Here is a 56,197-nt window from a genome sequence, read left to right on the forward strand (position 1 = left end):
CACGGTCCTCGACCCGAAGGATCTCGGTGACACGAAGACGCTCGGGCGTCGCGGCCGACTGTTTGCGCCGTATCGTGGAGTACGGCCCACACTCCCCCTCCGCATGCAGAAAGGCGCCCAGCGATGGTGCAGATCAAGACCCCCGAGCAGATCGCGAAGATGCGCGAGGCGGGCCTGGTGGTCGCTGCCGTTCACGCCGCCACGCGCGAGGTCGCCGTCCCCGGCGCCACCACGAAGGACCTGGACGAGGCCGCGCGCAAGGTGATCGCCGATCACGGCGCGAAGTCGAACTTCCTGGGCTACGGCGGGTTCCCCGCAACGATCTGCACCTCGGTCAACGAGGTCGTGGTGCACGGCATCCCCGACGAGAAGACCGTCCTCAAGGACGGCGACATCATCTCGATCGACGCCGGCGCGATCGTCGACGGCTGGCACGGCGACGCCGCGTACACCGCTTTCGTGGGCACCGGTCATGCACCGGAGCTCGTCGAGCTGTCCCGGGTGACCGAGGAGTCCATGTGGGCCGGGATCGCCGCGATGAAGGTGAACAACCGGCTCGTCGACATCTCGAAGGCCATCGAGTCCTACATCCGCCGCCAGCCCCGCCCCGCGACCGGCAAGTACGGGATCATCGAGGACTACGGCGGCCACGGCATCGGCACCGAGATGCACATGGACCCGCACCTGCTGAACTACGTCTCCCGTAAGCGCGGCAAGGGCGTCAAGCTGGTCCCCGGCGTCTGCCTGGCGATCGAGCCGATGGTCTCGCTGGGCACGGCGCAGACGAAGGTCCTCTCCGACGAGTGGACCGTCCTCACGACCGACGGCAGCTGGTCCTCGCACTGGGAGCACTCGATCGCCCTCACGGAGCAGGGACCGCTGGTTCTGACCGCCCCGGACTGCGGGCGGGCCAAGCTCGCCCAGTACGGTGTCGAGGCGGCGCCGGACCCGCTGGGCTGAGGCTCGCCAGGACTGCCCGGCTGATCTGTGTCTAAGGATCAGGGGAAGTGGGCAAACTTGACGGATTCGTCTTTTGGAGTCCGCTGACGTAGACTGACTCGTCGGCTCTCGTGCATCCGTGTGTCTTCATGCGGAGGTGTGACAGTCGATCAAGGTAGCCGATTCGAAGGGCGAAGCGTGGCCAAGAAGCAAGGTGCCATCGAAATTGAGGGCACCGTGATCGAGTCCCTCCCGAACGCCATGTTCAAGGTGGAACTCCAGAACGGTCACAAGGTCCTCGCGCACATCAGCGGCAAGATGCGGATGCACTACATCCGTATCCTCCCGGATGACCGGGTCGTGGTGGAGCTGTCTCCGTACGACCTGACGCGTGGCCGGATCGTCTACCGGTACAAGTAGATCTTGCCGCCATCCCGCTTCGGCGTGATGAGGGCACTGACCCGGAGAACCTGACATCCCATGAAGGTCAAGCCGAGCGTCAAGAAGATCTGCGACAAGTGCAAGGTGATCCGCCGTCACGGCCGGGTCATGGTCATCTGCGACAACCTGCGCCACAAGCAGCGCCAGGGCTGACGCACGACCACCTGCATCTCGCAGTTCTTCGCGCGACGCACGTAAACGTACATACGCAGAACCCGTCCAAGCTTCGGCTGACGACACCTCCGGCGGGGGCCGGGGACCTGGGCGTACCACTCCTTCCCATGCGGGAGGGGTCTGCGTTCGGGAGCGGCACTGCGGAAGACCCCCGAAATAACAACTGGAGCCATTGAATGGCACGCGTTTCAGGTGTTGACATCCCGCGCGAAAAGCGCGTGGAGGTTGCCCTCACCTACGTCTTCGGCATCGGGCGTACCCGGTCCAAGGAGATCCTCGCCACCACCGGCGTGAACCCCAACACCCGCGTTCGTGACCTGGCCGAAGAGGACCTGGTCAAGATCCGCGAGTACGTGGATGCCAACCTCCGCACCGAGGGTGACCTTCGCCGCGAGATCCAGGGCGACATCCGCCGCAAGATCGAGATCGGCTGCTACCAGGGTATCCGGCACCGTCGCGGTCTGCCGGTCCACGGTCAGCGCACCAGCACCAACGCGCGTACCCGCAAGGGCCCGCGTCGCGCCATCGCCGGTAAGAAGAAGCCGGGCAAGAAGTAGTCCTCAGCGGACGTACTGCGGGTGTCCGGGCCACCGGACGTTCGCGGAAACCAGCGGTCTTCGCTGTAGGACCGATCACCTCCCCTCTCCATCTGGAGTCAAGACATGCCCCCCAAGGGTCGTCAGGGCGCAGCCAAGAAGGTGCGTCGCAAGGAAAAGAAGAACGTCGCTCATGGGCACGCCCACATCAAGAGCACGTTCAACAACACCATCGTCTCGATCACGGACCCCTCGGGCAACGTGATCTCCTGGGCCTCCGCCGGCCACGTCGGCTTCAAGGGCTCGCGCAAGTCCACCCCCTTCGCCGCGCAGATGGCCGCCGAGTCGGCCGCCCGCCGCGCGCAGGAGCACGGCATGCGCAAGGTTGACGTCTTCGTGAAGGGTCCGGGCTCCGGCCGCGAGACCGCGATCCGTTCCCTCCAGGCCACGGGCCTCGAGGTCGGTTCGATCCAGGACGTCACCCCGACGCCGCACAACGGCTGCCGTCCGCCGAAGCGTCGCCGCGTCTGATCCGCTACGGCCGGTGACGGTCGTGCGTCAGTAGCGTGGATCCGGGCGGTATATCCCTTCGGGGGTGTACCGCCCGTATCCTTGTCTCATCTGTCGGGCATCAAATAGCGGGTGCCCACGACTGAAGGATCACAACATGCTTATCGCTCAGCGTCCGTCGCTGACCGAAGAGGTCGTCGACGAGTTCCGCTCCCGGTTCGTGATCGAGCCGCTGGAGCCGGGCTTCGGTTACACCCTCGGTAACTCCCTGCGTCGTACCCTCCTCTCCTCGATCCCCGGTGCCGCTGTCACCAGCATCCGGATCGACGGTGTCCTGCACGAGTTCACCACCGTGCCGGGTGTCAAGGAGGACGTGACCGACCTCATCCTCAACATCAAGCAGCTGGTCGTCTCCTCGGAGCACGACGAGCCGGTCGTGATGTACCTGCGCAAGCAGGGCCCCGGCCTGGTCACCGCTGCTGACATCGCCCCGCCGGCCGGTGTCGAGGTCCACAACCCGGACCTCGTCCTGGCCACGCTGAACGGCAAGGGCAAGCTGGAGATGGAGCTGACCGTCGAGCGCGGTCGCGGCTACGTCTCCGCCGTCCAGAACAAGCAGGTGGGCCAGGAGATCGGCCGGATCCCGGTCGACTCGATCTACTCGCCGGTGCTCAAGGTCACGTACAAGGTCGAGGCGACCCGTGTCGAGCAGCGCACCGACTTCGACAAGCTGATCGTCGACGTCGAGACCAAGCAGGCCATGCGTCCCCGTGACGCCATGGCGTCGGCCGGAAAGACCCTGGTCGAGCTGTTCGGTCTGGCGCGCGAGCTCAACATCGACGCCGAGGGCATCGACATGGGCCCGTCCCCGACGGACGCCGCGCTCGCCGCCGATCTGGCGCTGCCGATCGAGGAGCTCGAGCTCACGGTCCGTTCGTACAACTGCCTCAAGCGCGAGGGCATCCACTCGGTGGGCGAGCTCGTGGCCCGCTCCGAGGCGGACCTGCTCGACATCCGCAACTTCGGTGCGAAGTCGATCGACGAGGTCAAGGCGAAGCTGAACGGCATGGGCCTGGCGCTCAAGGACAGCCCGCCCGGATTCGACCCGACGGCCGCGGCGGACGCGTTCGGCGCGGACGACGACGCGGACGCCGGTTTCGTGGAGACCGAGCAGTACTGAGTCGCCTCCGGCTGGGGATGCCCGGTGTTCCGGGTGTCTCCAGCCGGCTGAGGGCCATGTCCTCAAACGCCGGACAGGCTTGATCTTGGGCTGATGCCCTGGTTCGGGCCGGGATCGGCGAAGGCGCCAGCAAGGACTTCCGCGGGGCGTCCGCCTCGCGGGAACTGACACCGGTACCTGATACGGCCGGTGCAGCACACAAGGAGAGAAACCATGCCTCAGCCCGCCAAGGGTGCCCGTCTGGGCGGCAGCGCTGCGCACGAGAAGCTTCTTCTCATCAACCTCGCGAAGTCGCTGTTCGAGCACGGCCGCATCACCACGACCGAGGCCAAGGCCCGTCGCCTTCGTCCGGTCGCCGAGCGTTTCATCACCAAGGCGAAGAAGGGCGACATCCACAACCGTCGCCTGGTGCTGCAGTCGATCACGGACAAGAGCATCGTGCACACGCTCTTCACCGAGATCGCCCCGCGGTACGAGAACCGCCCTGGTGGTTACACCCGCATCACCAAGATCGGCAACCGTCGTGGCGACAACGCCCCGATGGCCGTCATCGAGCTGGTCGAGGCGCTGACCGTGGCGCAGGCCGCCACCGGTGAGGCCGAGGCCGCGACGAAGCGCGCGGTCAAGGAAGACGCCCTCAAGAAGGACGAGGCTCCGGCCGAGACCGTCGAGGACGCCAAGCCGGCTGACGCCGCCGCTGAGGAGTCCAAGGACGCCTGAGCGTTCTGAGACCCAGGTACGGGCCCGCATCACCCTTCGGGGCGGTGCGGGCCCGTCCGGTTTTGAGAGGATCTGCGGGTGAGTGACGAGGCAGAGCCCGGATTCGTACGGGTACGGCTGGACCTTTCCTATGACGGCAGGGATTTCTCCGGCTGGGCGAAGCAGACCAGCAGGCGCACCGTGCAGGGCGAGATCGAGGACGCGTTGCGTACCGTGACGCGGTCGGCGGTGACCTACGACCTGACGGTCGCCGGGCGCACCGACGCGGGGGTGCACGCGCGCGGGCAGGTGGCACATGTCGACCTGCCGGCCGAGGTGTGGGCCGAGCACGAGGAGAAACTGCTGCGGCGGATGGCGGGGCGGCTCCCGCTGGACGTACGGATCTGGCGGGCGGCCGAGGCCCCGGCGGGGTTCAACGCGCGGTTCTCCGCGCTGTGGCGGCGTTACACGTACCGGGTGGGGGACCGGCCGGGCGGAGTGGACCCGCTGACCCGGGGCCATGTGCTGTGGCACGACCGGCCGTTGGACCTCGCCGCGATGAACGAGGCGGCCGCCTTGATGGTGGGGGAGCACGACTTCGCCGCGTACTGCAAGAAGCGTGAGGGCGCCACGACCATCCGGACGCTGCAGAAGCTCCACTGGGCGCGGGACTCGGAGTCCGGTGTGCTGGCGGCGACCGTGCAGGCGGACGCGTTCTGCCACAACATGGTGCGGGCGCTGATCGGCGCGGCGCTGTTCGTGGGGGACGGGCGCCGGCCGGCCGGGTGGCCCGCCGAGGTGCTGGCGGCGAAGGTGCGGGACCCGGGGGTGCACGTGGTGCGGCCGCACGGGCTGACCCTGGAGGAAGTGGCCTATCCGGCCGACGCGTTGCTGGCGGCCAGGGCCGTGGAGGCCCGGAACGTCAGGACGTTGCCGGGGGCGGGCTGCTGCTGACCGGCCTGCGGCGCATCGCGCGGGCCAGCCGCGCCGCGCAGTAGAGGGCGACGGCGCTGGACACGGCGGAACGGAACCAGCCGATGTCCGGGGCCCACCAGGCGTAGACGGCCGCGGCGGTGAAGACCAGCAAGCCCAGGGTGCTCAGGACCCACCAGCCGACGGGGTGGGGCTCGGCCGGGGGAGGGGCCTCGGGATGGACCCCGTCCTTCGACGTCATGGTGTCCCTCATGCCCGCGAGGAACCCCCGCCGGGCCAGAACCCGCGCACCCGGGAGCCCCGCGAGGATCTCCTGCTCGCCGCCGTACCCCGCGGGCAGCGGCGGGAGGCCCAGGGCGGCGACGAGGTCGCCCTGGTGGCGGGCGGGGTCGCCGGTGGCCCGCAGGATGTGGGCCAGGGGGCGCGGGTCGGTCAGCCCGTAGACACGGGCGAGCGCGACGGCCGCCGCGCCCGCCTCGACGTGGTCGGCGGCGGGGGCGGCGGTCTCCCAGGCGTGGTCCGTCACCTTCTTGCCCCGGTGGAGGAGGGTGAAGCTGCTGCGTTCCGGGGTGCGGTGCAGGACCAGGGCGGGCCAGTCCTCGGCTGTGGTGAAGTTGTCGGCCGCCGAGGTGAGCGGGTCCTCGGGGAGCAGGGCCGCGCGTGTGCCGCGTACCAGGTCCGGGACGATCTCGACGTACGTGTGATGGCTGCCGGCCGGGGCCGTCCGCAGGCTGTGGCCGCAGATCAGGGCGGCCTGGGCCACCTCGGTGGGGCCGGTGGAGGCGATGGCGACCGACCGCGGTGCCAGCTCGCGCTCCCAGTCGGGTGCGTCGGAGACCGGGGGCTCGGGCGGCCGGCGGAAGAAGGGGATCTTCATCGCCATCTCGACGCGGGTGTCGGAGCGGGCCTCCAGGAATTCCGCGCGGGCGTCGCCGAAATAGGTCCACGGGAAGGTGGTGGCGTGCACGCCGATGCTGCGGAAGGCGGAGAGGGCCTCCTCGTAGCGGTTCATCGACCACAGGACGAGGGCCAGGTGGTTACGGAAGCCGGCGGCCTCCCGGTCGCCGGGGGCGTAGCTGTCCGACAGGGCCTGCGCGCGGGTCACCGCCGCTTCGACGCGTGGGGCGTACGGGTCGGGGTCGGGAGTCTCCTCGTCGGCGATCAGGTATTCCACGACCGCCTGGAGCGGGAGCGCGTGGAGCCGTGAGCCGGGAGGCGCCTGGTCGGCCGCGCGCTCGGCGAAGGCGAACATCTCCTCGTGCGAGCCGTACCACTTGTCGCAGAGGTACTGGAGCGCCTGGACGTGGCAGCCCTCGTGGTGCGGGTCGCGGGCGTTCGCCTCGGCCAGACGGGTGTCGAAGACATCGCGCGGGGCCTGGATGCCCCGGGCCTGCGTCAGCGCGATGCGCCACGGGACCGGGTCGTAGGGGTTGAGCTCGGCGGCGGCGGACATCACCGGCACCGCGTCCCGCAGCACCGCGTGGAACGCCCGGAACTGGTCTGCCTCGACGTTCTTGGCCCGGGCCCCGGTCCGTATCTGCCAGGCCTCGCAGATGTACTGGTCGGCCTTGACCAGTACGGCGTCGGGGCTTTCCGGGGACTCCTCCAGCCAGCTGTCCAGCCAGCCGGGGTGATGCAGCGAGGCTCGTGCGAGGCGGGAGACGCAGGTGTCCCTGCGCTCCCACTGGGCGTGCTCGCGGGTGGCGGCGAGCAGTTCGGCGGCCGGGGCGTGGTCACCCGACGCCGCGGCGGCCAGGGCCTCCCGCAGCGACGGGTCCGGTGCGTCGAGGACCACGGCGTCGTCCGGCGGCAGGCCGGCACCTGCCGCACCACTGTGGCGCAGGACGCGCGGGATGGTGAAGAGGGTGGTCAGACGCACGGCGGCGGGTCCTCGGTCGCGGGGAGGGACGGGGCTGGTGCGTGGGGGGATGTGCGGACGGTCAGACGACTGGAGCGCCTGCGGCCGCCGAGGCCTGGACCTCGCCGCGGTGGTGGATCTGACGGAAGGTGAAGTCGGTCAGGTCGTCACCGACCGCGTACACGTCCTTGGCCGCCGTGGTGACATTCTTCCCGCTGGTGTAGCCGCCGACCGTGAAGTAGGCGTACCGGCCGTAGAAGTTGGAGGTGCGCCGGCAGACGGATCCGCCGCGGCAGAAGGTGGGGACTCCTGAGCCGCTGAGGGAGGCGACGCCGCCGGACGCCTGCTCGGCCGCCTTCCTGGCCTCGGCCTCGGTGCCGAAGACGGCGAGCCCGATGGTGACCGCGATGCCGTCCTTGCTGTACGTCGCACGGATGACCTGGTCGCAGCCGTTGCTGTCGAGGATCGAGCCGAGGGCGCCCTGGGTCGTCGTGGCGCAGTTCGCCGTACGGGCGGTGGCGCCCTTGGCGTAGACGCGGTCGCCCATGGTCGCCTTCCTGCCGGGGAAGAAGGCGTCGACGGTGACCGGGGCCTTGTCCCTCTTCTCGTCGGCCAGGTAGTCCTTCGGGTCCGGCGGGGGCGGCGGAGCCACCGAGGAGAAGGAGGGGTCGGGTGCGGAGCTCTCCGAGGGCAGGTCGGCGGGGGCCGGCAGCTCGCTCGCGTTCTTGTCCGACCGGGAGGCGCCGCCGTCTCCGCTGGTCGTGATGACGGCTGTGGCCACGATCGCGGCCACGGCGGCGGTGGCCAGCGCGCCGCCGCCGATCATCAGCCACTTCCTGCGCCGGCCGCGTGCGGCGGACGCCTCCGCCAGTGCCGCCCAGTCCGGAGTCCGGCTCTCTCCCGGCCCCCAGGAGGGCCCCCCTTGCCCAAAGCTCATGCGGCGAATCCTAGACCGACCGTAATCCGGTTGGGTCAATGGTTCGTCTGCCGTGACAATGCTGTGCATGGGACATCTTGAAGCGGGCCATCTGGAGTACTACCTACCGGACGGACGGGTGCTTCTCGGCGACGCTTCGTTCCGGGTGGCCGACGGCGCGGTCGTCGCCCTCGTCGGCGCGAACGGGGCGGGCAAGACGACCCTCCTGAGGCTGCTCGCCGGGGAGCTCCAGCCGCACGGCGGCTCGGTCTCGGTGAGCGGCGGTCTCGGTGTGATGGCCCAGTTCGTGGGTTCCGTACGGGACGAGCGGACCGTCCGTGACCTGCTGGTCTCCGTGGCGCAGCCCCGTATCAGGGAGGCGGCGGAGGCCGTCGACGCGGCGGAGGAACGCATCCTCACCGCAGACGACGAGGCCGCGCAGATGGCGTACGCGCAGGCGCTGAGCGACTGGGCGGAGGCGCGGGGGTACGAGGCCGAGACGCTGTGGGACATGTGCACGATGGCCGCATTGGGCGTCCCGTACGAGAAGGCACAGTGGCGCGAGGTGCGCACGCTCAGCGGGGGCGAGCAGAAGCGGCTGGTCCTGGAGGCCCTGCTGAGGGGCCCGGACGAGGTGCTGCTGCTGGACGAGCCGGACAACTATCTGGACGTGCCCGGCAAGCGGTGGCTGGAGGAGAGGCTCAAGGAGACCCGTAAGACGGTGCTCTTCGTCTCCCACGACCGGGAGCTGCTCTCGCGGGCCGCCGAGAAGATCGTGAGTGTGGAGCCCAGCCCGGCCGGTTCGGACGTCTGGGTGCACGGCGGCGGGTTCGACACGTTCCACGAGGCCCGCAAGGAGCGCTTCGCGCGCTTCGAGGAGCTCCTGCGGCGCTGGGAGGAGGAGCGCGCCCGGCTGAAGGCGCTGGTCCTGCGGATGCGGCAGCAGGCGGCGAACAGCCCCGACATGGCGAACCGCTACCACGCGATGCAGACCCGCTTCAAGAAGTTCGAGGACGCCGGCCCGCCGCCCGAGCCGCCCCGTGAGCAGGACATCAGGATGCGGCTGCGCGGCGGGCGGACCGGGGTGCGGGCCGTGACGTGCACCGGCCTGGAGCTGACCGGCCTGATGAAGCCGTTCGACCTGGAGATCTACTACGGCGAGCGGGTCGCCGTGCTCGGTTCCAACGGGTCGGGGAAGTCTCACTTCCTGCGCCTGCTGGCGGGGGAGCCGGTGACGCACTCCGGTGAGTGGAAGCTCGGGGCACGGGTCGTGCCCGGTCACTTCGCGCAGACGCACGCCCATCCGGAGCTGCTCGGCAAGACGCTCGTCGAGATCCTGTGGACGGAGCACGCCAAGGACCGCGGCGGCGCGATGTCGGTGCTGCGGCGCTACGAGCTGGAGCGCCAGGGCGACCAGGCCTTCGAGAGGCTGTCCGGCGGCCAGCAGGCGCGCTTCCAGATCCTGCTCCTGGAACTGGCCGGCACGACCGCGCTCCTGCTGGACGAGCCGACGGACAACCTGGACCTGGAGTCGGCCGAGGCCCTGCAGGACGGACTCGAGGTGTACGACGGGACGGTCATGGCCGTCACCCACGACCGCTGGTTCGCGAAGTCCTTCGACCGGTATCTGGTCTTCGGCTCGGACGGGGTCGTGCGGGAGTCCACGGAGCCGGTCTGGGACGAGCGCAGGGTGGAGCGACAGCGGTAGGGCCGGCGCGTTTTGACCCGTCCGGGGCGGGGCGGGTAGTGTCGGCCGTTGTTATACGTATTGGTTTCGTCGTTCTCACGCGAGGGGCCCTTACGTAGGTTCTCTGGAGCAGTTACCAGTGGCTCGCATACGGGCAGCGTTCCCGGCATTGTGAAGCCCAGCTGCATGATCGCTTCAGAGGTGCCATGTGTCTGGACCTCATCCACTGAAGAAGCGAAGGCTACGAAGTGCGTACGTACAGCCCCAAGCCCGGCGATGTCACTCGCCAGTGGCACATCATCGACGCCGAGGACATCGTTCTCGGCCGTCTGGCCACCACGGCTGCGAACCTCCTCCGAGGCAAGCACAAGGCGATCTACGCCCCCCACATGGACATGGGCGACTTCGTCATCATCATCAACGCCGAGAAGGTTCACCTCTCCGGCAACAAGAAGACCCAGAAGATGGCGTACCGCCACTCCGGGTTCCCGGGCGGTCTGCGCTCCGTGCGCTACGACGAGCTGCTCTCGAAGAACCCCGAGAAGGCTGTCGAGAAGGCCATCAAGGGCATGATCCCCAAGAACACTCTGGGTCGCCAGATGATCTCGAAGCTCAAGGTCTACGCGGGCGACCAGCACCCGCACGCTGCGCAGCAGCCGGTCCCGTTCGAGATCACCCAGGTCGCGCAGTAGTTCCGGCCTCCCCCTAAGACGTACAGAAAGATCTGAGGAGAATCGTGGCCGAGACCACTGCAGAGACGCCCGTCGAGGGCACCGAGGTCACCGAGGGCGAAGAGACCTTCGCCGAGGTGACCACCTTCGAGTCGGAGGTGCCCGTCGAGGGCGAGTACACCTCCGAGTCGCTCGCGGGCCGCTTCGGCGACCCGCAGCCGGCGGCCGGCCTGGGCCGTCGCAAGAACGCCATCGCCCGCGTCCGGATCGTTCCGGGCACCGGCAAGTGGAAGATCAACGGTCGCACTCTTGAGGACTACTTCCCCAACAAGGTGCACCAGCAGGAAGTCAACGAGCCCTTCAAGGTGCTCGAGCTCGACGGCCGCTACGACGTCATCGCCCGCATCTCGGGTGGCGGCGTCTCCGGTCAGGCCGGTGCCCTGCGCCTCGGCGTGGCCCGCGCGCTGAACGAGGCGGACGTGGACAACAACCGCGCCGCGCTGAAGAAGGCCGGCTTCCTCTCCCGCGACGACCGTGCGGTCGAGCGCAAGAAGGCCGGTCTCAAGAAGGCCCGTAAGGCCCCGCAGTACAGCAAGCGCTAAATCGCCTGCTCGTCTGCTTCACACGTTCGCCCCGGCGGCACACCTCGTGCTGCTGGGGCGTTCGTTTATCAGCCCTCGCGGGCGTATAACGGCTTAAGACGTTTGCACTTTTATAGGGCTGGTGGCGCTCGGCGCGCCTTTTCTCGCTGCGCCTCGCCTTGCCCTGTTTTGCTTGCTTTGGTTTTGTGGTTTCGGAGCACCTTCGGAGGACACCAGTGGGACGACTCTTCGGCACGGACGGCGTGCGCGGTGTCGCCAACGCGGACCTGACAGCCGAGCTCGCGCTCGGCCTGTCGGTCGCGGCGGCGCACGTACTGGCCGAGGCGGGCACCTTCGAGGGGCATAGGGCGACCGCTCTGGTGGGCCGCGACCCGCGCGCATCCGGAGAGTTCCTGGAGGCCGCCGTCGTGGCGGGTCTGGCCAGCGCCGGCGTGGACGTCCTGCGCGTCGGCGTGCTGCCCACCCCCGCCGTGGCGTATCTCACCGGCGTGCTCGGCGCGGACATCGGTGTCATGCTGTCGGCCAGCCACAACGCCATGCCGGACAACGGCATCAAATTCTTCGCCCGTGGCGGCCACAAGCTCGCCGACGAGCTGGAGGACCGCATCGAGACGGTCTACGAGCAGCACCGCACCGGCGAGCCGTGGGCACGACCGACCGGCGCCGGAGTGGGCCGGGTCACCGACTACGCCGAGGGCTTCGACCGCTACGTCGCCCACCTCATCGGTGTCCTCCCGAACCGGCTCGACGGGCTGAAGGTCGTCCTCGACGAGGCACACGGCGCCGCCGCCCGTGTCTCCCCCGAGGCGTTCGCCCGTGCCGGGGCCGAGATCATCACCATCGGCGCCGAACCGGACGGCCTCAACATCAACGACGGCTGCGGCTCCACCCACCTGGAGCTGCTGCGTGCCGCCGTCGTCGAGCACGGCGCCGACCTCGGCATCGCGCACGACGGTGACGCTGACCGCTGCCTGGCCGTGGACGGAAACGGCGAGGAGGTCGACGGCGACCAGATCCTGGCCGTGCTCGCCCTGGCCATGCGCGAGGCCGGCCACCTGCGCAAGGACACCGTCGTCGGCACGGTCATGTCGAACCTCGGCTTCAAGATGGCGATGGAGCGGGAGGGCATCCAGCTCGTCCAGACAGCCGTCGGCGACCGGTACGTCCTGGAGTCGATGAAGGCCGAGGGCTTCGCGCTGGGCGGCGAGCAGTCCGGCCATGTCATCGTCCTGGACCACGCCACGACGGGTGACGGCACCCTGACCGGGCTGATGCTCGCGGCCCGGGTCGCCGCCACCGGACGTACGCTCGCCGACCTGGCGGGTGTCATGCAGCGCCTCCCGCAGATCCTCGTCAACGTGCCGGACGTCGACAAGTCCCGCGTGGACACCTCGCCCGAGGTCGCAGCCGCGGTGTCCCAGGCCGAGCGGGAGCTGGGCGACACCGGGCGCGTACTCCTGCGCAAGTCGGGCACCGAGCCGCTCGTACGGGTCATGGTCGAGGCCGCCGACCTGGAGCAGGCCCGCGCTGTGGCAGGGCAGCTCGCCGACGTGGTGAAGTCCGCGCTCGGCTGACACGCCGTCGATCGGACGAACGGCCCCGGCTTCACGGCCGGGGCCGTTCCGCGTCCGGAGTCAAAGTGCGGTGTTCGTGCTCCAGCGCCCGGATGATGCGGGTCAGGTCGGCCGGGGCGGCGGCGAGGCGGACCGGCTCGCCCGCGTCGTCGAGTTCGGCGATGTGCCAGCTGCGGTGGACGGTGTCGCCGTCGCCGCCCCTGGCACGTCGTATCCGCGTGACGGTGAGCCGCTCCACCGGGATCGGCCTCGCCGCGAACCGGCCCGGGCCGGAGTGGGGTGTCACCGCGGGCGGACCGCTTCCCAGGACGATGTGCGTGCCGAAGTCGTGCGGGTTGTAGTCGGTGTGCTCCAGGAAGCGGGCGGCCAGGAACCTCTCCGTCTCCTCCTCGAAGGCTCCGGCGTCTCCGGCGTCCTCAGGTGTGCGGATGCGGGTGGCGTGCCAGGCCCAGGCGAACATGCCCAGGGTGGCCACCGTGCCCGAGGCCGCCCACGCGAGGGGCACGGCGGAGCCGAGCGGGTCCGTGGGGTGGAGGTAGCAGAGGGGCAGCAGCCACAGGGCCGTACCGAAGAGCGCACCCGCGAACGGCAGGGCCGAGGGCAGGACCTCGTCGTCCGGCAGCCCGCGCCCGCGACGGCGCAGCAGCATCCGGGCACCGGGGTAGCCCGCGGCGAGGGCACACCCGGCCGCGATGACGGCCACGTCTCCGGCGCCGGCGAAGTGCTCGCGCCAGGTGTGGTGTTCGCCGGCGACCACCCTCACCTCGCCGCGCCAGAGGGTCAGTTCGACCTCGTCACCGGGGTGGAATTCGCGGGCGCCCTCCCGCGAGACGGTGAGCCGGTTCAGCGGCCTGTCGTCGGCGAAGTACAGCCAACTGCTCTGCTTGCCCAGGCCGATTTCCGTCCGTTCGACCACCGCGACCTGGGTGCTCAGGCAATCACCACGCTCCGCGGCGGTCGTGCCGGCGGTGCAGGGGACCGCCGACATCCAGGCCTGTTTCTGCGACGCGGTGACCGGAACGAACCACGCGGCCAGGCCCGCGCCCGCGAGCAGCAGTACGCAGAGGAGCTTCGCCACGGTCGAGCCGCGCCCGGCGGTGCGCTGGGAGAGGACGGGCACGTGGTCCGACTCCGGAGCCCCGTGGCGGCGGTGCAGCGCACGGAGCGCGACCAGCTGTGCGTCGAACTCCGGCCGGTCGGCGAAGGATCCGCTGAGCGGCAGGGGCAGCCAGCGGGTACGTCCGTCGCGCAGCAGCACGCCGACGCGGTGGATGTCCTGGTTACGCCCGGACTGGAGGTGGACGCGCAGGTCGGCGATGTCGCTCCACGGCATGTTCCGGCGGCGCAGCAGTGTCCGGGAGCGCAGACCGTCGGCGTCCGCGATCACCTGGACGGTGGCCGCGTACAGGAAGACGAGGCCCAGCAGCGCGAGCAGCAGGCCCCCGGCCACCCATACGTCGAGGAGGGTGCCCCGGTACATCGCGCGCACGGCGGCTGCCACGGCCCCGGCCGTCCCGAGCGCGACGAGGCACCACAGGGCGCGTCGTCCGAGGGGGCGGCAGATCACGTGCTGGGCTTCGTTCATGGTCGGCATCGTGTCATCGGCGGGGCCCTAGCCGCCTGTGCGGTGTCCGGCAGTTCCGGGCCCGCGACACTGCCGGTCCATCACCCCTGGGCCGGGGCCGTGCCGCGCTTCCTGCTCCACAGCGCCTTCTGGACCAGCAGCGTCAGCGTGCCGGCGAGGACGATGCCCGCCAGGTTGGCCAGCAGCTGCCCCGAGGACCCCCAGGTCTGCTGGAGGTCCTGGTAGCTGAAGGCGACGGCGGCGTTGGCGGCCGCGGGCACCGTGGTCACCGAGATGGCCACGCCGATCAGCGCCCCGGACTTCGCCGACGTCAGCGAGAGTGTCCCCGCGATGCCAGCGAGCAGCGCGACCACGAAGGACATCCAGTCCGGGTGCCAGATGAACCCGGTGTTGGGCCTCTCCGCCTTGACCATGTCCTCGGTGAACAGCCCGAAGACGTCCATCAGCCAGGCGAAGCCGGCGGTGAGCACCATCGCCACCGCGAAGCCGCCGACCAGCGCCCAGAGCGACCGGGCCACCAGCTGGGGGGCGCGCTGCACCACCGCCGTGGAGATCCCGGCCAGCGGGCCGAACTCCGGGCCCACCGCCATCGCGCCCACGATCAGGACCGCGTTGTCCAGCATCACACCGCACGCGGCCAGCATCGTCGCGAGGGCGAGGAACGCCACATAGGTGACGCTGAACGTCGACTCCTCATGGGTCACCTCGCTCAGCTCTTCCCAGAGCACCGCGTCCGAGCCCTCGCCCGGCGCCGCGTGCTCGGCCTCGTCGGCGCGCCTGGACAGGGTGAGGTCCATGTTCTCGACGGTGATGGAGCCGCAGTCGTCGATCTCCAGCTTCCGCAGTCCGCCGATGAGTTCGTCAGCGGCTTCCCGTGCGACATCGCACAGCACCACATCGCCCGCCGGGTTCCGAGCGGCACCGGAGAGCAACGCGACATGGGCGGTGCCCACGGTCCGGTCGATCAGCCCGAGCACCTCCTCGGTGCGGTCGGCGGGCACGAGGAGGCGCAGATGCAGCACGGTGCACCCTTTCAGGACGAGTCAGAGCTTGCGCAGCGACAGGCGCTGGACCTTGTGGTCCGGCCCTTTGCGGAGCACCAGAGTGGCACGGCCGCGCGTCGGCGCCACGTTCTCGAGGAGATTGGGCTTGTTGATGGTCCGCCACATGGTGCGCGCGTAGTCGAGCGCCTCCGCCTCGGAGACCTGCGTGTACGTGCGGAAGTACGAGAACGGGTTCTGGAACGCCGTCTCGCGCAGCCTGCGGAAGCGGTGGAGGTACCAGTTCTCGATGTCCTCGGCGCGCGCGTCGACGTACACGCTGAAGTCGAAGTAGTCCGCCAGCCCGACCCTGGTCCGGCCGTCCTTGCCGGGCAGCGCGGGCTGCAGCACGTTCAGCCCCTCGACGATCAGGATGTCGGGGCGGCGTACGGTCAGCCGCTCGCCCGGCACGATGTCGTAGATCAGGTGCGAGTAGACGGGAGCCGTCACCTCGTCCTTGCCGGCCTTGATGTCGGCGACGAACCGGGTCAGCGCCCGCCGGTCGTACGACTCGGGGAACCCCTTGCGCGACATCAGGCCCCGCGCCTCGAGCTCCTTCATCGGCAGCAGGAACCCGTCGGTCGTCACCAGCTCCACCCGGGGATGCTCGGGCCAGCGCGCCAGCAGGGCCTGCAGGATGCGGGCGCTGGTGGACTTGCCGACGGCGACGCTTCCGGCGACCCCTATGACGAACGGGGTGCCGCGCTGCTCGCCGTGCCCGTTGCCCGCGTCACCCAGGAAGGTGTTCAGGGCGCCGCGCAGGCCGGAGGTGGCCTGGACGTAGAGGTTGAGCAGCCGGGAGAGCGGCAGGTAGACGTCCCGGACCTCGTCGAGGTCGATGACGTCGCCGAGGCCTCGCAGCTTCTCGACCTCCTCGGCGGTCAGCGGCAGCGGGGTCTTGTCACGCAGGGCGCTCCACTCCGCCCGGGTCAGGTCGACGTAGGGCGTCGGCGCGTGCTCGGTGCGACGGGGGCTCCGTGCGGGCGAAGTGATCACGTGTTCATTGTCGCGGGAGTTCCGAAGGAGTGGGGGGTGGGGTCGGTCACGTGGGGGACGGGCCGAAGGCGCCTCCGATCCTGGGAGAACGGGACGGAACGAGCTGGAAGCCCGGGCCGCAGCTCTGCGGCCCGGGCTTCCGGGCGTGCGACGGCACGGCCGACCAGAAGACCAAGCGCAACGCGGTGGGCAAGCTGGTCTCCACGCACCGCAGTTACGGTGCGCCGGGTGGGCATGTGCTGCGCCAGCAGTACGGCTGCAGCAACGCGAGCACTCCGGTCGCGCAGGTCGGTGACCATCAGGGCAGCACGTACGCCGAGGTCGCCATGACCGACGGTATGCCGGTGCGGATCCCTGAGCGGGACCCGTTCGGCCACGAGCGTGGCGCGTCCACGTCCGGTTCGGGCCGGCAGACCCATGTGGCGTTCCTGGATGACCCCGGACGACGCCTCCGGCTACACCCAGCTGGGTGCCCGCATGTACGACCCGGCTGTCGGGCGTTTCCTGTCCGCGGACCCGGTGCTGGACATCGCGGACCCGATGCAGGCCAACGGCCGGAAGCGCGTTGGGGGCGCTCTCCGTGACGTACTCCAGGCCGAGGGCAGCTGCCGGCGCTTCGGGTCGCTTGCAGAGCCGATGCCCATGCGGTGCGGTTGTTTCTCGCGTCGGGCTCCGGGCGCATGGCTTTCGGCGGAATCGCTCAACTGCTGGGGTAGGGCCGGGCAGGGTCGGCCCGGTCGAAGGACCCGTTGATCACGGCACCTATGAAGGGCTGCAAGACATCAGGGCTCGAGGTGACGACGACCCGTGGGACCTTGCTGTCGCGGAGGCGGACGGTGCCGTCAGGGGCGATGGCGAGGTTGACGCAGTTCGAGGCGTCGCCGCTGCTGCGTACAGGTGCCCAGCGTGTCACCCACACGAGGGTAAATGAAAGAAATATCTACGATCCATTGATAGGTATCTCAACATCGACCGTACGGTATGGCCCAAGCCACTCGACCGGGAGATGTTCGCCGATCTCTACCCGGACATCTCGGTGCCGAAGAACGCGGGCCGCTGGATCGGCGCGGTGCAGCAGCGCATTCCTTTATCGCGACCAGCGAGAAGACGACCGGCAGCGGCCGACGGCGACTGCCGACCACTTCACCGGAATGAACCCGACACCTCACACAACCTTTGGCAGGTCCTCACAGTCCAACAGCGGAAACGATCACTCCGTGCGGACGCGCCCAGGGGCCGTCGCCACGGTGCAGACCGCCGTACAGACTTGGGAGTTGACATGAGAACCGCCACCGGCCGCAGACGTCCGTTCGGTGCGTACGCGCTCGTCGCGGCAGCGGCGCTGAGCACCACCGTGCTCGGTACCACGCCGGCCACCGCCGCGAGCGACACGCTGTGGGTCCAGTCCCCGGAGGGGGTGACACTGGCCGTCGAGCCGGGCTCGTACCAAGAGCTCTCGTTCGGCGTCTACCACGACAACGCCGATTACCACGTCGCCAACGGCGTGCTCACCCTCGACCTGTCGGAGTTGGCGGGCGTGGCCGAGGTCTCGGTGCCGGACAACTGCTTCCTGGCTGCGTCCGACACCAGAGCCGTGTGCGACATCTGGGAGGTCGGCGACATCGGCGGCACCTACGACGGGCCCCAGTTCACCTTCGGGCTCCGGACCCTGGAAGGCGCCCCGGCCGGTGCGGAGCTGAGCATCGGCCACCATGCGCAGGCGGAGACCGATGGCCCGGACGGCGTGCTGTATTCACACTGGGGCAGCACACCGGTCAAGGTCGAGTCCGTGCCTTCGTCACCTTCGCCGGACCTGAGCCTGACCGAGCCGGCGGCGGTGGGTCCGGTCGCCCCCGGCACCTCGCTGACCGTACCCGTCACGGTCACCAACAACGGCGATGCGGCCGCGGAGGGCTTCCGTCTCCAGCTGTGGAACACCTACGGCCTGGAATTCGCCACCACGTACCCGGACTGCGCCTTGACCCCGCCCGTCCTGGACACCGAGGAAGCGCCGGGCGGCTCGCTGGACTGTACGTTCGACACCGTCGTGGAGCCCGGCGCCGCCGTCGCCCTGCCGGAGCCGCTGCGGCTCACCGTGGCGCCACACGCGCTGTTCGAGCGACTTGACATCAGGGTCCAGCCGCTCGAGGGCACGCAGGACCAGAACCCGGAGGGCGACTACGCCATCATGCCGGTCACTGCGGAGAACACGGCCGACTTCGCCGTCCAGGGTGACGAGGTCACCGGCGCGGCCGGGGAGACGGTCACTGCCACGATCGGGTTCCGCAATCACGGTCCCGCCTGGTTCGCCAACACCGGCAGCGGTGAGGCGGTCGGCACGGTCACCCTGGTGGTGCCCAAGGGCGCCACGGTCGTCTCGGCGCCGGAGAACTGCTGGGCGCTGGGATCCACCAGCTACCGGTGCGAACTGCGGCACTGGGCCACCCCCGAGGAACAGGTCCAGTTCCCCTTCGAACTGCGCGTCGACCGGGTGATCCCGGACGCCATCGGTGCCGTCACGCTCGACGCCTCCGCACGACAGACCCCCTACGACCCGAACCCGCAGAACACCCACGCCGAACTGGTGCTCAACGGGGCCGCGCAGGCGTCGTAGCTGTCGCCCGGCCGATGCGGCCGGGCCCCGGACCGCCCGGCGATGATCACCCTGCGCGCCGTGTCCGGCCGCCCTGTTATCAGCCTGCGTGAGTGCGTCGCGCCGTTTTGGGCGGTCGAGGTGTCGCGAAAGGTCGTCAAGCCGAGGAGGGCCGCCGTGGTGACGGTGCCCGGACCGCACGTTGAGGGTGTGGCGGTGGCTCCCGGCCTTTGGCGCCGGGCGTTGCCTCGGTCCAGCGCTGTGCAGCCGTAGGAGGCGGGAGGGGGCGAGCGCGTGGATCGCCGGCCGCCCCCTTTCGCGCGGTGCCGCGCCATCTCCGTGCCGCCTGTCGGCCGTTCGAGGTGACGGCTGATCTCGCAGCCTCCTGCCTACTTCTGGCCTGGGGGGGGGTGTCACGGTCTTCGCCCGGTACTTCGTGTTCGACAGCGGTCCGAGGGAACAGACATGTCGACTGAGGTGGCATATGAGGGCTAGATGATCAAATGATAGGAATTGGCGTTACCCGCGTGTGGATCAGATCGGCTGCCCCTTGCTGCCGTGTGGCCTTATGGTGCCGATATGTGTGGAATCGTGGGTTACGTCGGGGCGCAGTCGGCGCAGGATGTCGTTGTCGCGGGGCTGAAGCGGCTGGAGTACCGGGGGTACGACTCCGCGGGGGTCGCCGTCCTCGCGGACGGGGGGCTGGCCTCGGCGAAGAAGGCCGGAAAGCTCGTCAACCTGGAGAAGGAGCTCAAGGACCGGCCCCTGCCGGCCGGGAACACCGGGATCGGGCACACCCGTTGGGCGACGCACGGCGGGCCCACCGATGCCAACGCACACCCGCATCTCGACAACGCGGGCCGGGTCGCCGTCGTGCACAACGGCATCATCGAGAACTTCGCGGCACTCCGCGAGGAGTTGGCCGGTCGGGGCCATGACCTGGCCTCCGAGACCGACACAGAGGTGGTCGCCCACCTGCTCGCCGAGGCGTACTCCTCGGGCGGTGATCCGGCGGACGCCATGCGGCAGGTGTGCCGGCAGCTGGAGGGCGCGTTCACGCTGGTCGCCGTGCACGCGGACGAGCCCGACGTGGTGGTGGGTGCCCGGCGGAACTCGCCACTGGTGGTGGGGGTGGGGGACGGGGAGATGTTCCTGGCCTCCGATGTGGCCGCCTTCATCGCGCAGACGCGGGACGCGATCGAGCTGGGCCAGGACCAGGTGGTCGAGCTACGCCGGGACGGGGCGACGGTCACCGGCTTCGACGGCCGGCCCGCCGGCGTACGCGAATATCACGTGGGCTGGGACGCGTCGGCCGCCGAGAAGGGCGGCTACGCCTCCTTCATGCTCAAGGAGATCGCCGACCAGCCCAAGGCCGTCGCCGACACGCTCCTCGGCAGGACCGACGGCTCGGGCCTGCTCCACCTCGACGAGGTGCGCATTCCGCAGGGGGTGCTCCGCGAGGTCGACAAGGTCGTCGTCGTCGCCTGCGGAACCGCCTTCCACGCCGGGATGATCGCCAAGTACGCCATCGAGCACTGGACCAGGCTGCCCTGCGAGACGGAGCTCGCCAGCGAGTTCCGCTACCGCGATCCGATCCTGGACCAGCGCACCCTCGTCGTCGCCATCTCGCAGTCGGGCGAGACGATGGACACGCTGATGGCGGTGCGGCACGCCCGCGAGCAGGGGGCGAAGGTTCTCGCGATCTGCAACACGAACGGCTCGACCATCCCGAGGGAGTCGGACGCCGTCCTCTACACGCACGCCGGACCGGAGGTCGCCGTCGCCTCCACGAAGGCGTTTCTGACCCAGCTCGTCGCCTGCTATCTCGTCGCGCTGTACCTCGGGCAGGTACGCGGCACCAAGTGGGGCGACGAGATCCGCACCGTCGTGCGCCAGCTCTCCGAGATGTCCGGCGCGGTCGAACGCGTGCTGGGGACCATGGAGCCGGTACGTGAACTGGCCCGCTCGCTGGCCGCCCACGACACCGTGCTCTTCGTGGGCCGGCACGTGGGCTACCCGGTGGCCATGGAAGGCGCGCTGAAGCTCAAGGAGCTCGCGTACATGCACGCCGAGGGTTTCGCCGCCGGGGAGCTCAAGCACGGGCCGATCGCGCTGATCGAGGAGGGGCTGCCGGTCGTCGTCGTCGTGCCGTCCCCGCGCGGCCGTGCGGTGCTGCACGACAAGATCGTGTCGAACATCCAGGAGATCAGGGCCCGTGGCGCCCGCACGGTCGTCATCGCCGAGGAGGGCGACGAGCAGGTCGTCCCGTACGCCGATCACCTCATCAGGATCCCGGCTACGCCTACGCTGCTTCAGCCACTGGTCGCCACGGTGCCGTTGCAGGTCTTCGCGTGCGAGCTGGCGACCGCCCGGGGCAACGAGGTGGACCAGCCGCGCAATCTGGCGAAGTCCGTGACAGTCGAGTGAGTGAGTGAGTGAGTGAGCGCGTGATCATTGGGGTCGGGATCGATGTGGCGGAGATCGAACGCTTCGGCGCCGCCCTGGGACGTACGCCGCAGCTGGCCGACAGGCTCTTCCTCGAGCGGGAGTTGCTGCTGCCGAGCGGGGAGCGACGGGGGATCGCCTCGCTGGCGGCCAGGTTCGCCGCGAAGGAGGCCCTGGCCAAGGCGCTGGGCGCGCCGGGCGGGCTGCTCTGGACCGATGCCGAGGTGTGCGTCGAGGAGAGCGGCAGGCCCCGGCTGGAGGTGCGCGGCACCGTCGCGGCCCGGGCATCGGAGCTCGGGGTGCGCAGCTGGCACGTGTCCCTCAGCCACGACGCGGGGGTGGCGTCGGCCGTGGTGATCGCGGAGGGTTGAGCGCATGCGACATGCGTACAGCGTGGAGACCGTACGGGCCGCCGAACAGGCGCTGATGGCACGGCTGCCGGAGGGGGCGCTGATGCGGCGCGCCGCCGCCGGGCTCGCGGTGGCCTGCGGTGACCTTCTGAGGCGCAACGGGCGGGTGTACGGGTCCCGGGTGCTCCTCCTCGTCGGCAGCGGCGACAACGGCGGCGACACGCTGTACGCGGGGGCCCGGCTGGCCCGGCGCGGGGCAGGCGTACGGGCGCTGCCGACCTCGCCGGCCAAGGTCCACAGGGCCGGACTGGAGGCCTTGCTGGCGGCGGGCGGGCAGGTCGTCGACGGGCCGGGCCTCGGCGCCTTCGGCCCCGTGGACCTGGTCGTCGACGGCATCACCGGGATCGGGGGCCACGGTGGGCTGCGCCCCGAGGCCGCGGAGCTCGTACGGGCGGTCACCGCGGGCCGCGCGCCCGTGCTCGCCGTCGACCTGCCGAGCGGGGTCGAGCCGGACACCGGCCAGGTGCTCGGCGAGGCCGTACGGGCGGACGCGACGGTCACCTTCGGGACGTACAAGCCGGGGCTGCTCATCGACCCGGCCGCCGCACACGCGGGGGCTCTCCGGCTCGTCGACATCGGCGTGGCGGCGGAACTGCCCGCACGGCCGGATCTGGAGGCCCTCCAGTACGCCGACGTGGCAGCCCTGCTGCCGCTGCCCGGCGCCGGGAGCGACAAGTACCGGCGCGGGGTCGTCGGGGTGGCAGCCGGCTCGGAGCGGTACCCGGGCGCGGCGGTTCTCGCGGTCGCGGGGGCGCTGCGCGGCGGTGCCGGAGCGGTGCGGTACGCGGGCCCAGGGGCCGACGCGGTGATCGCCCGCTTCCCGGAGACGCTGGTCCACCCCGGCCCGCCGTCGAAGGCCGGGCGGGTGCAGGCCTGGGTGGCCGGGCCCGGGCTCGGTGACGGCGCACAGGCGGCCCGAGCGGTGGCCGACGTGCTGGCCGCCGACGTCCCGGTGCTGGTCGACGCGGACGGGCTGCGGCTCATGGACGCCTCGGCGGTCCGCGCGAGGACCGCCGCCACCGTCCTCACCCCGCACGCCGGCGAGGCCGCCGCGCTGCTGGGGGTGGAGCGCGAGGAGGTCGAGTCCGGGCGGCTCGCCGCCGTACGGGAGCTGGCCGCGCGCTACCGAGCCACGGTGCTGCTGAAGGGCTCGACGACCCTCGTCGCGGAGCCCGGGGACGTGCCCGTGCGGGTCAACCCGACCGGCACGTCCTGGCTGGCCACGGCGGGCAGCGGCGATGTGCTGTCCGGGCTGACCGGCTCGCTGCTGGCCGCGGGCCTCGCACCGCGCGACGCCGCGTCGGTGGGCGCCTATCTGCACGGGCTCGCCGCGCGCCGGGCCTCGGACGGGGCGCCGGTCGCCGCGCAGGACGTCGCGGACGCCGTACCCGCGGCCTGGCGCGACGTGCGGTCCTGATCCACGCTGGAAGCCGGAGGAACGGGAGGTGATCGGTCGTGGGCAGCGGCAGCGATATCCGGGTGCGCAGGGTGTACGACCCGCCGGAGGACGACGACGGCACCCGCGTGCTGGTCGACCGGCTCTGGCCGCGCGGGATCTCCAAGGAGGACGCCGCGGTCGACCTGTGGGCCAAGGACGTGACCCCTTCGAAGGAACTCCGCACCTGGTACCACGACGACCGCTCCGGCACCCGGTACGACGACTTCGTGGACCGCTATCGCACCGAGCTCGGCGACCCCGCGCACACCGAAGCCGTCGCGGAGCTGCTCGCCCTGCTGCGCCGGGGCGGCGCCGTCACCCTCGTCACGGCCGTGAAGGACGTCCCGACCAGCCATGTCCCGGTCCTCGTCGGCCATCTGGAGCAGGCCCTCGATCACCGCTGACCGCCTCACCGGGCACAGAGGTCGAGGGCACAGGCGTACGGCTCTGAGACACTGGGCGCGATGAACGAGACAGCGACCCTGAGAGCCCGTGCCGAGATCGACCTCGCCGCGCTGCGCGCCAATGTGCGCGCCCTGCGCGCGCGGGCGTCAGGGGCACAGCTCATGGCCGTGGTGAAGTCCGACGCGTACGGGCACGGAGCGGTGCCCTGCGCCAGGGCCGCGCTGGAGGCCGGCGCGGCCTGGCTGGGCACCGCCACCCCGCAGGAGGCGCTGGCGCTGCGGGAGGCCGGGCTCGGCGGCCGGGTGATGTGCTGGCTGTGGACGCCGGGCGGCCCCTGGCGCGAGGCGGTCGAAGCCGACATCGATGTCTCGGTGAGCGGGATGTGGGCGCTGGACGAGGTCGTCGCCGCCGCCACGGAGGCCGGGGTTCCGGCCCGGGTCCAGCTCAAGGCGGACACGGGCCTGGGACGTAACGGCTGCCAGCCCGCGGACTGGCCGGAGCTCGTCTCGGCCGCCCGCGCCGCCGAGGAGGCGGGCATCCTGCGCGTCACCGGTCTGTGGTCGCACTTCGCCTGTGCGGACGAGCCCGGCCACCCGTCGATCGCGGCGCAGCTGAACGTCTTCCGCGACATGGTGGCGTACGCGGAGAAGGAGGGCGTCCGGCCCGAGGTGCGGCACATCGCCAACTCCCCGGCGACGCTCACGGTGCCCGAGTCCCACTTCGATCTCGTCCGCACGGGGATCGCGATGTACGGCATTTCGCCCAGCCCCGAGCTGGGGACCCCGGCCGACTTCGGGCTGCGGCCCGTCATGACGCTCGTCGCCTCCGTCGCGCTGGTCAAGCAGGTGCCCCCGGGCCACGGCATCAGTTACGGGCACCACTACACGACCCCCGCCGAGACGACGCTCGCGCTGGTGCCGGTCGGCTACGCGGACGGCATCCCGCGCCATGCCTCGGGCCGGGGGCCCGTGCTCGTCGGAGGCGCCGTCCGCAGGATCGCCGGCCGGGTCGCGATGGACCAGTTCGTGGTCGACCTGGGGGGCGACCCCCTGGAGGCGGGCGCGGAGGCGGTGCTGTTCGGGCCGGGGGACCGGGGCGAGCCGGGCGCGGAGGACTGGGCGGAGGCGGCGGACACGATCGCGTACGAGATCGTCACCCGCATCGGCTCACGCGTCCCCCGCGTCCATCTCCACGAGGACTCCGCCCGGGACTGAGACCGCGGCCCCAGCGATCCGGCCAGGATCATGGGCCGACGGGTCCGACAACAACGACGACCGAGACGACTAAGGAGCGCGGCACGGTGAGCGAGACCAGCGCGGAGGACGTGATGGCGACGGCGGCCGTCGCGGCGGCCGGCTGGCGCCGGGCGGGCTTCGCCGGGGCGGCGATAGGCGTCATCGCCGCGGGCGCGGCCGCGGGCGTCGCCGTCGAGCGGCTCACGGTGGGCCGGAGCATCCGCAAGAAGGCCCGCCTCGCACTGGACGCCTCCGGTCCGTACGGCTCGCTGCGCGGACTGCCCGGCGGGGCAGTCGCTGACGACGACACCCAGCTGTACTACGAGGTCGACGAGATCGAACCGGACGGCGTCACGAGCCGGGCGGGCGGCGGCTCCGGTGCACGTACCCCCGCGGGCTCCGGACCTCGTCGGCGTCGGCTCTTCGGCAGCAAGGACCCCGCGCCCCTGACCGTCGTCTTCAGCCACGGCTACTGCCTCGGCCAGGACTCCTGGCACTTTCAGCGGGCGGCGCTGCGCGGCCTGGTACGCGCGGTTTACTGGGACCAGCGCAGCCACGGCCGCTCCGAGCGCGGCAAGGCGCAGGCCGAGGGCGTACCGGTGGGCATCGACCAGCTCGGCCGCGACCTCAAGGCGGTCATCGACGCGGCGGCTCCCGAGGGACCGCTGGTACTGGTCGGGCACTCCATGGGCGGTATGACGATGATGGCGCTCGCCGACCGGTATCCGGAGCTGATCCGCGACCGGGTGGCCGCGGTCGCGTTCGTCGGGACGTCGAGCGGCAAGCTCGGCGAGGTGAACTTCGGGCTGCCGGTGGCCGGCGTGAACGCGGTGCGCCGGGTGCTGCCCGGGGTGCTGAAGGCGCTCGGCTCACAGGCGGAGCTGGTGGAGCGCGGTCGGCGGGCGACCGCCGACCTGTTCGCGGGGCTGATCAAGCGGTATTCGTTCGGATCGAGGGACGTGGACCCGGCGGTCGCGCGGTTCGCGGAGCGGCTCATCGAGTCGACCCCGATCGATGTGGTCGCGGAGTTCTACCCGGCGTTCACCGAGCACGACAAGAGCGGGGCGCTGCCCGTCTTCCGCGGGCTTCCGGTGCTGATCCTGGCCGGCGACAAGGATCTCGTGACGCCCAGTCCGCACAGCGAGGCCATCGCGGACGAGCTTCCGGACGCGGAGCTGGTCATCGTGCCGGACGCCGGTCATCTGGTGATGCTGGAGCACCCGGAGACGGTGACCGACCGGCTCGCGGACCTGCTGGTACGGATCGGAGCGGTTCCGGCCCAGGCACGCTGATCCTCTACCGTTGGTCGGCATGGAAGCAGCGCACAACGGCCCGGTGACCGGCACCGCCGCACCGGGCACCGTCACCCTGGACGTCGCCGTCGAGTCCCCCGAAGAGATGAAGGAACTGGGCCGCCGGATCGCCGGTGTGCTGGCCCCTGGCGACCTGGTGATGCTCACCGGTGAGCTCGGCGCGGGCAAGACGACCCTGACCCGCGGCCTCGGCGAAGGCCTCGAAGTGCGCGGTGCCGTCACCTCGCCGACCTTCGTGATCGCCCGGGTCCATCCGCCGCTGGGCGAGGGCCCGGCCCTGGTCCACGTCGACGCGTACCGCCTGGGCGGCGGCCTCGAGGAGATGGAGGACCTGGACCTCGACGTGTCGCTGCCCGAGTCGGTGGTCGTCGTGGAGTGGGGTGACGGCAAGGTCGAGGAGCTGTCGGAGGACCGGCTGCGGGTGGTGATCGACCGCGCGGTCGGCGACACGGACGACGAGCGCCGCACGGTGACGCTGGTGGGGATCGGCGCGCGCTGGGCGGGGCTGGGCGCGGAGCTGGCGGCGCGCTGAGAGCGGCCTCACCCGTGCGCGTCGGAACTGCCTCACCGATGACTTCCCCACCGTCCTTGCCGACGCTTTCCGACAAGCCGTCGGTAACATGTTGCGCGGCGGAGGTCCGTCGTGGTCACATGGGTACAGGGATGGGTTAGGCGTACCTAACCCACCCCTGGACGAAGCCCGAGGAGGCAGCATGCCTACACCCGAGCGTGAAACGCAGCCGCAGTCGTCGCAGGCGGAGCCGCCGTCGGCGTCCGCGGTGCCGATGAAGGACCTGCTGGCCTCCTGCGCGGCCGCGACGGCGGTGTCGACACCGCCCCGCGACGAGCGGGCCGATGACGCGCCCGGCGACGAGGACGACCCCGAGGTGCGGCCCGCCGCGAACCGCGACGCCGCGTGACCCGTGCGGCACCAGCCGTGATCACGGGACGACGACGACCTTCACGCCGACCGTGGCGAAGGTCCAGAGCGCGTTGCCGTCGGCCCGCTTCATCCGCACCCCGCCGGTCCTGATCGTGGGGTCGGGGCGCTTCATGGAGTCGTCCTGCGCGGCACTGAAGCCCACGGACACGTCGTCGACGTTCGCGAAGCGCACCACGTGTTCGATCATGACGCCGTCCGAGCCCTTGATGATGCCGGAGCGCGAGGTCACCGCGTACACGCCGGGCGGCGGGTTCACGGCGCTCGGCATGACGGCGAACGTCCGGAGAGCCTTCTCCTTGTCGTCCACGATCCACACCCGGCGGTCCTTGGGTGCGTACACGACGCGGGCCCCCGTGTCGGAGTCCACCGGGATCGCGAGCGGATCCTTCGTGGGCTCGGGCGCGGGCTTCGCGGAGGGGGAGGCCGTCGTGCCGGACGCCTCCGCCGAGGGTGCGGCGACCGATTCGGGCGCGTTCGCCGACGCCTGGTAGGCGAGGAAGCAGACCGCGGCCACCGCCGCGGCGGTGAGCCCGGCCACGATTCCCGAGCTGCCCCTTGCCATCGTGAGGTCCCCTTTCACATGGCGTCCGTCCCGTGCCGTACAAACATTTATGTCGCATATGTCGTACGCGCGTATACCCGGCGACGGTACCAGCAGCGGAGGGGCGGGCCGGGACGCTGCACGGGCTGCCGTGGCCGAGTCGGCGGAGCCGTAGGCTGTTCGTGTGCTGCTGCTCGCCATGGATACCGCCACCCCCGCCGTCACCGTCGCCCTTCACGACGGGATCTCCGTCGTCGCCGAGACCGGCCAGGTCGATGCCCGGAGGCACGGGGAGCTGCTGCTGCCCGCCGTCGACCGGGTCCTCGCCGAGGCCGGGGTGAAGCTCGACGCCGTGACCGACGTGGCGGTCGGGGTCGGCCCCGGCCCGTACACCGGGCTGCGTGTCGGCCTGGTCACCGCGGCGGCCTTCGGCTCCGCCCTCTCCGTGCCGGTGCACGGGGTGTGCACGCTCGACGCCCTCGCGTACGCCGCCGGCCGGGACGGCCTCGAAGGCCCGTTCGCCGTCGCGACCGACGCGCGCCGCAAGGAGGTCTACTGGGCGCGGTACGAGGACTTCCGTAACCGGGACGGTGAACCCGCCGTCGACCGGCCCGCCGACATCGCGGAGCGGCTCGCCGGACTGCCCGTCGCCGGTGCGGGCGCGCTGCTCTATCCCGAGGCCTTCCCTGACGCCCGCGGCCCCGAACACGTCTCCGCCGGCACGCTCGCCGCCCTGGCCGCCGGACGGCTGGCCACCGGAGCCGCGCTGCTGCCGCCGCAGCCGCTCTATCTGCGCAGGCCCGACGCCCAGGTCCCGAAGAACTACAAGGTGGTCACCCCCAAGTGACCGCCGCGACCGCTGTGCTCCGCGAGATGCGCTGGTGGGACATCGCACCGGTGCTGGAGCTGGAACACGAGCTGTTCCCGGAGGACGCCTGGTCGGCCGGCATGTTCTGGTCCGAACTGGCCCGCGCCCGCGGGCCCCGGGCCACCCACCGCTACGTCGTCGCCGAGGACCCTGCCGACGGTCGGATCGTCGGCTACGCGGGCCTCGCCTCGGCCGGCGACCTCGCCGACGTCCAGACGATCGCGGTCAGCCGCGGCCAGTGGGGCGGCGGCCTCGGCTCCGAACTCCTGACCGACCTGCTCCGGCACGCCACCGCCTTCGAGTGCACCGCCGTGCTCCTGGAGGTCCGTGTCGACAACACCCGCGCGCAGAAGCTCTACGAACGCTTCGGCTTCGAACCCATCGGCTTCCGCCGGGGTTACTACCAGCCGGGGAACATCGACGCACTCGTCATGCGCCTGACCGTACAAGGAACAGAGACAGACTGATGGCTGACGAACCGCTCGTACTCGGTATCGAGACCTCCTGCGACGAGACCGGCGTCGGCATCGTGCGCGGGACGACGCTCCTCGCCGACGCCGTCGCGTCCAGCGTCGACACACACGCCCGCTTCGGCGGTGTCGTCCCGGAGATCGCCTCCCGCGCCCACCTGGAGTCGATGGTCCCCACCATCGAGCGTGCCCTGAAGGACGCCGGGATCAGCGCCCGAGACCTCGACGGCATCGCGGTCACGGCCGGCCCCGGCCTCGCCGGGGCGCTACTTGTCGGCGTATCGGCCGCCAAGGCGTACGCGTACGCGCTGAACAAGCCGCTCTACGGGGTGAACCACCTGGCTTCGCACATCTGTGTCGACCAGCTGGAGCACGGCCCGCTGCCCGAGCCGACGATGGCCCTTTTGGTGAGCGGTGGGCACTCCTCGCTGCTGCTGGCCCCCGACATCACGAACGACGTACGGCCGCTCGGCGCGACCATCGACGACGCGGCGGGCGAGGCCTTCGACAAGATCGCCCGGGTGCTGGACCTCGGATTCCCCGGCGGCCCGGTCATCGACCGGCTGGCGAAGGAGGGGAACCCGAGGGCGATCGCGTTCCCGCGCGGGCTGAGCGGCTCGCGCGATCCCGCGTACGACTTCTCCTTCTCCGGCCTCAAGACGTCCGTGGCGCGCTGGATCGAGGCGAAGCGCGCGGCCGGTGAGGACGTCCCCGTACGGGACGTGGCGGCGTCCTTCCAGGAGGCCGTGGTGGACGTCCTCACCCGCAAGGCCGTCCGGGCCTGCAAGGACGAGGGCGTCGACCACCTGATGATCGGGGGCGGCGTCGCGGCCAACTCGCGGCTGCGGGCGCTCGCCGAGGAGCGGTGCGAGAAGGCGGGCATCCGGCTGCGGGTCCCCAGGCCGGGACTGTGCACGGACAACGGGGCCATGGTGGCCGCGCTCGGCGCGGAGATGGTGGCGCGCAACCGCCCGGTCTCCGACCTGGACCTCTCGGCGGACTCCTCGCTGCCGGTCACGGAGACCCATGTGCCGGGTGCTCATGCGCACGGCCACGACCATGTGCACGAGATCAGCAAGGACAACCTCTACTCATGACCGTAGCCCTGATGTGGGAAGCCCGTGCCGCCGAGGGCCGGGGCACTGAGCTGCTGGAGTGGGCCCGGTCCCGGACGGCCGGACTGGCCCGGGAGCCGCTGCGCAGCGAGCTGCTGCGCGCCCCGCAGGACCGGGTGCTCGTGCTGACCTGGTGGGAGGCGGCATACGACGAGGAGCTGCCCGAGCTGCCGGAGCCGGAGGCCGGACTGATCAGCCGCCCGGTGCACCGGTGGCGCTTCGAATCCCTCGGTCCCGCGGACGGCTGAGCGGGGTCAGGCCGGCCGCGGAGAAATTCTGCGGAAGATTTTCTCCGGATGTGTCGATCCGGGTTCCGTCCGTTCGACGCAAGGGTGAGAGGCGGGGAACAGCCCTGCCGCCCGACACCGAGGAGATTTCATGCCCCGCTACCTGACCATGGTCCGGATCGACGAGCAGAACGCCCCCGCCGAGGGCCCCAGCCCCGAGCTGATGGAGCGGATGGGCGCGCTCATCGAGGAGATGACCAGGGCCGGCGTCCTGCTGGACAACGTGGGCCTCGCCCCGACCTCCGAAGGGACCAGGGTCACCTGGTCCGACGGCGAGTTCACCTTCACGGACGGGCCGTTCACCGAGACCAAGGAAGTCATCGGCGGCTACGCCCTCATCCAGGCCAAGGACAAGGCCGAGATCCTGGAGTGGACCAAGCGGTTCCTCAGCGTCCACGAGCCGCACTGGACGATCACCTCCGAGATCCGCGAGATCGTCCAGGGCTGACGGGCCCCGGCCGGAGGGGGCGGCCGACCTTGCCGCCCCCTCCCCGGCCTGCTCTGATGACTGCTCGTGACAACAGCGAGCAGCGCGGTGGAAGCCGTGTACCGGATCGAGTCGGCCCGCATCATCGCCGGGACCACGCGGATCGTGCGGGACGTGGGCATCGCCGAGGAACTGGCGCAGGACGCCCTGGTCGCGGCCCTGGAGCAGTGGCCGCGGACCGGTGTACCCGAGCGGCCCGGCGCCTGGCTCATGACCACGGCCAAGCGGCGCGCGATCGACCTGGTACGCCGCAAGGAGACCTACGCCCGCAAGCTGGCGGAGGCCGGGCGGAGCCTGGAGGACGTGCCCCCGCCGGAGCCGGCGGACCCGGACGCCATCGACGACGACGTGCTCCGGCTGATCTTCACCTCGTGCCATCCGGTGCTCTCCACCGAAGCCCGCGTCGCCCTCACCCTGCGGCTGATCGGCGGCCTGAGCACGGACGAGATCGCCCGGGCCTTCCTGGCGACCGAATCCGCCGTCGCCCAGCGCGTCGTCCGTGCCAAACGTGCCCTCGGACGGGCGAACGTGCCCTTCGAGGTGCCACGCGGCGCCGAGCGGGCCGACCGGCTCGGCTCGGTGCTGGAGGTCGTCTACCTCGTCTTCAACGAGGGGTACGCGGCGACCGCCGGCGACGACTGGCTGCGCCCGGCGCTCTGTGAGGACGCGCTGCGTCTGGCCCGGCTGCTGGCGGGGCTGATGGACCGGGAGCCGGAGGTCCACGGCCTGGCCGCCCTCCTGGAACTCCAGGCCTCCCGCATCCGCGCGAGGACCGGGCCGGACGGCACGCCGCTCCTGCTGGAGGAGCAGAACCGCGCCCGCTGGGACCAGCTGCTGATCAGGCGCGGCTTCGCGGCCCTGGAGCGGGCGTACGCGCCGGGAGCCGCCCCGGGCCCGTACACGCTGCAGGCGGCGATCGCCGCCTGCCATGCCCGCGCCGTGCGGTACGCGGACACGGACTGGCGGACCATCGCCTCGCTGTACGGCCGGCTGGCGAAGGCGGCTCCGTCGCCGGTGGTCGAGCTGAACCGTGCGGTGGCCGTCTCCATGGCCGAGGGCCCGGCCGCCGGTCTCGCCCTGACGGACGCCCTGGCGCGGGACCCGGCGCTGGCCGGCTACCACCTGCTGCCGAGTGTGCGGGGCGACCTGCTGGAGCGGCTGGGGCGGGGCGGGGAGGCGCGCGCCGCGTTCGTACGCGCGGCGGAGCTGACGCGTAACGCACGGGAACGGGAGCTGCTGCTCACCCGTGCGCACCGCGTGTCCCGATGAGTTCCGACGCCCGGGGCGGTCTACCTTTCACAGCGTCCTGAGACGCACCGGACCACCTGAGGGAGAGAGACCATGCAGAAGATCAAGCCCTGTCTCTGGTTCGACGACCAGGCCCAGGAGGCCGCCGAATTTTACGTCTCGGTCTTCGGCGGTGACTCCCGCATCGTGAACACCACCTACTGGACCGAGGGGTCGCCCAACGCGGGCTCGGTGCTGACCGTCGACTTCCGGCTCGCGGGCCAGGAGTACATGGGTCTCAACGGAGGCCCGGAGTTCACGTTCTCCGAGGCCGTCTCCCTCTCCGTCGACTGCGAGTCGCAGGACGAGGTGGACCGGCTCTGGGACGCGCTCACCGAGGGCGGCGAGGAGAGCATGTGCGGGTGGCTGAAGGACAGGTACGGAATGTCCTGGCAGATCGTCCCGCGGGTGCTGCCCGAGCTGCTCGACGGCCCCGACCCTGCCCGGGCCGACCGGGTGATGAAGGCGATGATGGGGATGCGGAAGCTGGACGTCAAGGCCCTCCAGGACGCCTGAGCGGGTCGCCCGGGCCCCTCGGCGCACGCCGTGCGGGGGCAGGGGAACGGGCGCACCCTGGAAGCAGGAATCCCCGGGAGGTGACCGACATGATGGAGACGACCGTCGGATGGCACATCGAGCTGGAATTCGAGGAGGACACCCACCGGACCCGTGCGGCCGCGATGGTGCGGCTGAGTGACGGGACCGAGGTGCGGGCCCACGGGTACGCCAGCCGCCACCCCTCCGACGCGGAGCAGCCGAGAGTCGGCGAGGAGATCGCCGGCGCCCGGGCACTCAACGAGCTGGCGATGAAGCTGCTCACCAAGGCGCACGACGAGATCGACGAGGCATCGGGCCGGACGTCGTACCCGCTGACCTGAGGCCACGGGCCGTACGACCGCAGGAGGGTGGCGAGCGCGCACTCGGTATTGTCTGGGCCATGCCCAGCCGTTCACCGCTCCCGCCGCCGCCTCCGCCCGTGGAGATACGTACGTGGCCCGACCGCGACGCCCTGCTGAGGGACCGGGCGCTGATCCTCGGCGAGCTGGTGAAGATGTTCATCGGCCCTGCAAGGCTCGTAATCCTGTGGCTGTGGGCCGGGATCGCCGCGCTCGGCTGGTCCTTGGCAGGATCGGCGTTCCTCATGTTCGAGGACGCCTACGACGCGCTCGGCGTGATCCCGGGGGTCATCTGTCTCGCCGTCGGCGCCGCCCTGCTGATCCCGGCGGTCGTCCTCATGACCGTCGGCGTGGCCAGGGACCTGCGGGTCCACCGGCTCCTCGTCGAGTGGGGCGCGCTGGACCGCGACCCGGTGGGCGACCTGCCCCTGCGCAGGCCACGGGTGAGCCTCGCCTGGCTGCTGCTGTCGTTCACACTCTGCGTGACGGGCCTCTTCTGCTGCGTGGCGGTCCCGGCGACCGCCAGGGCGGGCCAGGAGACGTACGGGCTGGTGGCGTGGCTGATGGGGCTCGGATTTCTCGCCTGGCTGACCGGACTGACCGGCCTCGTCAAGGCGTTCGCCCACCGCCGCTGGGTGCTGCGGGTGCTCGTCGGGACACCGGGGGACCCGCTGGTCAGGGTGCACGGCTGATCAGCTGCGCTTCACCGGCTGCCCGATCAGCATCGTCGGGGCTCCGGCCACCCGGGTCAGGAAGACGGTGGCGGCGTGCGGTCCCTGGAGCTTCATCCTCCGGCGCAGCTCTTCCGGTTCGACCGCGGACCCGCGTTTCTTGACGGTCAGCACGCCGACGTGACGCTCCCTCAGGAGAGCTTTCAGCTTCTTCATGTTGAAGGGCAGCTGATCGGTGATCTCGTACGAGGCCGTGGCGTCGGATGCGTACGGCGCATCGCTCGTGACGTACGCGATCGTCTCGTCGATCAGCCTGCCCTCGCAGCGCTCCACGACGCGGGCCACCAGATGCGCGCGGATCACGGCGCCGTCCGGCTCGTGGAGATACCGGCCCACGGGACCGACCGGCGGGGCTGGGAGCGGGCCCTCGGAGGCCAGGGTCGTGCGGGACGGCAGCAGCGTGGCCCGGAAGACGCCGGGGGTGAAGCTCTCGCCGAACCAGAGCACGGCTTCCTTCACGTCGCCGCCGTCCGAGATCCACTCCGCCTCCGCCCGCGGCTCGATCGCCTCGTGGGGGACGCCGGGCGCGATCTTCAGTGCGGCCCGGGGGGCCTTCAGCGCCGCCTGGGCCGCCCAGGAGAGCGGCGGTGAGTAGGCCTCGGGGTCGAAGATCCTGCCCCGCCCGCCGCGGCGCGCCGGGTCGACGAAGACCGCGTCGAACGGCGAGGTGTCGATCTCCGTGACATCGGCGCACCGCACCTCGACCAGGTCCTGGAGGCCGAGTGCCTCGGCGTTGGCGCGGGCGACCTGAGCGGTGAGCGGATCGCGGTCCACGGCCAGGACCGAGATGCCCGCCCGGGCCAGGGCGATCGCGTCGCCGCCGATGCCGCAGCACAGGTCGGCCACGCTGCGTACGCCGAGCTCCGCGAACCGGCCGGCGCGGTAGCCGGCGACCGAGGTGCGGGTCGCCTGCTCCACGCCGTCCGGGGTGAAGAACATGCGGTACGCGTCCGCCGCCCCGAACTTCGCGACCGCGCGCTGCCGCAGCCGCGCCTGGCCGAGCGCCGCCGACACGAGGGCGGCGGGGTGCGTGCGGCGCAGCCGGGTCGCGGTTGCCAGCTCCCGGGCGGGGTCGTGGTCGCGCAGCTCGTCCAGGAGCGCCGCGCCCTCCGGGGTACGCAGGGCGGAGAAGGCGGCGAGAGGGTCGGCCGGGTCGGCCTGATCGGCAGGGGGAAGGGCGTTCACGGGTCCATTGTGAGCCAGCCGGGGGACCCGGCGGGCCCGCCGGAGGTGTCGCGGGAGGCGGCCGGTGCCCCGGTGGCAGGATGCGGCGCCATGCAGCTAGTACGACAAAAAGAAAAATCCGCCACGAACCGCCGCAGGGCGGTCTGTGCGGTCCTGGTGGCCCTGCTGGCCGGAGCCGCCGCGTCCGGGTGTGCCGACGGCACGGACGACGGCGCCGGGATGTGGCGGGGGCCGACCCCCGGTCAGCAGGGGTCCGCCGGGCAGCCGGTGGCCGCAGTCCCTCCGGCGGGCCCCGCCGTGGCCGCTGTCAGGGCCGAGCGGCTGGAGCGGGAGCAGGCGGCCCGCGTTGCCGCCGCGAGGAAGTGGGGTCTGGCGAAGGCCCCGCTCCCCGCCCCGTCGCCGCCCGCCGTGAGGCCCCGCATCACCACCCGCGAGGGGTTCGAGGTGGAGGGCGGGGAGTCGCTGCCGCCGGTCTTCACCACCGTGCCCACCAAGAAGCGGATCGTCTTCCTGACGATGGACGACGGGGCGGAGAAGGACCCTGAACTGCTGCGGATGATGACGGAGCTGAAGATCCCGTACAGCGCCTTCCTCAGTGACTACGTGGTGAGTGACGACTACGGCTACTTCAAGGACATGCAGGCCCGGGGCGTCACGCTCAGCAATCACACGCTGAACCACCGCTATCTTCCAGGGCTTTCGGCGGCCGAGCAGCGACGGGAGATCTGCGGCGAGCAGAACAGGATCGAGAAGTACTTCGGGAAGCGGCCCACTCTCTTCAGGCCGCCGTACGGCAACTACAACGGCGACACCCTGCGCGTCGCCAAGTCCTGCGGCATCAAGGCGGTGCCCCTGTGGGCCGCCGAGGCGTTCCCCGACCACATGGAGTGGCGCGAGCGGGACCAGGACCTGCACCCGGGCGACATCATCCTCACCCACTTCCGGGGGCGCGAGGACTGGGAGGGTTCCATGGCCGACATGATCCGCCGCGTCATGAAGACGGTCACGGACAAGGGGTACGCCGTGGCCAGGCTGGAGGACTACGTGTGAGCGGATGCGGTCGGCGCGCGCCCGACTCGCTTCGCCGGAACGACGCGGCGGTCTCCCGCGTTGTCCGCGCGTGCGCCGGTCCCACGACGCCACGCGAGGGTGGTGAATTGGCACTCCGCTTGACCGAGTGCTAATCGCGGCCATAGTCTCAGTGCTGGCACTCCCCCAGGGAGAGTGCCAGCACAACTGCGCGACAGGGCAGGTCCGGCACCCGCGACGACGGATCGGTTCGGTCGCCATCCCACAGACTGTTAAACCCCGTGAGATCTCCGAAGGGGGAGACCGGATCGTGTCGACCACCAGCTCCAAGGTTGCGATCAAGCCGCTCGAGGACCGCATTGTGGTCCAGCCGCTCGACGCCGAGCAGACCACGGCTTCCGGCCTGGTCATTCCGGACACCGCCAAGGAGAAGCCCCAGGAGGGCGTCGTCCTGGCCGTGGGCCCGGGCCGCTTCGAGAACGGCGAGCGGCTTCCGCTCGACGTCAAGACCGGCGATGTCGTTCTGTACAGCAAGTACGGCGGCACCGAGGTGAAGTACAACGGCGAGGAGTACCTCGTCCTCTCGGCGCGCGACGTTCTCGCGATCGTCGAGAAGTAATTCACCCACGTTTGCTTCTGTTCTGCGCCCCTGGCCCCCTGCGAAATAACTAGCCGGGTGGCGAGGGGCGCAGTTCGTTTGAGAGGACAGCTCAGCCCATGGCGAAGATCCTGAAGTTCGACGAGGACGCCCGTCGCGCCCTTGAGCGCGGCGTCAACAAGCTTGCCGACACGGTGAAGGTGACGATCGGCCCGAAGGGCCGCAACGTCGTCATCGACAAGAAGTTCGGTGCTCCCACCATCACCAACGACGGTGTCACCATCGCGCGCGAGGTCGAGCTCGACGACCCGTACGAGAACCTCGGTGCCCAGCTGGTGAAGGAGGTGGCGACCAAGACCAACGACGTAGCGGGTGACGGCACCACCACCGCCACCGTGCTCGCCCAGGCCCTCGTCCGCGAAGGCCTGCGCAACGTAGCCGCGGGCGCGTCCCCGGCCGCCCTGAAGAAGGGCATCGACGCCGCCGTGAAGGCCGTGTCCGAGGAGCTCCTCGCGACCGCGCGCCCGATCGACGACAAGGCCGACATCGCCGCCGTGGCCGCGCTCTCCGCGCAGGACCCGCAGGTCGGCGAGCTCATCGCGGACGCGATGGACAAGGTCGGCAAGGACGGTGTCATCACCGTCGAGGAGTCCAACACCTTCGGTCTGGACCTCGAGTTCACCGAGGGCATGGCCTTCGACAAGGGTTACCTGTCCCCGTACATGGTGACCGACCAGGAGCGTATGGAGGCCGTCCTCGACGACCCGTACATCCTGATCCACCAGGGCAAGATCGGCTCCATCCAGGAGCTGCTCCCGCTGCTGGAGAAGGTCATCCAGGCCGGCGCCTCCAAGCCGCTCCTGATCATCGCCGAGGACGTCGAGGGCGAGGCGCTCTCCACCCTCGTCGTCAACAAGATCCGTGGCACCTTCAACGCCGTCGCGGTGAAGGCCCCGGGCTTCGGCGACCGCCGCAAGGCCATGCTCGGCGACATCGCCACCCTCACCGGCGCGACCGTCATCGCCGAGGAGGTCGGCCTCAAGCTCGACCAGGCCGGTCTGGACGTGCTGGGCACGGCCCGCCGTGTCACCGTCTCCAAGGACGACACGACCATCGTCGACGGCGGCGGCGACTCCGCCGACGTCAAGGGCCGGGTCAACCAGATCAAGGCCGAGATCGAGTCCACGGACTCCGACTGGGACCGCGAGAAGCTCCAGGAGCGCCTCGCGAAGCTGGCCGGCGGCGTGTGCGTGATCCGTGTCGGTGCCGCCACCGAGGTGGAGCTCAAGGAGAAGAAGCACCGTCTGGAGGACGCCATCTCCGCGACCCGCGCCGCGGTCGAGGAGGGCATCGTCTCCGGTGGTGGCTCCGCTCTGGTCCACGCCGTCAAGGTCCTCGAGGGCAACCTCGACAAGACCGGCGACGAGGCCACGGGTGTCGCGGTCGTGCGCCGCGCCGCCGTCGAGCCGCTCCGTTGGATCGCGGAGAACGCGGGCCTCGAGGGCTACGTCATCACCTCGAAGGTCTCCGAGCTCGACAAGGGTCAGGGCTTCAACGCCTCGACCGGTGAGTACGGCGACCTGGTGAAGGCCGGCGTCATCGACCCGGTCAAGGTCACCCGCTCCGCCCTGGAGAACGCCGCGTCCATCGCGTCGCTGCTGCTCACGACCGAGACCCTGGTCGTCGAGAAGCCGGCCGAGGAAGAGGCCGACGCCGGTCACGGCGGCCACGGCCACTCGCACTAGTACGGCTCCGTACGCCGCCGAGGCCCGGTACCCCCGTCGCGGGGGCACCGGGCCTCGGTGTTTTCGCCGTACTCCGTCTCCAACCGTCTACTGCGGGCCGTACGTCCGGCCCGCGCGGGAAGTGACTCCTCCGAGGAGGCTGCGGGGCGTCAGTTTCACCAGGCCCATCAGGGTCTTGTAGCGCGGGTCCGGGATCGACACCGACCTGCCCCGTGCCAGGTCCGTCAGGGCCGCGGCCACCAGCTTGTCCGCGTCGAGCCACATCCAGTCCGGGATGTTGCCCGTCCCCATCCCGGCCCGCTCGTGGAACTCGGTCCGTACGAACCCGGGGCACAGCGCCATCAGCCGCACCCCCGAACCCGCCAGGTCCTTCGCCGCGCCCTGGGTGAACTGCACGACCCACGCCTTCGACGCCCCGTACGTCCCCCGCGGCAGGAAGGCCGCGACGGAGGCCACATTGACCACTCCTCCGCGGCCGCGCTCCCGCATCGACCCCGCCGCAGCCGAGGTCAGTCGCAGGACCGCCTCGCAGTGGACCTTCAGCATCGTCAGTTCATCGGCCATCGGGACATCCGGAAAACGACCCTTGTTGCCGAAGCCGGCATTGTTGACCAGCAGGTCGACAGGGCTCACCCGGTCCGTCAACCGTGCGGCGACCGCCTCGATCCCGGCGTCCGTGGACAGGTCGGCCGTCAGCACCTCGGCCTCGATGCCGTGCCCGTCGTGCAGCTCCGTGGCCTGGGCCCGCAGCCGCTCCGTGTCCCGGGCCACCAGCACCAGATTGTGCCCGTCACCCGCGAGCCGCCGTGCGAAGGCGGCCCCGATCCCCGCCGTCGCGCCCGTAATCAGTGCAGTCGTCATAGGCGGCACGTTAGTGCCCCGCGCGCACGGCGGCCGACCCGCCTTCTCTGCTGGCCGGGCCGTTGCCCGCCGCTCCCTCAGGATGCGGTCGGGGCACCGTGCTTCGCCAGGTACGCCCGCGCCGCGCGCAGGGTCTCCGCGTGCAGCGCGTCACCGGCGTCGAGCAGGCGGGGCAGCAACTCCCGCTCCGTGGTCGTCGCCCGGAACTCCAGGGCGGCGGTGATCCCGTGGCCGGGCACGTGCACCACCTCGACGGGGTCACCGGAACGGACCGTTCCCGGTTCGATCACCCGCAGATACGCGCCCGTGGCCCCCTCGCGGGTGAACCGCTTCACCCAGCCCCGCTCGCCGAGGTGGCCCGCGAACGTACGACACGGAATGCGGCCCGACGTCACCTCCAGGACCAGCTCGTCGCCGATCCGCCAGCGCTCCCCGATCCGTGCGTGACTCACCGTGAGGCCGAGGGTCGTCAGGTTCTCGCCGAACGCGCCGTTGGGCAGGGGCCGGCCGAGCTGCTCCTCCCAGCGGTCGAGCTCCTCCCGGGCGTACGCGTACACCGCCTGGTCCGAGCCGCCGTGGTGCCGGAGGTCGCACACCGCGTCACCGGCGAGACCGCTGCCGCCGCTGCCCTTGGGGCCGGGGTCGGCCACGCGTACGGGGCCGTCGGCCGGCTGCTTGCCGATTCCGGTGAGGCTGTCGGCCGCGTCGGAGTGCGCGGAGACCGTCGGGCGGCCGAGATTCACGGTGAGTACCTTCATAGCGGGACAGGCTAACCGCGAATTCCTCAAAGCCGCTCTTGATTATTAGACCGATGGTGCAAGAGTCACTTATGGTCGAGGGGTGATCGAAGCCCGTCATCTCCGTGTCCTGCGCGCCGTGGCCACCACCGGCTCGTTCTCCGCCGCCGCGCGGGAACTGGGCTGCACCCAGCCTGCCGTCAGCCAGCAGATGAAGGCCCTGGAGGGCTCCGCGGGCACGCCGTTGCTGATCCGTACGGGGCGCGAGATGCGCCTCACCCAGGCGGGAGAGGCGCTGGTTCGCCATGCGTCCGGCATCCTCGCGGGGCTGACCGCCGCGGAGGAGGAAGTCGCCGCCATCGCCGGGCTGCGGGCCGGCCGGGTCCGGCTCGTGTCGTTCCCGAGCGGGAGCTCCACCCTGGTCCCCGGCGCCCTCGCCGCACTGCGCGCCGCGCACCCCGGCACCCAGGTCTCGCTCGTCGAGGCCGAGCCGCCGCGTTCGGTGGAGATGCTGCGCGACGGGGACTGCGACATCGCCCTGGCCTTCCGTTACGGGAACGTCGGCGGCGAGTGGGACGACCTGGTCGTGCGTCCGCTGCTCACGGACCGGCTGGTCGGCCTGGTCCCGGAGGGTCACCGGCTGGCGGGGGCGGACGCGGTGGCCATCGGGGAGCTGGCCGACGAGCCGTGGATCGCCGGCTGCCCGCGCTGCAGGCGCCAGCTGGTGGAGGTCTGCGAGGAGTCCGGCTTCACCCCTCGCATCGATTTCGCCACGGACGACTACCCGGCGGTGATCGGGCTCGTCGGGGCGGGCCTCGGCGTCGCTGTCCTGCCCGAGCTGGCCCTCGAATCCGTACGGCCCAAAGGGACACGCACCGTGACGGTGGAGCCGGCCGTGGAACGGGAGATCGTCGCCCTCACGCTGCCCGACCTCGCCCGGGTGCCGGCGGTGGCGGCGACCCTGGAGCAGCTGTCCCTGGCAGCCGCACGCTGACCGGTCGCGGCACAGCCCGGCCCCGTCCGCCGTGTCCGGCGCCAGGTCCGACGGCGGATCACCGGATGTGAGGAAACGTTTCTGCGTTCGATGGGCGGTGCGAAGCCTCAGGTGTGACCGGCCTCCGGCTCCGGCCCCGGGTGGGTGGAGATCAGGCGGTTGCGGGCGCGGCCCATGAGTTCCTCGCGCTCGTCCTCGGTCAGGCCGCCCCACACGCCGTACGGCTCCCGTACCGCGAGCGCGTGCGCCGCGCACTCGGCGCGCACCGGGCAGCGCATGCAGACCTCCTTCGCCGAGGTCTCACGAGCACTCCGGGCTGCTCCGCGTTCCCCCTCGGGATGGAAGAACAGTGAACTGTCGACCCCGCGGCAGGCGGCCAGCAGCTGCCAGTCCCACAGGTCCGCGTTGGGTCCGGGAAGGCGGGAGAAATCTGCCATTGCGTGTCCCCTCGAAACCTTGCTGGTTCGGAAACGGCATCCTCGACCGTCGGTGCTCATCGGTGACCGGCGTCTCGACCGTACATCTACGGTGTTAGTAGATGTAAATATTACTGATTGTGAATCTAGCCTCAGATGCCAGCAAAAGGGAAGAAAACCCGCTAAATGGGGCAGGCTGCTGTGTGGGGATTCGGTTGACGGGTGAATGACCCCGTGTCGCTCTTCTGTGTGAGCGCCCCCTCACTTAGAGTGCCGAACCGGATGCTTTGGCCCGTAACTCTTTCGAGTGACCGTCGTTGTTGAGGGGGAGGCGGTTGACGGAGAGCGAGCTCGGGCAGATGTCCGAGGGGGTCAACCGCACAGGTGACGACTTGTATCAGCCTGGAGGCTCAAGGTGACGCGCATCAGCTGCGGAGGACGGTCATGACATCCGTCCTCGTCTGCGACGACTCCCCGCTCGCCCGAGAAGCGCTCCGCCGCGCGGTTGCGACCGTGCCCGGCGTCGAGCGTGTGACGACTGCGGCCAACGGTGAGGAAGTGCTCCGCCGCTGGGGGGCCGACCGTTCGGATCTGATTCTGATGGACGTACGCATGCCCGGGCTGGGGGGTGTGGAGACGGTCCGGCGGCTGCTCTCGGCGGACCCCGGGGCCAGGATCATCATGCTGACCGTCGCCGAGGACCTGGACGGCGTCGCGCTCGCGGTCGCCGCCGGTGCCCGCGGCTATCTGCACAAGGACGCCTCGCGTGCCGAGCTGCGCGCGACTGTGACCCAGGCTCTCGCCGATCCGACGTGGCGGCTCGCCCCGCGCCGGCTGCGGTCCGCCGAGATGGGCGCGGCGCCGACACTCACCGCGCGGGAGATCCAGGTGCTCGAAGGCATGAGTCACGGCCGCTCCAACGCGGAGATCGGGCGCGAGCTGTTCCTCTCCGAGGACACGGTGAAGACGCACGCGCGGCGCCTGTTCAAGAAGCTCGGGGCCTCGGACCGTGCGCACGCCGTCGCGCTCGGATTCCGCTGGGGACTGGTCCGCTGAAATCGCGGTACGGCCGGTAGCCGTGCGTTCCCGTCCGCATGGCGGCGGACGGGGCGACGGTGGCGGTGGCTCTGCGGCCGGGCCCCCACCAGCGCTATGTGACGCTTCCTGGCCGATGCCGCATCCTTGGGGTTGTGGAGTTCCTCGAGGAACATTCGGTCGAGCGGAAGGGGAGGGCGCAGGACATGACATCCGGCGCACCCGCTCACAATGCCGGCGACGCACGAGCCGGCGCACACACCGGCGGTACCGACGCGCCCGCCGACCGTTCCGACGCGCCCGCCGATAACGCTTCGGTGCACAACCCTGGACGCGATGATTCGGATCGGACGGCCCCAAGGCACCATGGTCCGATGCGCGAGGACGGGACGACGGTGATCGGTGCTCTGGTGCACCGTGCCGTCGACGGTGACGCGCGGGCCACCCATGATCTGCTGGCCCATGTCCACCCCCTCGCGCTGCGCTACTGCAGGTCCCGGTTGAACCGGCTGCCCGGTGACGCCCGTCACTTCGTGGAGGACCTCGCGCAGGAGGTCTGTGTCGCGGTGCTGATGGCGCTGCCTCGCTACAAGGACACCGGCAGGCCCTTCGAAGCCTTCGTCTTCGCCATCGCGGGCCACAAGGTCGCCGACCTCCAGCGCGCCGCCATGCGGCACCCCGGGTCGACGGCCGTGCCCTCCGACGAGATGCCGGAGCGGCCCGACGACTCACTCGGGCCCGAGGAGCGGGCGCTGCTCAGCAGCGACGCGGCCTGGGCCAAGAAGCTTCTCGCCAATCTGCCGGAGAACCAGCGCGAGCTGTTGGTCCTCCGGGTCGCGGTCGGGCTGACCGCTGAGGAGACCGGGCAGATGCTCGGAATGTCCCCGGGCGCCGTCCGGGTCGCCCAGCACCGTGCGCTGAGCAGACTACGAGCCCTCGCGGGCCAGTGAAGAGCAGTTCCTGAAGGCTCTTGAGGTGTGGAGGAAGCCACAGAACCGTCAAGTGATCTTGATCGTGGAATGAGACACCCCGCGAGGCCGTTAGCATGGACATCCGCACCGATCAAGGCCATTTGGGGAAGGTGTCATGACTGCAAACGTCGACGGAGTGCCCGAGAAATTCGCGACGCTCGGGCTGACATACGACGACGTGCTGCTGCTGCCCGGCGCGTCCGACATGGCGCCCGATCAGATCGATACCTCCTCGTACATCTCGAAGAACGTGCGGGTGAACATCCCGCTGCTCTCGGCTGCGATGGACAAGGTCACCGAGGCGCGCATGGCGATCGCCATGGCCCGGCAGGGTGGCGCGGGTGTCCTGCACCGCAATCTCTCCATCGCCGACCAGGCCAACCAGGTCGACCTGGTGAAGCGCTCCGAGTCCGGCATGGTCACCGACCCGATCACGGTGCACCCGGACGCGACCCTGCGCGAGGCGGACGAGCTCTGCGCGAAGTTCCGCATCAGCGGTGTGCCGGTGACCGACTCGGCGGGCAAGCTGCTCGGCATCGTCACCAACCGCGACATGGCCTTCGAGTCGGACCGCGGCCGCCAGGTGCGCGAGGTCATGACACCGATGCCGCTGGTCACGGGCAAGGTGGGCATCTCCGGCGTGGACGCCATGGAGCTGCTGCGCCGCCACAAGATCGAGAAGCTTCCGCTGGTCGACGACGCCGGGGTCCTCAAGGGCCTGATCACCGTCAAGGACTTCGTCAAGGCCGAGAAGTACCCGAACGCCGCCAAGGACAAGGAAGGCCGGCTGCTCGTCGGCGCCGCCGTCGGTGTCGCCGGGGACGCGTTCGAGCGCGCTCAGGCGCTGGCCGAGGCCGGTGTCGACTTCATCGTCGTCGACACGGCGCACGGTCACTCCCGCCTCGTCGGCGACATGGTCGCCAAGATCAAGTCGAACGCCTCCGGGATCGACGTCATCGGCGGCAACATCGCCACCCGTGACGGCGCCCAGGCACTCATCGACTCGGGCGTGGACGGCATCAAGGTCGGCGTCGGCCCCGGCTCCATCTGCACCACCCGCGTGGTCGCCGGCATCGGTGTCCCGCAGGTCACGGCCATCTACGAGGCCTCGGTCGCCGCGAAGGCGGCCGGTGTGCCGGTCATCGGCGACGGCGGCCTGCAGTATTCCGGCGACATCGCCAAGGCCCTCGTGGCCGGCGCGGACACCGTGATGCTCGGTTCGCTGCTGGCGGGCTGCGAGGAGTCCCCGGGCGAGCTGATGTTCATCAACGGCAAGCAGTTCAAGTCGTACCGCGGCATGGGTTCGCTCGCCGCCATGCAGACCCGCGGCGACCAGCGGTCGTACTCCAAGGACCGTTATTTCCAGGAGGGCGTCGCCTCCGACGAGAAGCTGGTTCCCGAGGGCATCGAGGGCCAGGTTCCCTACCGTGGCCCGCTGTCCGCGGTGGTCCACCAGCTCACCGGCGGTCTGCGCCAGTCGATGTTCTACGTCGGCGGCCGGACGGTTCCGGAGCTCCAGGACAACGGTCGCTTCGTCCGGATCACCTCGGCGGGTCTCAAGGAGAGCCACCCGCACGACATCCAGATGACGGTCGAAGCGCCGAACTACAGCAGGAAGTAACACATAGACGCAGGTGAGGGGCGGACCGGGGTTCCCGGGACCGCCCCTCATGTGTGTGTCGGGGATACTGGTCAGCGCAGACGTAGAGGAAAGGCCACATCATCGTGACTGAGATCGAGATCGGGCGCGGCAAGCGCGGTCGGCGGGCATACGCGTTCGACGACATCGCTGTCGTGCCGAGCCGGCGTACCCGCGACCCGAAGGAGGTCTCGATCGCCTGGCAGATCGACGCCTACCGTTTCGAGCTGCCCTTCCTGGCCGCCCCCATGGACTCGGTGGTCTCCCCGCAGACTGCCATCCGCATCGGCGAGCTGGGCGGCCTCGGTGTCCTCAACCTCGAGGGGCTGTGGACCCGCCACGAGGACCCGCAGTCGCTTCTCGACGAGATCGCCGAGATGCCCGTCGAGGCCGCCACCCCGCGGCTCCAGGAGATCTACTCCGCCCCCATCCAGGAGGAGCTGATCGGCCGGCGCATCAAGGAGGTCCGCGACTCCGGTGTCGTGACCGCCGCCGCGCTGTCGCCGCAGCGCACCGCGCAGTTCTCCAAGGCCGTCGTCGACGCGGGCGTGGACATCTTCGTCATCCGCGGTACGACGGTCTCCGCCGAGCACGTCTCCAGCGCTGCCGAGCCGCTCAACCTGAAGCAGTTCATCTACGAGCTGGACGTCCCGGTCATCGTCGGCGGCTGCGCCACGTACACCGCCGCCCTCCACCTGATGCGCACCGGCGCGGCCGGTGTTCTGGTCGGCTTCGGCGGCGGCGCCGCGCACACCACGCGCAACGTCTTCGGCATCCAGGTCCCGATGGCGACCGCGGTCGCCGATGTGGCCGGGGCCCGCCGTGACTACATGGACGAGTCCGGTGGCCGGTACGTGCACGTCATCGCGGACGGCGGCGTCGGCTGGTCCGGCGACATCCCCAAGGCGGTCGCCTGTGGCGCGGACGCCGTGATGATGGGCTCGCCGCTGGCCCGCGCCACGGACGCGCCGGGCCGTGGCCGGCACTGGGGCATGGAGGCTGTCCACGAGGACGTGCCGCGCGGCAAGCTGGTCGACCTGGGTTCCGTCGGCACGACCGAGGAGGTCCTGACCGGTCCCTCGCACAGCCCCGACGGCTCGATGAACATCTTCGGCGCGCTGCGCCGGGCGATGGCCACCACGGGCTACAGCGACCTCAAGGAGTTCCAGCGGGTCGAGGTGACGGTGGCGGACTCGCAGCACCGCCGCTGATTCCCCGCGCGGCACGCACGACGGCCCGGACCGCAGGAAGTGGTCCGGGCCGTCGTGCGTGTGCAGTGAGGTGTCAGCCGGCGCGCTTGGCGCCACCGAAGGCGGCCACCGGACCCAGGAGGAGAAAGAGGTACGTCATGAAGCCGGCCGCCCCCTTCCAGAGGTCGAAGACGTCACCGAAGTGGTCGAAGAAGATCTCGGAGAAGCCGACGCCGTTGGCCTCCGCGAGGATCATCGACATGCCGACGAGCTGGCCGAGAAGAACGGCGGCCAGGGAGAAGACGACACTGGCACCGAGGACGGCGGGGTTGCCGCCGCCGACCTTGCTCCCGGCGAAGCCGACCAGGAAGCCGACACCGACGGCCGCGTAGCCGACCTCACGCTCGATGGACCCGGCGAGGACGCCGTAGAGGACGGCGGCCACGATCGCGGCACCCAGGGCGGCCAGCACGCCGAGCCCGACCTTGTTGCCGGCTGCCTGCGGGGCGGGCGGGAACGGGCCGCCGAACTGGTTGGGCTGCTGACCCGCGAACGGGTTGCCGGGCTGAGCGGGCTGCTGACCCTGCTGACCCGCGAACGGGTTGCCCGTCGGCGCGCCGGGCTGCTGACCCGCGTAGGGGTTGCCGGGCTGAGCGGGCTGCTGCGCCGCATACGGGTTGCCGGGCGCCGCATACGGGTTGCCGTCAGCGGGATAACCGCCGTAGGGCTGCTGCGGTGGGTTCGGCGGCTGTACGGGCTGGCTCATGAGCGGTTCCCCCTGGGACGTACGCACAGGTGCGCGAGAAGTGACGCCGCAGGCTAGCAGTCCGCACCGGCACGGCCCATCGGTCATCCCGACGGGACTTCCCGGGGGCGCGTCACAGACGGTGTGCGGCTCCCGCCGGGGTGGCTCCCCGGGTGTCCAGGAGGAGCTGGGCCTTCACCGCGAGGCCCTGGAGGTCGTAGGTGCGGTGGTGCTGGAGAAGGACCGTCAGATCGGCTCCGGCGGCGGCCTCGTAGAGGGAGTCGGCGCGCGGAACGGGCAGGTCGCGCACCCGCCAGTCCAGGACGTGCGGGTCGTGGTAGCCGATCTGGGCACCCATGTCCATCAGCCGGGTCGCGATCTCGCGGGCGGGCGAGGCCTCCTGGTCGGCGAGATCCGGCTTGTACGTGACGCCGAGCAGCAGCACCCTGGCCCCTCGGACGGACTTGCCGTGCTCGTTCAGCAGGGTCGCGCAGCGCTGGATCACATAGCTCGGCATCCGGTCGTTGATGTCCTTGGCCAGTGAGACCATGCGCAACGGGTGGCCGGGCGTACGGCTGTTGTACGGGAAGTAGCCGGGGTCCACCGGGGCGCCGTGGCCGCCGACACCGGGGCCGGGCCGGAACGGCTCGAAGCCGAACGGTTTGGTCTCGGCACACCTGATGACGTCCCAGAGGTCGACGCCGAGGTCGTGGCAGAGCACCGCCATCTCGTTGACCAGGGCGATGTTGACGTGCCGGAAGTTGGTTTCGAGGACCTTCGTCATCTCCGCCTCGCGCGGCCCGCGGGCTCGGACGACCTTGTCGGTGAGGCGCCCGTAGAAGGCGGCGGCCGATTCGGTGCACGCGGAGGTGAGGCCGCCGATCACCTTCGGGGTGTTGCCGTACACATGGGTGCGGTTGCCGGGGTCGAGACGGCCGGGGGAGTGGGCGAGGTGGAAGTCCCGTCCGGCGCGCAGCCCGGAGCCCTCCTCCAGAAGGGGGAGCACGACGTTCTCGGTGGTGCCGGGCGGCACGGCCGATTCCACCAGGACGGTGGTGTGCGGCCGCAGCCGGGCGGCGAGGGCCCGCGCCGCGTCGGTCACCGCGCCGAGGTCGAGGCTGCGGTCCGGCCCCAGGGGGGTGGGCGCGCAGATCGCGGCGGTGCGCACCCGGCCCAGCTCGGCCGGGTCGGCGGTGGGCCGGAATCCGCCCGCGACCATCCGGCGGATGTCGGAGGCGCTGAGGGATCCCTCGACCGGCGTACGGCCTGCGGAGAGTTCGGCGAAGGGGCGTGGGTCGGTGTCGTAGCCGACGGTGTGGATTCCCACGCCCACGGCTGCTTGGGCGAGGGGCAGGCCGAGGTGACCGAGTCCGATGACGGCGAGGTCTGCGGGCATGTGGGCCGTCCTTCCCTAAGGCCAAGAGACAGAAAGCGCAACTGCTGGGGACAGCGCCATGTCAGACTAGGCGTAAATATTACCTATATGTCGGATTCTGTGACTCTCGTGAGGCGGGTGTTGTCCACAGGCGGTGGCTGAAGTCGTGGACCACGGACAGAATCGAGGGGTGGGCACGGGCGCCCGGCCCCCGGCCGGTCCTCGCCACGTGCCGTACCACCCCGATGCACCGGGACTACCGGGAGGCAGCAGTGAGGACAGCGACACTGGGACCCACGGAGCGCGCCGAGGCGCTGACCGCGATGGCCGAGCGCGAACTGGACGTGCTGGTCGTGGGCGCGGGCGTGGTCGGCGCCGGTACTGTGCTGGACGCGGCCACCAGAGGACTCTCGACCGGGCTGGTCGAGGCGCGCGACTGGGCGTCGGGCACGTCCAGCAGGTCGAGCAAGCTGATCCACGGCGGGCTGCGCTATCTGGAGATGCTGGACTTCGCGCTCGTACGAGAGGCGCTGAAGGAGCGCGGACTCCTGCTGGAGCGGCTCGCGCCGCACCTGGTGAAGCCCGTTCCCTTCCTCTATCCGTTGCGGCACAAGGGCTGGGAGCGGCTGTACGCCGGCTCGGGCGTCGCGTTGTACGACGCGATGTCGGTGTCCTCGGGCCACGGCCGCGGGCTGCCCGTGCACCGGCATCTCTCCCGCAGCCACGCCTTGCGGGTCGCCCCCGCGCTCAAGAAGGACGCCCTGGTCGGAGCCCTGCAGTACTACGACGCTCAGATGGACGACGCGCGCTACGTGGCGACCCTGGTGCGCACGGCCGCGGGCTACGGCGCGCACGTCGCCAACAGGGCGCGGGTGACCGGGTTCCTGCGGGAGGGCGAGCGGGTCGTCGGCGCGCGGGTGCAGGACGTCGAGGGTGACGGGGAGTACGAGGTCAGGGCCAAGCAGGTGGTCAACGCGACCGGGGTGTGGACGGACGACACCCAGGCGCTGATCGGCGAGCGCGGACAGTTCCACGTCCGGGCGTCGAAGGGCATCCATCTCGTCGTGCCCAAGGACCGCATCCACTCCTCGACAGGGCTCATCCTGCGGACCGAGAAGTCCGTGCTCTTCGTGATCCCGTGGGGACGGCACTGGATCATCGGCACGACCGACACCGACTGGGACCTGGACAAGGCCCATCCGGCGGCTTCCAGCGCCGACATCGACTATCTGCTCGAACACGTGAACTCGGTGCTGAACACCCCACTGGGCAGGGATGACGTCGAGGGCGTCTACGCCGGACTCCGGCCCTTGCTGGCCGGTGAGTCGGATGCCACGAGCAAGCTCTCCCGGGAGCACACGGTGGCCCATCCGGCGCCCGGGCTCGTCGTCGTGGCGGGCGGCAAGTACACGACGTACCGGGTGATGGCGAAGGACGCCGTCGACGAGGCGGTGCACGCGCTGGACCAGCGGGTGGCGGACTGCGTCACGGAGGACATCCCGCTGCTGGGCGCCGAGGGCTACCGTGCCCAGTGGAACGCCCGCGCCCGGATCGCCGCCCGCACCGGGCTGCACGTCGCCCGGGTGGAGCATCTGCTCAACCGGTACGGCTCGATGACCGAGGAGCTCCTCGAGCTCGTGCAGGGAGACCCCTCACTGGGCGAGCCGCTGGCGGGCGCCGAGGACTATCTGCGGGCCGAAGTCGTCTACGCCGCTTCGCACGAAGGCGCCCGGCACCTCGACGACGTCCTGACGCGGCGCACCCGGATCTCCATCGAGACCTTCGACCGGGGCACCCGCTGCGCCCGCGAGTGCGCCGACCTGATGGCGACGGTGCTCGGCTGGGACACGGGCCAGGTCGAACGCGAGGTGGAGCACTACCGCAAGCGGGTGGAGGCGGAGCGGGAGTCCCAGCGGCAGCCGGACGACCAGACGGCGGACGCGGCACGGCTGGGGGCACCGGACATCTTGCCCCTCTGAGGATCCTGCCCGGGAGGGGACCGGGCAGGACTCCGCCTCCAGCAGCCCCGCTTCGAGGGTCTCGCCGGGCGGTGGGCCGGTGCCGGCCCGGAAGTGAGGACGTGACGGCCGTCGCGGGTCGCGGCGGTCCGCACGTAACTGCCGGTGTGCCCGTTGTGGCCTTGGACGGTGGTGCCGCAGGAGAGTTTTCGCAGATGGGTCCCCCTTCCGCACGAGCCGTGCGCCGGCACCGGTGGACGGGCCATGGCCGTACCGACCGCGGCGCCGGGGGTGAGGGGCTGGTCCGACGGGCCGGCGCCCGTGGGTGCCGGGTCCGCGGTGGGCTGGGGCGACGTGCAGTCGTACAGGCCGCTGGTGTGGGTCAGCAGTGCGCGCAGGGTGATGGCGGATCCGTCGGCTCCCCGGCCGTGCACGGGGCCCGGCAGATAGCTTTGTTCAGGGCCCCGCGCAGCCGTGCACCACCTCGCCGCCGGGGGGCGTCGCGGCGCGCCGGGAAGGCGGCCGCCGGGGCGCGGCCCTCGACGACGAACCGGGGGAGGTAGGACGATGCGGTCGTGAGGTGTGGTTCGCTGGACATGCTCGCGCTTCCCACGGCGAGCAGAGCCAACACCAGCGGGGCGGCGAGCAGCGCCCTGAACATCGGCATGGCGGGGTGTTCCTTCCTCCGGCCACATCATGGCCGACCCCGGACCCGGGACCATGACCGGTCCTGGGGTGAGGGACAATGAACGCTCTGCCAGGGCGGGTTGATCGCAGAGGGGACGCATGTCGGAGGCGGAGCAGGCGCGGGAGCCCCAACGGGACACGGACGGACGTCTCCTCGCGGGGCGGTACCGCCTCGGGGAGGTGCTCGGCCGGGGCGGCATGGGCACGGTCTGGCGTGCTGCCGACGAGACGTTGGGGCGTACGGTCGCGGTCAAGGAACTGCGGTTCCCGTCGTCCATCGACGAGGACGAGAAGCGGCGTCTCATCACGCGAACCCTGCGTGAGGCGAAGGCGATCGCGAGGATCCGCAACACCAGTGCGGTGACGGTCTACGACGTGGTCGAAGAGGACGACCGGCCGTGGATCGTCATGGAGCTCATCGAGGGCAAGTCCCTCGCCGAGGTGATCCGTGAGGACGGGACGCTGACGCCGAGGCGCGCGGCGGAGGTGGGCCTCGCCATCCTCGACGTGCTGCGCTCGGCGCACCGCGAGGGCATCCTGCACCGCGACGTGAAGCCGTCCAACGTGCTGATCTCGGAGGACGGCCGGGTCGTCCTGACCGACTTCGGGATCGCCCAGGTCGAGGGTGACCCCTCCGTCACCTCGACGGGCATGCTCGTCGGCGCCCCCTCCTACATCTCGCCCGAGCGGGCCCGGGGCCACAAGCCGGGGCCGCCCGCCGACCTGTGGTCGCTGGGCGGGCTGCTGTACGCGAGCGTCGAGGGCCGCCCGCCGTACGACAAGGGTTCGGCCATCGCCACGCTGACGGCGGTGATGACGGAGCCGGTCGAGCAGCCGGCGAACGCGGGGCCGCTGGAGGAGGTCATCTACGGCCTGCTGGCCAGGGACCCCGACCAGCGGCTGGACGACGCCGGGGCGCGCGTCCTGCTCAACGCGGTGATCAATGCTCCGGAAAAGCCTGTCGTACCTCCGGCCGACTCCACCCAGATCATGGCGCTGCCCACGATCGGTGACTCCAAGAGCGACAAGGAAAGCAGGGGCGGCAAGGGCACCAAGGGCACCAAGGGCAGCAGGGGCGACGCCAAGGGCGGTGGCAAGAAGGCCGCCGCCGCCGCATCCGTCGCTGCCGCTGCCGCCGTGTCCGCCCCGGCCGGCGAAGGCAGCGGCTCCGGGCCCGTCGCGGGCTCCGGGAAACCGGCCACCGGTGACTCCGGCGCTGCGGGCCAGGCTGAAGGTTCCTCGTCCGGTTCGTCGCCGGCGACCACTTCGGTCGGCGTGTCCGGGATCGCCGAGAACACGCGGGAACGGCTGCGTGCTGCGCTGCGGTCCGTACGCAACGCGAAGTCCCCGGCGGCCGCGGCCGCTGTCCCCCCGGAGCCCTCGCGGGCGCCGGGCACCCCGGCCGCCATGGCATCGGCTTCCGGGCCGGCCGTGCCGTCCGGCCGCCCGGCGGCGACCCGCGCGTCGATCACCGATGTCGTGCCGCGCCGCACGCTGGCAGTCATCGCCGGTGTCGTCGTGCTCGCCGTCCTCGGCACGGTCCTGGCGCTCACGTGGGGCGACGACGACACGGGCAACGAGGGCGGCGGCTCCAAGGGCGACACCGCCGCGTCGGCCGGTGCGACGTCCGGTGGCGAGGCCGAGCCCGCCACCGGCGGCGGCGCCGGCAAGGGCGAGGACAGCACCCAGGACGGCGGCAAGGACGGCCAGGGGCAGGACAAGGGCGAGGCGTCCGGCGACACGTCGCCCTCGCCGGAGGCCGACGAGCCGTCCCCGGACCCGGACGCGCTGCCCACCGGGTACAAGACCGTCACCAACGAGCAGTTCCACTTCTCCATGGCGATGCCCGCGAATTTCACGTTCGACAAAATAGCGGGGAAGAACTCGGGCGCCATCTACAACGCCGACGGCGGCTTCCCCCGGGTCCAAGTCGACTACAACTCCTCCCCGAAGGACGACGCGGCAGCCGCCTGGGCCGGGGCGGTCGCGGCCACCAGGAGCCTCAGCAACGGCTACAAGCACCTCGGGATAAGGAAGGTCGAGTTCAACGGCTACCCGACCGTCGCCGACTGGGAGTTCACCCGCGATCAGCAGGGTATGCCGGTCCGCGTCCTCAACCGGGGCTTCAAGGTCGACGCCACCCACGGCTACTCGATCATGATCAGCTGCAAGGCGGACGCATGGGACGGCGCGGAGTGCCGGACGCTGCGTGAGACGGCGCACGCCACCTTCGCTCCGACCGACTGACCTGCCCGTGCGGCCGGGTTGCCGTGACCGGCCGCACGGCCGCGACTTGGCACGTATGGTGAGAGGCCGAAGACCGTACGCAGCCGGAGTGGTGGTCAATGCGCAGCAAGTGACCGCGATCGATGGATTCACGTGGTCTCGGTGACCGGGGGAACAGCGCGCTCTGGGGAGGCGTCGTGGACGACTATGCGGGTCGGGTGCTTGCCGACCGCTACCGCCTTCCGCTGCCCCCGTCCGATGCGTACGAACTGGTCGAGACGCGGGCGTTCGATACGTACAGCGGACAAGAAGTCCTGGTCCGTCAGGTGCCGTTGCCGGAGGTCGTGGACGCCGAGGTGCTCGACGGCGACGGCCTGCCCTCGGCCCGGCGCGCCACCGGGCGTACGGTGCGGCGGCCCACGGACCCCGCGGTCCGGCGCGCGATCGAGGCCGCACAGGCGGCGGCCCAGGTGCCCGATCATCCTCGTCTTGATCAGGTGTTCGACGTGTTCGCCGAGGCGGGATCGCTCTGGATAGTGAGTGAACTGGTCGCCGCCCGGCCGCTGGCCGCACTTCTCGCGGAGCGGCCCCTCAACCCGTACCGGGCCGCCGAGATCGGCTCCGACGTGCTCACGGCGCTGCGGGTGCTGCACGCGCACGGCTGGACCCACCGCAACATCACGGTCCGCACGGTGCTGGTCTGCGACGACGGCCGCGTCGTGCTGACGGGTCTCGCAGCAGGCGCCGCCGAGGAGGCGCTCTGCGGATACGTCCCGGCGCCGCAGCCGGACGAGGAGGACCTTTACGGGCCCCCAGCAGTCGAATCGGGTCCCACCGGCCCGTACGATCCGCCGGCGGTCGAATCGGGTCCCACCGGCCCGTACGATCCGCCGGCGGTCGAATCCGGCCTCACCGGCCCGTACGATCCGTCGGCGGTCGAGTCCGGGCCGTACGAGCTCCCCGCCGTCGGGTCCGGTGCGTACGAGCCGGGTGCCGGTGTACCCGGGCACGGCGCGCTGCCCGCGCCGGGGGGCCTGTCCGCCTCCAAGGCGTCCACCGACGGGGTGCCGGCAGCCGGCTCCCACGCCGGGATCGAGGTGGCACAGCCCGCCCCGCCCCCTGCCCTGCCCACCACGGAGTCCGCCGAGGGGGGCCCGGCGCAGCTGCGTGCCGCCCGCGCCGCGGCCCGTGAGGAGCCCGGTGAGGGGCCCTCCGCCCCTCCCGCCCCCGGGCTCCCGCAGCTGACCGGCACCTGGGGCGGGGCGGCCGACGCCCCGTACCCGTACGTCGACGATGACGATGACGATGACGAAGACGACGGGGGCCCGGAAGGCCCCGGGCCCCCGGGACGGCGTGTCCATCTCGCAGGCACCTGGGGCGACGGTCCCGGCGCCGGCCGCTCCGTGCCCGCGGGCGGCTCCGGAGGACCGGGCGGCTCCGGCGAGGACGCGCTGCGCGCCGACGCCCGGCGCCTCGGCGGCGGATCGGCAGAGCGCCAGGACCGGCTGCCGCAGCCCGTGCCCGCCCGCGCGCCCGCCGGAGGGTGGGACGAGGTCGTCGCCGGGAGCGGAGCCACCCCCGCCTACCGGGGCCCGGCCACTCCCCTCGCCGCGGAGCGCGCCAGGCAGGCCCGTATCGCCGTCGTCGGCGCGGTCACCGAGCGGTGGGCGCCCGAGCAGGCGGGACCGGTCCACGACAACTGGCAGCTCGCCCCGCCCATCGGCCCCTCCACCGACCTGTGGGCGCTCGGCGCACTGCTCTACCGTGCCGTGCAGGGCCACGCGCCGTATCCGGAGGAGAACGCCGCCGAGCTCGTCCAGATGGTCTGCGGCGAGCCGCCGGCCTTCGCGGAGGAGTGCGGCCCGCTGCGCCCCGTCGTCGAATCACTGCTGCGCCAGGACCCCACGGAGCGCCCCGACTTCGAGGAGTTGCGCGGCTGGCTGCGCTCGCTCGTGCGTTCGGCGCCGGAGCCCGAGGCCGGTGCCGACATCGTCACGCTGCCGCCCGCCGACGCCACCCGCCTGCCGGTCGTACGCCGCCGGGGCGAGCTGGTGCGCCGCCGCCGCGGCCGTGGCGGCGCGGGCCGGCACCGCCAGGGAAAGCCGGCGCGTCGCGACAAACAACAGACGTACGAGCAGCAGCAGACGTACGAGCAGCAGCAGACGTACGAGCAGCCGCAGGTGTACGAGAAGCCGCCGCGCGCGCCCCGCGAGCCCAAGGGGCCCAAGGTGCTGCGCCAGCCGCAGCCCGGTGGCCGGGCGCCGCGACGGCTCGGACGGCTGCTGCTGGTGCTGATACTGCTGGCGATGGCCGCTGCCGTGGCATACGCCATGCTGTTCATGCCGAAGGAAGGCCCGGGGACGGGGGCAGCGCCTTCAGGCTCCGTCGCACCGGCGGACCCGGAGCCCGGCAACAGCCCGTCCACCGAGGCGCCGGCGTCCTCCGGCCCCTCGGGATCGTCGGGCTCGGAGAAGCCGCAGACCAGCCGCTCCGCCATCGCCCTCGCACCGGGATACGAGCTGCGCAAGGACGCCGAAGGCTTCGAGCTCGGCGTGCCGGAAAACTGGCAGCGCAGTCCGGCCAACGCGGACCGTCAGGTCCGCTACGGCAGCGACGGGTTCAGTGTGCTCGTCGTGCCCGGCCGGGACACCGTCAAGGCCAACGGCGACGACCCGTTGAACTACCAGCGGGACAAGGAACCCGAGTTGCAGTCCTTCCGGGAGTCCACCTGGGCCACGTCCACCGGCCTGCGCCGGGTCGACGTCGGGCGACAGGCCATGGCAGAGGGCCAGTTCACCTGGCAGGAGAGCACCGGCCGTGAGGTGTACGTCCGTAACCTGGTCATGATCGTGGACGGCAGGTATCACATCGTCCAGGTCATCGGCCCGGAGAGCGAGCGGGACAAGGTCTCCGACATCTACGGGCAGGTCATATCCACGTATCGCGTGAGCTCCTGACGGGTCGGCAGCGAAACGCGACAAGCATCACAGTGCGGTCTCGT

Annotated in this window: 55 protein-coding genes; 41 read left to right on the plus strand and 14 right to left on the minus strand. The window is 71.0% G+C overall.

The features are described 5' to 3' along the window. The first annotated feature begins 123 nt into the window (after window positions 1-123). From map to truA, 8 genes are all read left to right on the plus strand, one after another. A complete protein-coding gene (map, locus tag ACWD04_RS26045) occupies window positions 124-960 on the plus strand; it encodes a type I methionyl aminopeptidase (protein WP_451135818.1) in 837 nt (278 codons plus the stop codon). 177 nt (window positions 961-1,137) lie between these two features. After that, window positions 1,138-1,359, plus strand: coding sequence for a translation initiation factor IF-1 (infA, locus tag ACWD04_RS26050; RefSeq protein WP_003956442.1), 222 nt, complete (start codon window positions 1,138-1,140; stop codon window positions 1,357-1,359). A gap of 60 nt (window positions 1,360-1,419) precedes the next feature. Continuing rightward, window positions 1,420-1,533 (plus strand): 50S ribosomal protein L36, encoded by a 114-nt coding sequence (gene rpmJ, locus ACWD04_RS26055; RefSeq protein WP_003956441.1) that lies wholly within the window; start codon window positions 1,420-1,422, stop codon window positions 1,531-1,533. A gap of 197 nt (window positions 1,534-1,730) precedes the next feature. Continuing rightward, a complete protein-coding gene (rpsM, locus tag ACWD04_RS26060; RefSeq protein WP_014047799.1) occupies window positions 1,731-2,111 on the plus strand; it encodes a 30S ribosomal protein S13 in 381 nt (126 codons plus the stop codon). Between the two features lie 105 nt (window positions 2,112-2,216). Continuing rightward, complete coding sequence (rpsK, locus tag ACWD04_RS26065) at window positions 2,217-2,621, plus strand: 30S ribosomal protein S11 (protein ID WP_003956432.1); 405 nt, start codon at window positions 2,217-2,219, stop codon at window positions 2,619-2,621. Between the two features lie 136 nt (window positions 2,622-2,757). Then, window positions 2,758-3,780, plus strand: a complete 1,023-nt coding sequence (locus ACWD04_RS26070) for a DNA-directed RNA polymerase subunit alpha (RefSeq protein ID WP_189325328.1) — start codon at window positions 2,758-2,760, stop codon at window positions 3,778-3,780. Between the two features lie 213 nt (window positions 3,781-3,993). Then, complete coding sequence (rplQ, locus tag ACWD04_RS26075; protein WP_205018356.1) at window positions 3,994-4,500, plus strand: 50S ribosomal protein L17; 507 nt, start codon at window positions 3,994-3,996, stop codon at window positions 4,498-4,500. A gap of 78 nt (window positions 4,501-4,578) precedes the next feature. Next, complete coding sequence (gene truA / locus ACWD04_RS26080; RefSeq protein WP_451135823.1) at window positions 4,579-5,433, plus strand: tRNA pseudouridine(38-40) synthase TruA; 855 nt, start codon at window positions 4,579-4,581, stop codon at window positions 5,431-5,433. Here truA and ACWD04_RS26085 read toward each other — a convergent pair. Together ACWD04_RS26085 and ACWD04_RS26090 are read right to left on the minus strand one after the other, a co-directional pair. Continuing rightward, complete coding sequence (locus ACWD04_RS26085) at window positions 5,402-7,291, minus strand: hypothetical protein (protein WP_451135825.1); 1,890 nt, start codon at window positions 7,289-7,291, stop codon at window positions 5,402-5,404. The two genes, truA and ACWD04_RS26085, sit on opposite strands and share 32 nt — an antisense overlap. 61 nt (window positions 7,292-7,352) lie before the next feature. Beyond that, window positions 7,353-8,207, minus strand: a complete 855-nt coding sequence (locus tag ACWD04_RS26090; protein WP_451135827.1) for a hypothetical protein — start codon at window positions 8,205-8,207, stop codon at window positions 7,353-7,355. Window positions 8,208-8,274: 67 nt separating this feature from the next. On the opposite strand from ACWD04_RS26090, the gene ACWD04_RS26095 reads away from it, so the two are divergent. The 4 genes from ACWD04_RS26095 to glmM all read left to right on the plus strand — a co-directional run bounded on the left by ACWD04_RS26095 (window position 8,275) and on the right by glmM (window position 12,720). Continuing rightward, on the plus strand, window positions 8,275-9,894 hold the full coding sequence (locus ACWD04_RS26095; protein WP_451135829.1) for an ABC-F family ATP-binding cassette domain-containing protein: 1,620 nt from the start codon (window positions 8,275-8,277) through the stop codon (window positions 9,892-9,894). A gap of 227 nt (window positions 9,895-10,121) precedes the next feature. Next, the gene (gene rplM, locus ACWD04_RS26100) at window positions 10,122-10,565 is read left to right on the plus strand and encodes a 50S ribosomal protein L13 (RefSeq protein ID WP_031096418.1); all 444 of its coding nucleotides are present in this window, start codon (window positions 10,122-10,124) and stop codon (window positions 10,563-10,565) included. Between the two features lie 44 nt (window positions 10,566-10,609). Next, the gene (gene rpsI, locus ACWD04_RS26105; RefSeq protein WP_451135831.1) at window positions 10,610-11,146 is read left to right on the plus strand and encodes a 30S ribosomal protein S9; all 537 of its coding nucleotides are present in this window, start codon (window positions 10,610-10,612) and stop codon (window positions 11,144-11,146) included. A gap of 215 nt (window positions 11,147-11,361) precedes the next feature. Beyond that, window positions 11,362-12,720 carry a phosphoglucosamine mutase gene (gene glmM, locus ACWD04_RS26110; protein WP_451135833.1) on the plus strand — a complete coding sequence of 453 codons (1,359 nt, stop codon included), beginning with the start codon at window positions 11,362-11,364 and terminating at the stop codon, window positions 12,718-12,720. A 31-nt stretch (window positions 12,721-12,751) separates the two neighbouring features. Here the strand turns inward: glmM and ACWD04_RS26115 are convergent, their stop codons facing one another. The 4 genes from ACWD04_RS26115 to ACWD04_RS26130 form a co-directional block, all read right to left on the minus strand. Beyond that, on the minus strand, window positions 12,752-14,305 hold the full coding sequence (locus ACWD04_RS26115) for a PH domain-containing protein (RefSeq protein WP_451135835.1): 1,554 nt from the start codon (window positions 14,303-14,305) through the stop codon (window positions 12,752-12,754). Between the two features lie 80 nt (window positions 14,306-14,385). Next, complete coding sequence (locus ACWD04_RS26120; RefSeq protein ID WP_451135837.1) at window positions 14,386-15,327, minus strand: DUF389 domain-containing protein; 942 nt, start codon at window positions 15,325-15,327, stop codon at window positions 14,386-14,388. A 21-nt stretch (window positions 15,328-15,348) separates the two neighbouring features. Further along, entirely contained in the window at window positions 15,349-16,341 is a 993-nt protein-coding gene (coaA, locus tag ACWD04_RS26125; protein ID WP_451135839.1) for a type I pantothenate kinase, read from the minus strand. 700 nt (window positions 16,342-17,041) lie between these two features. After that, on the minus strand, window positions 17,042-17,254 hold the full coding sequence (locus ACWD04_RS26130) for a DUF397 domain-containing protein (RefSeq protein WP_451135841.1): 213 nt from the start codon (window positions 17,252-17,254) through the stop codon (window positions 17,042-17,044). Between the two features lie 366 nt (window positions 17,255-17,620). Here ACWD04_RS26130 and ACWD04_RS26135 point away from each other — a divergent pair, with 366 nt between their 5' ends. The 9 genes from ACWD04_RS26135 to ACWD04_RS26175 all read left to right on the plus strand — a co-directional run bounded on the left by ACWD04_RS26135 (window position 17,621) and on the right by ACWD04_RS26175 (window position 27,100). Beyond that, complete coding sequence (locus tag ACWD04_RS26135; RefSeq protein WP_451135843.1) at window positions 17,621-18,955, plus strand: hypothetical protein; 1,335 nt, start codon at window positions 17,621-17,623, stop codon at window positions 18,953-18,955. A gap of 558 nt (window positions 18,956-19,513) precedes the next feature. Further along, complete coding sequence (glmS, locus tag ACWD04_RS26140; protein WP_451135845.1) at window positions 19,514-21,361, plus strand: glutamine--fructose-6-phosphate transaminase (isomerizing); 1,848 nt, start codon at window positions 19,514-19,516, stop codon at window positions 21,359-21,361. Window positions 21,362-21,381: 20 nt separating this feature from the next. After that, window positions 21,382-21,750 carry a holo-ACP synthase gene (locus tag ACWD04_RS26145; RefSeq protein WP_451135847.1) on the plus strand — a complete coding sequence of 123 codons (369 nt, stop codon included), beginning with the start codon at window positions 21,382-21,384 and terminating at the stop codon, window positions 21,748-21,750. A gap of 4 nt (window positions 21,751-21,754) precedes the next feature. Next, window positions 21,755-23,206 carry an NAD(P)H-hydrate dehydratase gene (locus ACWD04_RS26150; RefSeq protein ID WP_451135849.1) on the plus strand — a complete coding sequence of 484 codons (1,452 nt, stop codon included), beginning with the start codon at window positions 21,755-21,757 and terminating at the stop codon, window positions 23,204-23,206. A gap of 38 nt (window positions 23,207-23,244) precedes the next feature. Continuing rightward, on the plus strand, window positions 23,245-23,631 hold the full coding sequence (locus ACWD04_RS26155) for a DUF488 domain-containing protein (RefSeq protein WP_451135851.1): 387 nt from the start codon (window positions 23,245-23,247) through the stop codon (window positions 23,629-23,631). 60 nt (window positions 23,632-23,691) lie between these two features. Next, entirely contained in the window at window positions 23,692-24,846 is a 1,155-nt protein-coding gene (gene alr, locus ACWD04_RS26160) for an alanine racemase (RefSeq protein ID WP_451135853.1), read from the plus strand. 86 nt (window positions 24,847-24,932) lie between these two features. Beyond that, entirely contained in the window at window positions 24,933-26,159 is a 1,227-nt protein-coding gene (locus tag ACWD04_RS26165; RefSeq protein ID WP_451135855.1) for an alpha/beta fold hydrolase, read from the plus strand. Between the two features lie 19 nt (window positions 26,160-26,178). Continuing rightward, window positions 26,179-26,712 carry a tRNA (adenosine(37)-N6)-threonylcarbamoyltransferase complex ATPase subunit type 1 TsaE gene (gene tsaE / locus ACWD04_RS26170; protein WP_451135857.1) on the plus strand — a complete coding sequence of 178 codons (534 nt, stop codon included), beginning with the start codon at window positions 26,179-26,181 and terminating at the stop codon, window positions 26,710-26,712. 181 nt (window positions 26,713-26,893) lie between these two features. Further along, window positions 26,894-27,100, plus strand: coding sequence for a hypothetical protein (locus ACWD04_RS26175; RefSeq protein ID WP_451135859.1), 207 nt, complete (start codon window positions 26,894-26,896; stop codon window positions 27,098-27,100). 21 nt (window positions 27,101-27,121) lie between these two features. Here the strand turns inward: ACWD04_RS26175 and ACWD04_RS26180 are convergent, their stop codons facing one another. Next, entirely contained in the window at window positions 27,122-27,685 is a 564-nt protein-coding gene (locus tag ACWD04_RS26180) for a hypothetical protein (protein ID WP_451135861.1), read from the minus strand. A gap of 178 nt (window positions 27,686-27,863) precedes the next feature. Between ACWD04_RS26180 and tsaB the strand changes: the two genes are divergently transcribed. The 9 genes from tsaB (at window position 27,864) to ACWD04_RS26225 (ending at window position 33,766) form a co-directional block, all read left to right on the plus strand. Further along, the gene (gene tsaB, locus ACWD04_RS26185) at window positions 27,864-28,511 is read left to right on the plus strand and encodes a tRNA (adenosine(37)-N6)-threonylcarbamoyltransferase complex dimerization subunit type 1 TsaB (RefSeq protein ID WP_451135970.1); all 648 of its coding nucleotides are present in this window, start codon (window positions 27,864-27,866) and stop codon (window positions 28,509-28,511) included. Further along, window positions 28,508-28,999: a ribosomal protein S18-alanine N-acetyltransferase gene (gene rimI, locus ACWD04_RS26190; protein WP_451135863.1), complete on the plus strand. Its 492-nt coding sequence runs from the start codon at window positions 28,508-28,510 to the stop codon at window positions 28,997-28,999. Before tsaB ends, rimI begins: the two co-directional genes overlap by 4 nt. Next, entirely contained in the window at window positions 28,999-30,099 is a 1,101-nt protein-coding gene (gene tsaD, locus ACWD04_RS26195) for a tRNA (adenosine(37)-N6)-threonylcarbamoyltransferase complex transferase subunit TsaD (RefSeq protein WP_451135865.1), read from the plus strand. The genes rimI and tsaD overlap by 1 nt, the downstream gene beginning before the upstream one ends. After that, window positions 30,096-30,365, plus strand: a complete 270-nt coding sequence (locus ACWD04_RS26200; RefSeq protein WP_451135867.1) for a hypothetical protein — start codon at window positions 30,096-30,098, stop codon at window positions 30,363-30,365. Before tsaD ends, ACWD04_RS26200 begins: the two co-directional genes overlap by 4 nt. A 130-nt stretch (window positions 30,366-30,495) precedes the next feature. Next, on the plus strand, window positions 30,496-30,852 hold the full coding sequence (locus tag ACWD04_RS26205) for a YciI family protein (protein ID WP_451135869.1): 357 nt from the start codon (window positions 30,496-30,498) through the stop codon (window positions 30,850-30,852). 66 nt (window positions 30,853-30,918) lie between these two features. Beyond that, entirely contained in the window at window positions 30,919-32,160 is a 1,242-nt protein-coding gene (locus tag ACWD04_RS26210) for an RNA polymerase sigma factor (protein WP_451135871.1), read from the plus strand. 72 nt (window positions 32,161-32,232) lie between these two features. Continuing rightward, on the plus strand, window positions 32,233-32,694 hold the full coding sequence (locus ACWD04_RS26215; protein WP_451135873.1) for a VOC family protein: 462 nt from the start codon (window positions 32,233-32,235) through the stop codon (window positions 32,692-32,694). Window positions 32,695-32,783: 89 nt separating this feature from the next. Then, on the plus strand, window positions 32,784-33,056 hold the full coding sequence (locus tag ACWD04_RS26220) for a DUF1876 domain-containing protein (RefSeq protein ID WP_104791830.1): 273 nt from the start codon (window positions 32,784-32,786) through the stop codon (window positions 33,054-33,056). A gap of 59 nt (window positions 33,057-33,115) precedes the next feature. Next, the gene (locus tag ACWD04_RS26225; protein WP_451135876.1) at window positions 33,116-33,766 is read left to right on the plus strand and encodes a hypothetical protein; all 651 of its coding nucleotides are present in this window, start codon (window positions 33,116-33,118) and stop codon (window positions 33,764-33,766) included. Here the strand turns inward: ACWD04_RS26225 and ACWD04_RS26230 are convergent, their stop codons facing one another. Beyond that, window positions 33,767-34,990, minus strand: coding sequence for a THUMP-like domain-containing protein (locus ACWD04_RS26230; RefSeq protein WP_451135878.1), 1,224 nt, complete (start codon window positions 34,988-34,990; stop codon window positions 33,767-33,769). A gap of 90 nt (window positions 34,991-35,080) precedes the next feature. Here ACWD04_RS26230 and ACWD04_RS26235 point away from each other — a divergent pair, with 90 nt between their 5' ends. The 3 genes from ACWD04_RS26235 (at window position 35,081) to groL (ending at window position 38,362) form a co-directional block, all read left to right on the plus strand. Continuing rightward, complete coding sequence (locus tag ACWD04_RS26235) at window positions 35,081-36,040, plus strand: polysaccharide deacetylase family protein (protein WP_451135880.1); 960 nt, start codon at window positions 35,081-35,083, stop codon at window positions 36,038-36,040. A 289-nt stretch (window positions 36,041-36,329) separates the two neighbouring features. Then, the gene (gene groES / locus ACWD04_RS26240; RefSeq protein ID WP_003966899.1) at window positions 36,330-36,638 is read left to right on the plus strand and encodes a co-chaperone GroES; all 309 of its coding nucleotides are present in this window, start codon (window positions 36,330-36,332) and stop codon (window positions 36,636-36,638) included. A gap of 98 nt (window positions 36,639-36,736) precedes the next feature. Then, on the plus strand, window positions 36,737-38,362 hold the full coding sequence (groL, locus tag ACWD04_RS26245) for a chaperonin GroEL (protein ID WP_451135882.1): 1,626 nt from the start codon (window positions 36,737-36,739) through the stop codon (window positions 38,360-38,362). 87 nt (window positions 38,363-38,449) lie between these two features. On the opposite strand, the gene ACWD04_RS26250 is transcribed toward groL, so the two are convergent. After that, window positions 38,450-39,223 (minus strand): SDR family NAD(P)-dependent oxidoreductase, encoded by a 774-nt coding sequence (locus ACWD04_RS26250; protein WP_451135884.1) that lies wholly within the window; start codon window positions 39,221-39,223, stop codon window positions 38,450-38,452. Window positions 39,224-39,300: 77 nt separating this feature from the next. Beyond that, window positions 39,301-39,981, minus strand: coding sequence for an MOSC domain-containing protein (locus ACWD04_RS26255; protein WP_451135886.1), 681 nt, complete (start codon window positions 39,979-39,981; stop codon window positions 39,301-39,303). 82 nt (window positions 39,982-40,063) lie between these two features. Between ACWD04_RS26255 and ACWD04_RS26260 the strand changes: the two genes are divergently transcribed. Continuing rightward, window positions 40,064-40,954 carry a LysR family transcriptional regulator gene (locus tag ACWD04_RS26260; protein ID WP_451135888.1) on the plus strand — a complete coding sequence of 297 codons (891 nt, stop codon included), beginning with the start codon at window positions 40,064-40,066 and terminating at the stop codon, window positions 40,952-40,954. A gap of 107 nt (window positions 40,955-41,061) precedes the next feature. On the opposite strand, the gene ACWD04_RS26265 is transcribed toward ACWD04_RS26260, so the two are convergent. Next, window positions 41,062-41,391, minus strand: coding sequence for a WhiB family transcriptional regulator (locus ACWD04_RS26265; RefSeq protein WP_451135890.1), 330 nt, complete (start codon window positions 41,389-41,391; stop codon window positions 41,062-41,064). 423 nt (window positions 41,392-41,814) lie between these two features. Here ACWD04_RS26265 and ACWD04_RS26270 point away from each other — a divergent pair, with 423 nt between their 5' ends. From ACWD04_RS26270 to ACWD04_RS26285, 4 genes are all read left to right on the plus strand, one after another. Then, the gene (locus tag ACWD04_RS26270) at window positions 41,815-42,426 is read left to right on the plus strand and encodes a response regulator transcription factor (protein ID WP_003948568.1); all 612 of its coding nucleotides are present in this window, start codon (window positions 41,815-41,817) and stop codon (window positions 42,424-42,426) included. A gap of 353 nt (window positions 42,427-42,779) precedes the next feature. After that, window positions 42,780-43,355 carry a sigma-70 family RNA polymerase sigma factor gene (locus ACWD04_RS26275; protein ID WP_451135892.1) on the plus strand — a complete coding sequence of 192 codons (576 nt, stop codon included), beginning with the start codon at window positions 42,780-42,782 and terminating at the stop codon, window positions 43,353-43,355. A gap of 136 nt (window positions 43,356-43,491) precedes the next feature. Continuing rightward, window positions 43,492-44,997 (plus strand): IMP dehydrogenase, encoded by a 1,506-nt coding sequence (guaB, locus tag ACWD04_RS26280; protein ID WP_451135894.1) that lies wholly within the window; start codon window positions 43,492-43,494, stop codon window positions 44,995-44,997. 104 nt (window positions 44,998-45,101) lie between these two features. Beyond that, window positions 45,102-46,226, plus strand: a complete 1,125-nt coding sequence (locus ACWD04_RS26285; protein WP_359469626.1) for a GuaB3 family IMP dehydrogenase-related protein — start codon at window positions 45,102-45,104, stop codon at window positions 46,224-46,226. A gap of 73 nt (window positions 46,227-46,299) precedes the next feature. Here ACWD04_RS26285 and ACWD04_RS26290 read toward each other — a convergent pair whose 3' ends face one another. Together ACWD04_RS26290 and ACWD04_RS26295 are read right to left on the minus strand one after the other, a co-directional pair. Then, entirely contained in the window at window positions 46,300-46,971 is a 672-nt protein-coding gene (locus ACWD04_RS26290; RefSeq protein WP_451135896.1) for a hypothetical protein, read from the minus strand. Window positions 46,972-47,083: 112 nt separating this feature from the next. Beyond that, a complete protein-coding gene (locus ACWD04_RS26295; protein ID WP_451135898.1) occupies window positions 47,084-48,346 on the minus strand; it encodes a nucleotide sugar dehydrogenase in 1,263 nt (420 codons plus the stop codon). Between the two features lie 251 nt (window positions 48,347-48,597). On the opposite strand from ACWD04_RS26295, the gene ACWD04_RS26300 reads away from it, so the two are divergent. Continuing rightward, a complete protein-coding gene (locus ACWD04_RS26300; RefSeq protein ID WP_451135900.1) occupies window positions 48,598-50,304 on the plus strand; it encodes a glycerol-3-phosphate dehydrogenase/oxidase in 1,707 nt (568 codons plus the stop codon). 361 nt (window positions 50,305-50,665) lie between these two features. On the opposite strand, the gene ACWD04_RS26305 is transcribed toward ACWD04_RS26300, so the two are convergent. Next, the gene (locus tag ACWD04_RS26305) at window positions 50,666-50,950 is read right to left on the minus strand and encodes a hypothetical protein (RefSeq protein ID WP_451135902.1); all 285 of its coding nucleotides are present in this window, start codon (window positions 50,948-50,950) and stop codon (window positions 50,666-50,668) included. Between the two features lie 119 nt (window positions 50,951-51,069). On the opposite strand from ACWD04_RS26305, the gene ACWD04_RS26310 reads away from it, so the two are divergent. Both ACWD04_RS26310 and ACWD04_RS26315 read left to right on the plus strand, forming a co-directional pair. Further along, entirely contained in the window at window positions 51,070-53,217 is a 2,148-nt protein-coding gene (locus ACWD04_RS26310; protein ID WP_451135904.1) for a protein kinase domain-containing protein, read from the plus strand. A gap of 176 nt (window positions 53,218-53,393) precedes the next feature. Then, entirely contained in the window at window positions 53,394-56,153 is a 2,760-nt protein-coding gene (locus tag ACWD04_RS26315) for a protein kinase (RefSeq protein WP_451135906.1), read from the plus strand. The last annotated feature ends 44 nt before the right edge of the window (window positions 56,154-56,197 follow it).

The organism is Streptomyces sp. NPDC002911 (assembly GCF_053591835.1).

Excerpts from the sequence above, each read along its gene's own strand:
- alr (WP_451135853.1), top strand. The coding sequence starts at position 23,692 with ATGAACGAGACAGCGACCCTGAGAGCCCGTGCCGAGATCGACCTCGCC.
- rpsM (WP_014047799.1), top strand. The coding sequence starts at position 1,731 with ATGGCACGCGTTTCAGGTGTTGACATCCCGCGCGAAAAGCGCGTGGAG.
- ACWD04_RS26200 (WP_451135867.1), top strand. The coding sequence starts at position 30,096 with ATGACCGTAGCCCTGATGTGGGAAGCCCGTGCCGCCGAGGGCCGGGGC.
- tsaD (WP_451135865.1), top strand. The coding sequence starts at position 28,999 with ATGGCTGACGAACCGCTCGTACTCGGTATCGAGACCTCCTGCGACGAG.
- rpmJ (WP_003956441.1), top strand. The coding sequence starts at position 1,420 with ATGAAGGTCAAGCCGAGCGTCAAGAAGATCTGCGACAAGTGCAAGGTG.
- ACWD04_RS26270 (WP_003948568.1), top strand. The coding sequence starts at position 41,815 with ATGACATCCGTCCTCGTCTGCGACGACTCCCCGCTCGCCCGAGAAGCG.
- ACWD04_RS26095 (WP_451135829.1), top strand. The coding sequence starts at position 8,275 with ATGGGACATCTTGAAGCGGGCCATCTGGAGTACTACCTACCGGACGGA.
- ACWD04_RS26235 (WP_451135880.1), top strand. The coding sequence starts at position 35,081 with ATGCAGCTAGTACGACAAAAAGAAAAATCCGCCACGAACCGCCGCAGG.
- ACWD04_RS26290 (WP_451135896.1), bottom strand. The coding sequence starts at position 46,971 with ATGAGCCAGCCCGTACAGCCGCCGAACCCACCGCAGCAGCCCTACGGC.
- ACWD04_RS26295 (WP_451135898.1), bottom strand. The coding sequence starts at position 48,346 with ATGCCCGCAGACCTCGCCGTCATCGGACTCGGTCACCTCGGCCTGCCC.
- ACWD04_RS26070 (WP_189325328.1), top strand. The coding sequence starts at position 2,758 with ATGCTTATCGCTCAGCGTCCGTCGCTGACCGAAGAGGTCGTCGACGAG.
- tsaE (WP_451135857.1), top strand. The coding sequence starts at position 26,179 with ATGGAAGCAGCGCACAACGGCCCGGTGACCGGCACCGCCGCACCGGGC.
- ACWD04_RS26310 (WP_451135904.1), top strand. The coding sequence starts at position 51,070 with ATGTCGGAGGCGGAGCAGGCGCGGGAGCCCCAACGGGACACGGACGGA.
- ACWD04_RS26255 (WP_451135886.1), bottom strand. The coding sequence starts at position 39,981 with ATGAAGGTACTCACCGTGAATCTCGGCCGCCCGACGGTCTCCGCGCAC.
- ACWD04_RS26225 (WP_451135876.1), top strand. The coding sequence starts at position 33,116 with ATGCCCAGCCGTTCACCGCTCCCGCCGCCGCCTCCGCCCGTGGAGATA.
- groL (WP_451135882.1), top strand. The coding sequence starts at position 36,737 with ATGGCGAAGATCCTGAAGTTCGACGAGGACGCCCGTCGCGCCCTTGAG.
- rpsK (WP_003956432.1), top strand. The coding sequence starts at position 2,217 with ATGCCCCCCAAGGGTCGTCAGGGCGCAGCCAAGAAGGTGCGTCGCAAG.
- ACWD04_RS26220 (WP_104791830.1), top strand. The coding sequence starts at position 32,784 with ATGATGGAGACGACCGTCGGATGGCACATCGAGCTGGAATTCGAGGAG.
- ACWD04_RS26135 (WP_451135843.1), top strand. The coding sequence starts at position 17,621 with ATGAGAACCGCCACCGGCCGCAGACGTCCGTTCGGTGCGTACGCGCTC.
- ACWD04_RS26250 (WP_451135884.1), bottom strand. The coding sequence starts at position 39,223 with ATGACGACTGCACTGATTACGGGCGCGACGGCGGGGATCGGGGCCGCC.
- ACWD04_RS26180 (WP_451135861.1), bottom strand. The coding sequence starts at position 27,685 with ATGGCAAGGGGCAGCTCGGGAATCGTGGCCGGGCTCACCGCCGCGGCG.
- guaB (WP_451135894.1), top strand. The coding sequence starts at position 43,492 with ATGACTGCAAACGTCGACGGAGTGCCCGAGAAATTCGCGACGCTCGGG.
- ACWD04_RS26275 (WP_451135892.1), top strand. The coding sequence starts at position 42,780 with ATGCGCGAGGACGGGACGACGGTGATCGGTGCTCTGGTGCACCGTGCC.
- ACWD04_RS26175 (WP_451135859.1), top strand. The coding sequence starts at position 26,894 with ATGCCTACACCCGAGCGTGAAACGCAGCCGCAGTCGTCGCAGGCGGAG.
- glmS (WP_451135845.1), top strand. The coding sequence starts at position 19,514 with ATGTGTGGAATCGTGGGTTACGTCGGGGCGCAGTCGGCGCAGGATGTC.
- ACWD04_RS26265 (WP_451135890.1), bottom strand. The coding sequence starts at position 41,391 with ATGGCAGATTTCTCCCGCCTTCCCGGACCCAACGCGGACCTGTGGGAC.
- tsaB (WP_451135970.1), top strand. The coding sequence starts at position 27,864 with ATGGATACCGCCACCCCCGCCGTCACCGTCGCCCTTCACGACGGGATC.
- rplQ (WP_205018356.1), top strand. The coding sequence starts at position 3,994 with ATGCCTCAGCCCGCCAAGGGTGCCCGTCTGGGCGGCAGCGCTGCGCAC.
- ACWD04_RS26115 (WP_451135835.1), bottom strand. The coding sequence starts at position 14,305 with ATGAACGAAGCCCAGCACGTGATCTGCCGCCCCCTCGGACGACGCGCC.
- ACWD04_RS26205 (WP_451135869.1), top strand. The coding sequence starts at position 30,496 with ATGCCCCGCTACCTGACCATGGTCCGGATCGACGAGCAGAACGCCCCC.
- ACWD04_RS26305 (WP_451135902.1), bottom strand. The coding sequence starts at position 50,950 with ATGCCGATGTTCAGGGCGCTGCTCGCCGCCCCGCTGGTGTTGGCTCTG.
- map (WP_451135818.1), top strand. The coding sequence starts at position 124 with ATGGTGCAGATCAAGACCCCCGAGCAGATCGCGAAGATGCGCGAGGCG.
- ACWD04_RS26150 (WP_451135849.1), top strand. The coding sequence starts at position 21,755 with ATGCGACATGCGTACAGCGTGGAGACCGTACGGGCCGCCGAACAGGCG.
- ACWD04_RS26090 (WP_451135827.1), bottom strand. The coding sequence starts at position 8,207 with ATGAGCTTTGGGCAAGGGGGGCCCTCCTGGGGGCCGGGAGAGAGCCGG.
- ACWD04_RS26215 (WP_451135873.1), top strand. The coding sequence starts at position 32,233 with ATGCAGAAGATCAAGCCCTGTCTCTGGTTCGACGACCAGGCCCAGGAG.